The organism is Piscinibacter defluvii (assembly GCF_004011805.1).
GTDB classification, from domain to species: domain Bacteria; phylum Pseudomonadota; class Gammaproteobacteria; order Burkholderiales; family Burkholderiaceae_C; genus Piscinibacter; species Piscinibacter defluvii.
The window spans coordinates 280,104-336,445 of sequence record NZ_ML137196.1 but is presented as its reverse complement, the minus strand read 5'-3'; the positions used below and the strand labels follow the sequence as shown (position 1 = coordinate 336,445).

The window sequence follows — 56,342 nt, the reverse complement described above, 5'->3', positions numbered from 1 at the left end:
CTCGCTCGATGCCGTGCAGCACGCGCTTCAACTGATCCGCGAGGGCCTGCAGGCCAGCCTGGTGCTGGCCAACGTGCAGGAGCCGGCCAGCCTGTGGGAGCTGCTGCGCGTGCACGATGCCGAGCAGATCGAGGCGATCTGCCGCTCGGCCGGCGAGCACTCGCTGCAGGAGGCCGCTGCGCTGTGCCAGGCCGCGGGCGCCGAGTTCGTGCAGGAGATCGCCCAGGGCGAGCCGGCCGCGACGCTGCACGACATCGCCGAGGAGCAGGGCTGCGATCTCGTCGTGATGGGCGCGCGCGGCAAGGGCGAGACGCCCGGCACGCGGCTCGGCTCGGTGGCGCATGCGCTGCTGCACGACGCCGCGCTGCCGGTGACCATCGTGCGCCACCCGCCGGCGCCGGAGGTCGAGCCCGAGGGCGAGTGAGCCCGGTCAGTGGCTGAACAGCACCGGCAGCGTCATCGAGGCCAGCACGGTGCGTGTCACGCCGCCCAGTGCCCACTCGCGTGCGCGGCCGTGGCCGTAGCAGCCCATCACCAGCAGGTCGGCCTGCGCGTCGGCGGCCAGCGAGAGCAGCTGCGCGCCGAGCTCGTGCTCGAGCGCGACCTCTTTCTTCAGCGTGGCGCTCACGCCATGGGCGGCGAGATAGCCGCTGATCGGTTGCTCGTCGCGGATGCCCTCGCCCTCGTCGAACACCACCACCTGCACCGACTCGGCCTGCTGCAGCAGCGGCAGCGCCGCCGTGACGGCGCGGGCCGACTCGCGGGTCGCCTTCCAGGCCACCAGCACGCGGCGCGGCAGCACCGGCTCGAGCAGCACATGCGGCAGCACCAGCGCCGGCCGGCCGCTGTCCAGGATCACCGAGGAGACGAAGTCGCCCGGCACGTCGGCCGCGCCGGTCGGGCCGGGCGGGCGCTGTCCGAGCAGCAGCAGGTCGGCATAGAAGGCGGCGCGCACCATGTCGGCCACCGGCAGGTCGGTCACCTCCTGCCAGGCCACGCGCCGCGGGTCCACCGCCGCGGCGTACTGCGCATGCGCTGCGTCGCGCCGCTGCTGGTCCAGCTCGACCAGCGTGGGGCCGATGTCGGCCCCGGCGGCCAGCGCCATCGGGAAGCGCGTCAGCGACGAGGTCACGGCGTACAGCGCGCGTGCCGTGGCGCCATGCGCGGCGGCCAGCCTCTCGCCCAGGCGCAGCCGCACCGCGCTTTGCGGCGTGCCATCGGCATGGACCAGGATCGTCTTGAGCGTGCTCATCGCCGTCTCCGTGCTTCGATGCGGGAAGTGTGTCCCTCCGGCGGCGGTCCTGCTTGACCTCGCTCAAGCGCTGCGGTCGATGCGCGTCAGCACCAGGCGTTGCAGCAGCTCGCTGCGTTCCTTCTTCTGCGCCGGCGTGCCCTGGCGCACCAGCAGCGACTCGGCCACCTCGTAGGCATACAGCACGAAGGCCCGCGCGCGCGCCTCGGCGATCGGGAAGCCGAGCGCCGAGAAGCACTGCGCGATGTAGGCGATGCGCCGCTCGTCGACCTCGTCGACCGCGGCGCGCGCCAGCGTGTCGCGCCGGGCCCAGGCGCGGATCGCCAGCTCGATGCGCGCTGCGCGCTGCGCCGCGCGGCCGCGGAAGGGCAGCGAGATCAGCTCGGCGATCAGCGCCTGCGGGTCACTGCCGTGGCCCTCGAAGCGCCGGATCACCTGCTCGGTGGCGGCGTCGCGCCAGCCCTGCAGCACGGCGGTGAGCAGCTCCTCGCGGTCCTTGAAGTGCCAGTAGAAGCTGCCGCGCGTGACCTCCAGTTCGCGCGCCAGCACGTCGACGCGCACCGCGTCGATGCCACGGTCCACCAGCACCTCGGTGGCGGCGGCGATCCAGTCCCCGCGGAGCAGCGTGGCGCGTGTCATGGCCGGCCATGATGCCATACAGCACTGTACGGATCCTGGGGCAATCCCCGAGTGCAATATCCTGCAGGCTGCCTACCATCCACACCATACACAAGTGTATGGAAGGGCGTTGCATGGCCGGCTTCTTCGACGATCCCGCGATGCTCGCGCCGCCGCGCGCGGTCAAGCTGCAGTTCGACGGCGGCGCCTTCGTGCTGCGCTCGCCGGAGCCGCTCAAGCCCTATGCCCGCTGCATCGGCGAATGGCTGGAGCGCTGGGCGCGCGAGACGCCGGAGGCGACGTTCCTCGCCGAACGCCAGGGCGAGGGCTGGCGCTCGCTGAGCTATGCGCAGGTGCGTCGCCTGGTCGGCTCGATCGCGCAGAGCCTGCTCGGCCTGAACCTCGCGCCGGGGCGGCCGGTGGTGGTGCTGTCGGACAACTCGGTCGACCATGCGCTGCTCGCGCTGGCCGCGATGCACGTCGGCCGACCGGTGTGCACCGTCTCCAGCGCCTACTGCCGGCTCACGAAGGACTACAGCAAGATCCAGGGCATCCTCAACACGCTCGGGCCGGCGCTGGTGTACGCGTCGGATGCGGCGGTCTACGGGCCGGCGCTGGCCAGCGCCGCGCTGCCGGCCGTGGCGGTGTTCAGCCAGGGCGCGGAGCAGTACCCCGGCGCGTTCGCCTTCGAGCACCTGACCCGCACCGCGGAGAGCGCGGCGGTGATGCAGGCCTTCGAGTCCATCCAGCCCGACGACCACGCGAAATACCTGCTGACCTCGGGCTCCACCGGGCATCCGAAGGTGGTGATCAACACCCACCGCATGCTGTGTGCGAACCAGCAGATGATCGCGCAGGCCTGGCGCTTCCTCGAGCGCGAGAAGCCGGTGGTGCTGGACTGGCTGCCCTGGAGCCACACCTTCGGCGGCAACCACAACTTCAACCTGGTGCTGCGCCACGGCGGCACGCTGTACATCGACGAAGGACGGCCGGCGCCCGGGCTGGTGGAGAAGTCGGTGCGCAACCTGCAGGACGTGCAGCCGACGCTCTACTTCAACGTGCCGCGCGGCTTCGACATGCTGCTGCCCTTCCTCGAGCAGGACGAGGCCTTCGCGCGGCGCTTCTTCGAGCGTCTGCGCATGGTGTTCTATGCCGGCGCCGCCCTGGCGCCCTCGAGCTGGGAGCGCCTCGAGGCGGTGGCGCAGCGGGTGCGCGGCGAGCCGGTCTGGTTCACCACCTCCTGGGGCTCGACCGAGACCTCGCCGGCCATCACCAGCGCGCACTGGCGGCTCGAGCGCGCCGGCTGCATCGGCCTGCCGCTGCCGGGCATGGAGCTGAAGTTCGTGCCCAACGGCGAGAAGCTGGAGATGCGGGTGCGCGGCGTGTCGGTCTTCCCGGGCTACCGCAATGCGCCGCTGCAGACGACGCAGGCGTTCGACGAGGAGGGTTACTACCGCATCGGTGATGCCGGCTTCCTGATGGATGGGCAGCGGCCCGAGAAGGGCGTGGCCTTCAACGGCCGGGTGGCGGAGGACTTCAAGCTCTCCTCGGGCACCTGGGTGTCGGTGGGCACGCTGCGGCTGCGCGTGGTCTCGGCGCTCGCGCCCTACGCGCAGGACGCGGTGATCACCGGGCACGACCGTGCCGAGGTCGGCGTGCTGCTGTTCCCGAGCGCCGCGGCGAAGGAGCTCTCGCCCGCGCAGCTCGAGGCCAAGGCACGCGAGGCGCTGGCCGCGCTGCGTGCCGAAGGCGGCGGCTCGTCGCAGACGCCTACCCGCGCGCGCTGGCTGGCCGAGCCGCCCAGCGCGGACGCCGGCGAGATCACCGACAAGGGCTACATCAACCAGGGCGCGGTGCTGAAGCGCCGCGCGGCCGACGTGGAGGCGCTGTATGCGGGCCCGGGCCTCAGCTGAGGCCGAGCAGCCGCATCGCGTTCTCCTTCAGGATCAGCGGCTTGACCTTGTCCTTGAAGCCGGCCTCGTCGAAGTCCTTCATCCAGCGCTCGGGCGTGATCAGCGGGTAGTCGCTGCCGAACAGCATGCGGTCCTTCAGCAGCGTGTTGGCGTACTGGATCAGCTGGGGCGGAAAGTACTTCGGGCTCCAGCCCGACAGGTCGATCCACACGTTCGGCTTGTGCAGCGCCAGCGACAGCGCCTCGTCCTGCCACGGCCAGCTCGGGTGCGCGATCACGATCTGGATGTCGGGGAAGGCGATCGCCACGTCCTCCAGCAGCATCGGGTTGCTGTTCTGCAGGCGCAGCCCGCCGCCGCAGCGCATGCCCGAGCCGATGCCCGAGTGGCCGCTGTGGAAGATCGCCGGCAGCTTGTGCTCGGCGATCACCTCGTAGATCGGCCAGGCCATCTTGTCGGCCGGGTGGAAGCCCTGCACCGTCGGGTGGAACTTGAAGCCGCGCACGCCGTGATCCTCGATCAGCCGGCGCGCCTCGCGGGCACCCATCTTCCCCTTGTGCGGGTCGATGCTGCCGAAGCAGATCATCATGTCGGCGTTCTTCTTCGCCGCCTCGGCGATCTCCTCGTTCGGGATGCGGCGCCGGCCGAGCTGCGCCTCGGCGTCGACGGTGAACATCACGAGCCCGATCTTGCGCTCGCGGTAGTAGGCGACGGTCTCGGCGATGGTCGGCCGGCGATTGCTGCCGAAGTACTTGTCGGCGGCGCGGTCGTACTCCTCGCCGTAGTTGTCGAACGGGTTCCAGCACGACACCTCGGCATGGGTGTGGGTGTCGATCGCGATCAGCTCGGCGGTGTTCACGGGGCTCTCCGACGGGGCAGCAAATTAGTTGCAAAGCGGAACCATTTGCGGCGCCACTCGACCCACCGCAATGTAGCACCGGCGCGGCCGAGTTTCCAATACGGAAAGGGCGGATGGCTGCGGGTTTACCCGGTGTCCGGGCGGGTTCGATTGATTCAAACTCATAACTAAATAGAACTCCCCCGCCCGCCATGACGATCGCCTTCGTTCCCGCTGCCGGCTTGCTTGCCGGTCTCGACCTGCTGCACATCGAGACGGCCGGCGCCGTGGCCCACGTGCGGCTGAACCGGCCGGCCAAGCGCAACGCGGTCAACGACACGCTGGTCGCGCAGTTGCACACCTGCTTCGTCAACCTGCCGTCCGAGGTGCACGCGGTCGTGCTCACCGGCGCCGGCGATCACTTCTGCGCCGGGCTCGACCTCTCCGAGCTCTCCGAGCGCAGCGTGGCCGAGGGCATCCTGCACTCGCGCACCTGGCATGCGGCGATGGACGCGATCCAGTTCGGCCGCGTGCCGGTGGTCGCGGTGCTGCACGGGGCGGTGGTCGGCGGCGGGCTGGAGATCGCCAGCGCCTGCCACCTCCGCGTCGCCGAGGCCGGCGCGTACTACGGGCTGCCGGAAGGCCAGCGCGGCATCTTCGTCGGCGGTGGCGGCTCGGCGCGCGTGCCGCGGCTGGTCGGCGTCGCCACCATGACCGACATGATGCTCACCGGCCGGGTGCTCGACGCGCAGGAGGGCTACGAGCGCGGCCTGTCGCAGTACCTGGTGGAAGACGGCCAGGGCTTCGCCCGGGGCGTGGCGCTGGCGCAGAAGATCGCCGCCAACGCGCCGCTGTCCAACTTCTCGGTGATGCAGGCGCTGCCGCGCATCGCCGACCTGCCGCAGGCCGACGGCCTGTTCGTCGAATCGCTGATGTCGGCCATCGCGCAGGGCGACGACGCGGCCAAGGAGCGTGTGCGCGCCTTCCTCGAGAAGCGCGCCGGCAAGGTGGAAAAGTCATGAGCGGTGCGCGGTACCGGGCGCTGCCGCTGGGCGGCTCGCTCGCGGCGAACTTCGTGCAGCGCCCGGACGGCAGCACGCTCGTCACCTCGGCCGAGCCGCTGGGCGACTACCCGCGCCGGCTCACCGACCGGCTGCTGCACTGGGCCGAGCATTCGCCCGGGCACACCCTGGTGGCGCGCCGCCACCTGGGCGGCGACTGGCACCGCATCAGCTACGCCGAGGCCGTGGCCACCGCGCGCAGCATCGCGCAGGCGCTGCTGGACCTCGACCTGTCGAAGGACCGGCCGGTCGCCATCCTGTCGGAGAACGACCTCGAGCACCTGCTGCTCGGCCTGGGCGCGATGTTCGCCGGCGTGCCCTTCGCGCCGGTCTCGCCGGCCTACTCGACCCTGTCGCAGGACTACGGCAAGCTGCGCCACATCCTGGGTGTGCTGACGCCCGGCCTGGTGTTCGCCTCCAACGCCTCGGCCTACGGGCGGGCGATCGCCGCTACCGTGCCGGCCGACGTGCCGGTGGTGCTGACGCACGGCGAGATCGCCGGCCGCGCGACGCGCCGCTTCGCCGAACTCGCCGCCACGCCGGTGACCCCGGCGGTCGACGCGGCGCACGCGCAGGTCGGCCCGGACACGATCGCCAAGTTCCTGTTCACCTCGGGTTCGACCAAGCTGCCCAAGGGCGTGATCAACACGCAGCGCATGCTGTGCGCCAACCAGCAGCAGATCCTGCAGTGCTTCCCCGGCCTCGGCCAGGTGCGGCCGGTGCTGGTGGACTGGCTGCCGTGGAACCACACCTTCGGCGGCAACCACAACGTCGGCATCACGATCTACAACGGCGGCACGCTCTACATCGACGACGGCAAGCCCACGCCCGCGGGCATCGCCGAGACGCTGCGCAACCTGCGCGAGATCGCGCCGACGGTCTACTTCAACGTGCCCAAGGGCTTCGAGGAGATCGCCAACGCGATGGAGGAGGACGCGCAGCTGCGCGACACCCTGCTCAGCCGCGTCTCGATGTTCTTCTTCGCCGGCGCCGGGCTGGCGCAGCCGGTGTGGGACAAGCTCGACCGCATCGCCGAGCAGACCGTGGGCGAGCGCATCCGCATGCTCACCGGCCTGGGCATGACCGAAACCGGCCCGTTCGCGATGTGCGCCAACGCCGAGGAGGTGAAGTCCGGCCACATCGGCCTGCCGGCGCCCGGCATGGAGCTCAAGCTGGTGCCCAGCGGCGACAAGACCGAGGTGCGCTACCGCGGCCCGAACGTCACGCCGGGCTTCTGGCGCGCACCCGAGCAGACCGCCGAGTCCTTCGACGCCGAGGGCTTCTACAGCAGTGGCGACGCGATCAAGCCGATCGACCCGGCCCACCCCGGGCGCGGCTTCGCGTTCGACGGGCGCACCGCGGAGGACTTCAAGCTCTCCACCGGCACCTTCGTCTCGGTGGGCCCGCTGCGCGCGAGGGTCATCGCCGCGGGCGACCCCTGCGTGCAGGACGTGGTGGTGGCCGGCCTGAACCGCGACGAGCTCGGCCTCCTGCTGTTCCCGCGCATGGACGCCTGCCGGGCCTTCGCCAACCTCCCCGCCGGCGCGCCGACGCTCGAGGTGCTCGGCAGCGCGCCGGTGCGCGAGTTCTTCCAGCATCTGGTCGACGGCCTGTGGGCCACCGGCACCGGCAGTGCGACCCGCGTGGCGCGTGCGCTGGTGCAGGTCGACCCGCCGAGCATCGACCTCGGCGAGGTCACCGACAAGGGCTCGATCAACCAGCGCGCGGTGCTGACGCACCGTGCTGCGCTGGTCGAGCACCTGTACGCCGGCGGCGACGGCGTGATCCTGCCGCGCCGCTGAGGAGGCTGCATGCAGATCGAGCAACAGGCGGCAATCGTCACCGGCGGCGCCTCGGGCCTGGGCGCCGCGACGGCACGTGCGCTGGCGGCGCGCGGCGCGAAGGTGGCGGTGCTGGACCGCAACGCCGACGGCGCCGCGGCGCTGGCGCGCGAGATCGGCGCCGACGGACAGGCGATCGGGATCGGCTGCGACATCACCGACACCGCGAGCGTGCTGGCCGCGCTCGACGCTGCGCGCGCCGCGCACGGCTCGGCGCGCCTGCTGCTGAACGTGGCCGGCATCGGCACCGCGAAGCGCATCGTCGGCAAGGACGGTGCACCCGCGCCGCTGGAAGACTTCGAGCGTGTCGTGCGGGTCAACCTGGTCGGCACCTACAACGTCACGCGGCTCGTGGTGGCCGAGATGGTGAAGCTCGCGCCGCTCGCGGACGGCGAACGCGGCGTGGTGGTCAACACCGCCTCGGTGGCGGCCTTCGACGGGCAGGTCGGGCAGGAGGCCTATGCGGCGAGCAAGGGCGGCATCGTCGGCATGACGCTGCCGCTGGCGCGCGACCTGGCGCAGTTCGGCGTGCGTGTGTGCACCATCGCCCCGGGGCTGTTCCTCACGCCGCTGATGGCCGAGCTGCCGCAGGCGGTGCAGGAGTCGCTGGCCGCGAGCATCCCGTTCCCGAAGCGGCTGGGCAAACCCGAGGAGTTCGCGCAGCTCGCCGCCGCCATCATCGAGAATCCGGCGCTCAACGGCGAGGTGATCCGCCTCGACGGCGCGCTGCGCCTGCCCCCGCGCTGAGCCCAAGAGCGATGAGCCGCACCACCACCTTCCGCGTCGACGTGCAGTTCGGAGACTGCGATCCCGCCGGGATCGTGTTCTTCCCGAACTTCTCGCGCTGGATGGACGCGGCCTCGCTCGCGTTCTTCATGCAGTGCGGCCTGCCGCCCTGGCGCGAGCTGGTCAAGACACGCGGCATCGTCGGCACGCCGCTGCTGGAGATCAACACCAAGTTCGTCCGCCCGGTCACCTACGGCGAGACGATCGCGATCGACACCTGGGTCGAGGAATGGCGCGACAAGGTGTTCGTGCAGCAGCACCGCGTGACACGCGGCGGCGAGCTGATCTGCGAAGGCCGCGAGGTGCGTGCCTTCGTCACCCGCGAGCCCGGCACCGACCGGCTGCGAGCGATTCCCGTTCCCGCCGACATCAAGGCCCTGTGTTCCTAGGAGACATGACGATGCACCTGCTCAAGACCCTTGCCGCGGCCCTGGCCGTGCTGGCCGCCGGCGCCGCCCAGGCCGAGATCACCATCGGCATCAGCCTGCCGCTGACCGGGCCCGCCTCGGGCCTCGGCATCCCGATGGCCAACTACATCAAGCTCTGGCCGACCGAGATCGCCGGCGAGAAGCTCAAGGTGATCGTGCTCGACGACGCCACCGATCCGACCAAGGGCGTCACCAACGCGAAGAAGTTCATCACCGAGGACAAGGCCGACATCATCATGGGCTCGGCCGCCACGCCGGTGGCCATCGCGATGGCCGGGCCGATCGCCGAATCCGAGACGGTGCAGTTCATGTTCTCGCCGGCGGTGCTGCCCGCGGGCAAGGACACCTGGGCCTTCCGCCTGCCGCAGGGCAATGCGGTGATGGCGCACGCGATGATCGAGCACATGAAGAAGCAGGGCGTGAAGACGGTCGGCTTCCTCGGCTACACCGACGCCTACGGCGAGAGCTGGCTGAACGACTTCAAGGCCCAGTCGCAGGCGCTCGGCGGGCCGCAGATCGTCGCCACGGAGCGCTTCGCGCGCAGCGACACCAGCGTCACCGCGCAGGCGCTCAAGCTCGCCTCGGCCAACCCGGACGCGATGCTGATCGTCGCCTCGGGCTCGGGCGCCGCCATGCCGCACAAGGCGATCGTCGAGCGCGGCTACAAGGGCAGGATCTACCAGACCCACGCCGCGGCCTCGCGCGACCTGGTGCGCGTGGGCGGCAAGGACGTCGAAGGCGCCTTCGTCGTCTCCGGCCCGGCGGTGATCCCCGAGCAGCTGCCGGCCAACCACCCGTCGAAGGCACTCGCGGCCGACTTCGTCGCCAAGTACGAGAAGGCCTACGGCGCGGGCAGCCGCAACCAGTTCGGCGGCCATGCCTACGACGCCATCGTCGTGCTCGAGAAGGTCGTGCCGGTGGCGCTGAAGAAGGGCAAGCCGGGCACCAAGGAGTTCCGCGCCGCGCTGCGCGACGCCACCGAGGCCATGGGCCGCACGGTCGTCTCGCACGGCGTGCTGAACTACACCAAGGACAACCACTGGGGCTTCACGACGGAGACCGGCGTGATCCTGAAGGTCGTCAACGGCGACTGGAAAGTCGAGTAAATGGATCTCACCATCGCCAGCATCCTGTCGCTCGACGGCGTCACCAACGGCGCGGTCTACGCGCTGCTGGCGCTGGCCACCGTGCTCGTGTTCGCCGTCACGCGGGTGATCTTCATCCCGCAGGGCGAGTTCGTGGCCTACGGTGCGCTGACGCTGGCGCTGCTGCAGCTCGGCCAGGTGCCCGGCACGGTCTGGCTGCTGCTCGTGCTGGCGCTGGTGGCCGCGGTGCTCGACGCGCTGGCCGGGCTGCGGCGCGGGCTGCCGGCCGGCAGCGTGCTGGCCGGCGCGCTCAAGGGGCTGGTGCTGCCGCTGGTGGTGGTCGGCGTGGCCTGGTGGGCCGCGCCGCGCCAGCTGCCGCTGCTGCTGCAGAGCCTGCTGACGCTGGCGATCGTCACGCCGCTCGGTCCGCTGGTCTACCGGCTCGCCTACGAGAAGGTGGCCGATGCCACCGTGCTGGTGCTGCTGATCGTCTCGGTCGGCGTGCACTTCGCGCTCACCGGCCTGGGCCTGGTGTTCTTCGGCGCCGAGGGCTTCCGCAACCCGAGCTTCTGGGACACGCGCTTCTCGGCCGGCCCGCTCACGCTCTCCGGCCAGACCCTGATCATCTTCATGGCCTCGATCGCGCTGATCGTCGGCCTGTTCCTGTTCTTCGAGCGCACGCTGCGCGGCAAGGCGCTGCGCGCCACCGCGGTGAACCGGCTCGGCGCGCGGCTGATGGGCATCTCCACCTCGGGCGCCGGCAAGCTGAGCTTCGGCCTGGCCGCCTTCATCGGCGCGCTCTCGGGCCTGCTGATCGGGCCGACCACGACGATGTTCTACGACTCGGGCTTCCTGATCGGCCTGAAGGGCTTCGTGGCCGCGATCTTCGGCGCGTTGTCGAGCTACCCGGCCGCGGCGCTCGGCGCCGTGTTCGTCGGCCTGATCGAGAGCTTCGGCTCGTTCTGGGCCAGCGCCTTCAAGGAGGTGATCGTCTTCACGCTGATCATCCCGGTGCTGCTGTGGCGCAGCTTCCAGCACGGCCATCACGACGAAGAAGAATGAAGATCCGACGCATCGCGTTCATCGCCTTCCTGGTCGTCGTGGCCGCGCTGCCGGTGCTGCCGGTGCCGGAGTTCTGGATCACGCAGGCCAACTACATCGGGCTGTACACGCTCGTGGCGCTCGGCCTGGTGCTGCTGACCGGCGTGGCCGGCCTGACCAGCTTCGGCCAGGCGGCGTTCGTCGGCATCGGCGCCTACACGGCCGCCTACCTGACGCTGACCTACGCCGTCTCGCCCTGGCTGACGGTGTTCATCGGCCTGGCCGTCACCGGCGTGGCCGCCCTGGCGCTGGCCTGGGTGACGCTGCGCATGTCGGGCCACTTCCTGCCGCTGGCCACCATCGCCTGGGGGCTGAGCCTGTTCTACCTGCTCGGCAACATCGACGCGCTGGGCAAGTACGACGGCCTGCTCGGCATCCCCGCGCTGGAGCTGTTCGGCCTGACGCTGAACACCGGGCGCAGCTTCTACGTGCTGCTGTGGTTGCTGGTGGTGCTGGCCACCGTGGCGGTGACGCACCTGCTCGATTCGCGCACCGGCCGCGCGCTGCGCGCCGTCAAGGGCGGCACGACCATGGCCGAGGCGATGGGGGTGAACACCTTCCGCATCAAGGTGACGGCGTTCCTGATCGCGGCGCTGCTGGCCAGCCTGTCGGGCTGGCTGTTCGCGCACTTCCAGCGCACCGTCAACCCGTCGCCCTTCGGGCTGAACAAGGGCATCGAGTACCTGTTCATGGCGGTGGTCGGCGGGGTCGGCCATGTCTGGGGCGCGCTGGTCGGCTCGACCGTGGTCAAGGTGCTGGAGGAGCAGCTGCAGGACTGGCTGCCGCGCCTGATGGGCACCAGCGGCAACTACGAGATCATCGTCTTCGGCCTGCTGCTGGTGCTGGTGCTGCAGTACGCGCGCGACGGCATCTGGGCCTTCGTCGAGGCGCGCGTGCCGCGCCCGCCGCGGCCGCGCGACTGGGGCGACGCGAGCGCGCTGCCCGAGCGCGCGCGCCCGCCGCGCGGCGAGGTGGTGCTGCAGGTGCAGGCCGCGCGCAAGGAGTTCGGTGGGCTGGTGGCGGTCAACGACGTCAGCTTCGACGTGCGTGCCGGCCAGATCCTCGGCCTGATCGGGCCCAACGGCGCCGGCAAGTCCACCACCTTCAACCTCGTCACCGGCGTGCTGCCGGTCACGCGCGGCGAGGTGCGGCTGCGCGGCCAGCCGATCCACAGCCTGCCCTCGCGCGAGATCGCCGCGCGCGGCGTGGCGCGCACCTTCCAGCACGTGAAGATGATTCCGGGCATGACGGTGCTGGAGAACGTCGCGCTCGGCGCGCACCTGCGCGGCGGGCACGGCGTGGCCGCGGCCATGCTGCGGCTCGACCGTGGCGAGGAGAAGCGCCTGCTGAAGGAGGCTGAGCGCCAGCTGCAGCGCATCGGCATGGGCGAGCGCATGCACGAGCTGGCCGGCAACCTGGCGCTCGGGCCGCAGCGCCTGATGGAGATCGCCCGCGCGCTGGCCGCCGACCCGACGCTGCTGCTGCTCGACGAACCCGCCGCCGGCCTGCGCCTGAAGGAGAAGCAGGCCCTGGCCGGCGTGCTGCGCCAGCTGCGCGACGAAGGCATGGCGATCCTGCTGGTCGAACACGACATGGACCTGGTGATGGGCCTGGTCGACCGCGTGGTGGTGATGGAGTTCGGCACCAAGCTGATCGAGGGCACGCCCGAGGAGGTGCAGGCGAGCCCCGCGGTGCGCGCCGCCTACCTCGGGACGGAACACTGACATGACGGACTTGCTTCTCGAGGTCAACGACCTGCACGCCGGCTACGGCCGCGCCGAGGTGCTGCACGGCATCCGCCTGAAGGCCGCCAAGGGCAGCGTGGTGACGGTGATCGGCCCGAACGGCGCCGGCAAGTCCACCCTGCTGAACGCGCTGATGGGCGTGCTGCCGGCGCGCGGCGAGATCCGCTACGCCGGCGCCTCGGTGCTGCGCCGCACGCTGGAAGAGCGCGTGATGCAGGGCATCGCGCTGGTACCGGAGACGCGTGCGCTGTTCGGCACCATGCCGGTGGAGGACAACCTGCTGCTGGGCGGCTACCGCCAGGTGCGCCAGGGCCGGCGCAAGGCCGGCGAGGGGCTGGAGCAGGTGTACACGCTGTTCCCGCGCCTGAAGGAGCGCCGCGTGCAGCTGGCCGGCACGCTCTCGGGCGGCGAGCGCCAGATGCTCGCGGTCGGCCGTGCGCTGATGAGCCAGCCCGACCTGCTGATGCTCGACGAGCCCAGCCTCGGCCTGGCGCCGCTGGTGGTCAAGGAGATCTTCCGCACGATCGAGAAGCTGCGCGCCACCGGCGTGACCATCCTGCTGGTCGAGCAGAACGCCCGCGCCGCGCTCGAGGTGGCCGACCACGGCTACGTGCTCGAGATGGGCGAGATCGCGCTCGAGGGCCCGGCCGAGCAGCTTGCCAAGGACCCGCGCGTGATCGACACCTACCTGGGTGCGGCGCGCCAGAAGACCAACGTCTGAGGACGCCATGAGCTGGGAGTACCGCGCCCCGGTGCGCGAGATGCGCTACGTGATCGAGGAGCTGCTCGGCCTGCCGGCGCAGTGGGCGCAGCTGAACGCGTTCGCCGAGCTCGACGCCGATACCGCCGTGCAGGTGATCGAGGAGGCGGCGAAGTTCGCCGTCGAGGTGGTGGCGCCGCTGAACGGGCCCGGCGATCTGGAGGGCTGCAGCTGGCGCGACGGCGCGGTCGGCACGCCGAAGGGCTTCCGCGCCGCCTACCAGGCCTTCGTCGCCGCCGGCTGGCCGGCGCTCGCCTGCGATCCGGCCGTCGGGGGCCAGGGCCTGCCGCAGGTGCTCAACGCCGCGCTGTACGAGATGCTCAGCGCGGCCAATCACGCCTGGACCATGTACCCCGGCCTGCTGCACGGCGCCTACGAATGCCTGCATCGGCACGCCTCGCCCGAGCTGCAGCAGCGCTACCTCGGCCCGGTGGTGAGCGGGGAGTGGCTCTCGACCATGTGCCTGACCGAGGCGCATGCCGGCTCCGACCTCGGCCTGCTGCGCACCCGGGCGCAGCCGCAACCCGACGGCAGCGTGAGGCTCAGCGGCCAGAAGATCTTCATCTCCGGCGGCGAGCACGACCTGACCGACAACATCGTGCACCTGGTGCTGGCCCGGCTGCCGGACGCACCACCGGGCACCAAGGGCATCTCGCTGTTCCTCGCGCCGAAGATCCTGCCCGACGGAACGCGCAACGCGCTGCGCTGCGACGGCATCGAGAAGAAGATGGGCATCAAGGGCAGCGCCACCTGCGTGATGGCCTTCGAGGGGGCCACCGGCTGGATCGTCGGCGAGCCGCACCGCGGCCTGGCGGCGATGTTCGCGATGATGAACTCGGCGCGCCTGCACGTGGCGCTGCAGGGGCTGGCGCTGGCCGACAACGCGCACCGCAATGCGCTGCGCTACGCGCACGAGCGGCTGCAGTCGCGCGCGCCGCAGCGCGGCGACACCGCTGCGCCGGCCGACCCGATCGTGCTGCACCCGGCGGTGCGCCGCAGCCTGCTGCGCCAGCGTGTGCTGGTCGAAGGCGGCCGCATGCTCGCCTACGCGGCCGCGCACCTGCTGGACCTGGCCGAACATGCCGAGGACGGCGCGCTGCGCCGCAGCGCGCAGGACGACGCGGCGCTGCTGACGCCGGTGCTCAAGGCCTTCCTCACTGACAACGGATTCGCGCTGGCGAGCGACGCGCTGCAGGTGTTCGGCGGCCACGGCTACACGCACGACTGGGGCGTGGAGCAATGTGTGCGCGATGCCCGCATCGCGATGGTCTACGAGGGCACCAACCAGATCCAGGCGATCGACCTGGTGGTGCGCAAGGTCCTTCCCGACGGCGGCGCGAAGTTCTTCGCGCTGCTGCAGCGCCAGCGCGCGGCGCTGCCGCCGCAGGCGCGCCATGCCGCCGCGGCGCAGGACTGGCTCGCGCGGCTCGAGTCGGCGCTGCGCGACACCGTGGCCGCCGCGGCCGGCGATGCCGAGCTGCCCTACCGCGTGGCCGACGACCTGCTGCGCGCCTGCGGCCTGGCGCTGGTGGCGGCCGCCTGGGCACGCGCCGACGCGGTGTCGGCCGAACGCGCGGCCGCGGGCGACGCCTTCCACCGCGCCAAGTGCGAGAGCGCGGCGCACTGCTTCGCGCAGCTCGAACCCGAGTTCGCCCAGGCGCTCGCGCAGGCGCGTGCCGGCCGCACGCCGTTCGCGGCGATCGAGGCGTTCGACGCGGCATGAAGGCCGAGGCGCTCGCGCCCGAGGCCGCGTCGTCGGCGCTCGACCAGTCGCGCCTGACCACGCTGGTGGGCTATGCGGCCAGCCGCGCTGCGATCGAGCTGCGCAAGACCTTCGCACGCCACCTCGGTCCGCTCGGCCTGAAGGTGCTGGACTATTCCATCCTGGTGCTGGTGGCCTCCAACCCCGAGGTGAACCAGAAGCAGCTCGGCGAGGCGCTGGACGTGGCGCCGCCCAACATGGCCGCGGCGATCGACCGGCTGGTCGAGGCCGGCTGGGTCGAACGGGTGCGCAGCACACGCGACCGGCGCGCCATGTTGATCCACCTCACCGCCTCGGGCCATGAGCTGCTGCGCCGCGCCGAGGCGATCGCCGCGACCATGGAGCAGGAGCCCCTGCGCGGGCTCTCGTCGGCCGAGCGGGCCCTGCTGGTCGAACTGCTGCTGAAGGTGGCCGGACTCGCGGTGCGCGTGGTGTGAAGGTGTGGCGGCGCTGCCGCGGCCTTGCCCGGGTGATTGACACCGCGGGGTGCGCTTCGTAAGGTCCAGCGGTCTTCGAACCGACAGGTGGCCTCGTGACATCCGCATCCCCTGAGGGCCGCCGCGCCCGCCGCTGGACACCGGGCCTGCTGCCGTGCCTGCTGCCGCTGGCGGTTGCGGCGCAGCAGACCGTGCCGAATCAACCCAGCGCCGGCTCGCTGCTGCAGCAGGCGCAGCCCCAGGGCGTGCCGGCCCCGGCGCTCGGCAAACCGCCCGCCGAACTGGTGCTGCCGCGGGCCGTGACGGCGCCGACGAGCGGCGGACCGAGCATCGAGGTCAAGGCCTTCCGGATCGCGGGGCTCGACGTGCTGACTCCCGAGCGGCGCGCCGCGCTGCTGCCGATGCTGCAGAAATACACCGGGCCGCGCAAGACGCTCGTCGACCTGGAGGACGCGGCCAAGGACGTCGAGGTCGCGCTGCAGCGCCAGGGCTACTTCCTCGCCCAGGCCTACGTGCCCGAGCAGCAGCTGGTCGACGGCACGGTCACGCTGCAGGTGCTGATCGGCCGGATCGGCGCGGTGCAGATCGAGGCCGAGCCGGGCGTCAAGGTATCCGCTGAACTGATGGACAACATCGTCGCCCGGCTGCGCGGCAACCCGGTGGCCGAGCGCGAGCTGATCGAGAGCGCGCTGTTCACGCTGGGCGACCTGCGCGGCATCGCGGTGACCTCCTCGCTGACCCCGGGCGAGAAGGTCGGCCAGGCCGACCTGACGATCAAGGTGTCGGCGGCCAAGGGCAGCGCCTACTCGCTCGAGTTCGACAACGGCGGCTCGGTCTTCACCGGCCGCTACCGCCTGTTCGCCAACGGCGAGTGGTTCAACCTCGCCGGCCGCGGCGACGTGTTCTCGATCCGCGGCCAGGCCTCGCTGAACGGCGGCTCGGCCTTCGTGCGCGCCGCCTGGCTGACCCCGGTCAACGCCTACGGCACGAAGGTCGGCGTGGCGGCCAGCTTCCTGAAGTACAAGCTCGGCGATTCGCTCGAGGCGCTCGACGCCCACGGCACCGCCCAGGCGCTGTCGCTGCAGTTCCTGCATCCGCAGGTCCGCTCGCGCAACACCAACCTGTTCCTGACCGCGAGCGCCGACGTGCGCAAGTTCGACGACACGGTGAGCACCTATCCGCTGGTCATCAAGAAAGGCGTGACGAGCTACGTGACGCTCGGCGCGGTGGGCGACTTCCGCGACACGATCTTCGGCGGCGGCATCAGCAACTACTCGCTGACGCTGGTGGGCGGCAAGCTGGACATCGACACCCCCAGCGAACTCGACCTCGACCAGGGCGACGGTGGCTTCAAGACCAACGGCGGCTACGCCAAGCTGGGCTTCACCGCCTCGCGCCTGCAGGTGCTGCCGAACAAGGACTACCTGTACTTCAGCCTCTCGGGCCAGTACGCGAGCAAGAACCTCGACAGCTCGGAGAAGTTCAGCCTCGGCGGACCGAGCGGCGTGCGGGCCTACCCGGCGCCCGAGTCGCCGAGCGACCACGGCCTGATCGGCGGCTGGGAGTACCGCAAGCCGCTGGCCATCGAGGCGCTGCCGGGCGACTGGGTGCTGGCGGTGTTCGGCGACTACGCCTACGGGCAGCTGCACCAGGAGCCCCGCGTGGGCGACAGCTCGCGCAACATCCGCAAGCTGATGGGCCACGGCATCGGCCTGACCTACGGCGGCGCCAACGGGCTGATCGTCAAGGGCTACCTGGCCGTGCGCGGCGACGCGGTGGCGCAGAGCGACGACTCTCGCACCCGCGCCTACGTGCAGCTGAGCCAGCCGTTCTGAAGGAGATCACGATGAAGTCGACGCGTCGCGTCTTCCTGCTCACCCCGCTGGCCTGTGCCTGCTCGCTGGCGCTGGCGCAGGGCGCCGCACTGCCCACCGGCGGCACCATCGTGCGCGGCAGCGGCAGCATCAGCAGCAGCGGCAGCACGATGACCGTGCGCCAGACCACCGATCGCCTGGTGGCCGACTGGCAGAGCTTCTCGATCGGCGCCGGCAACACGGTGCGTTTCGTCCAGCCCGGGCGCAACTCGGTGGCGCTGAACCGCATCGTCGGCGACGACGCCAGCGTCATCTACGGCAACCTGACGGCCAACGGTCACGTGTTCCTGCAGAACACCAACGGCGTGCTGTTCGCGCCCGGATCGCAGGTCAGCGTCGGCGCGCTGGTGGCCACCACGCTGAAGGCCGACGTGGATGCGCTGATGGCCGGGCAACTGCGCCTGTCCGGCGACAGCAGCGCCGCGGTGCGCAATGCCGGCACGCTGCGCGCCGCCGAGGGCGGCCATGTCGTGCTGGCCGGCCGGCGCGTCGGCAACAGCGGCAGCATCGTCGCGCCGGGCGGCACCGCCGCGCTGGCGGCCGGCAGCGCGGTCGAGATCGACCCGACCGGCTCCGGCCTGCTGAGCATCCGCGTGCCGGTCGAGGCGGTGGCGGCACGCGTGGCCAACAGCGGCCGCATCGTGGCCGACGGCGGGCAGGTGTCGCTGCAGGTGGCGGCGGCCGAGGCGGCGCTGGGCACGGTGATGCAGGTCGGCGGCGTGGTGCGCGCGCGCAGCATCGAGCAGCGCGACGGCAGGATCGTGCTCTCCGGCGGCGATGCCGGCGTGGTGCGTGTCACCGGCACGCTCGACGCACGCGGCGGCGCCGGCCTGGAGGGCGGCAGCGTCGAGGTGACCGGCCAGCGCATCGGCCTGCTCGGCGCGGCCCGCATCGACGCCTCGGGCGCGGCCGGCGGCGGCACGGTGCTGGTCGGCGGCGGGCTGCGCGGCGAGGGGCCGCAGCCGCACGCGCAGGTCACGGCGGTCGGCGCCCACGCGAGCATCGACGTCAGCGCCCGCGTCCAGGGCGACGGCGGCACCGCGGTGGTCTGGTCCGACGCGCTGACGCGCTTCGAGGGGCACATCGCGGCGCGCGGCGCGGGCGGCGGCAACGGCGGCCTGGCCGAGGTGTCGGGCAAGCAGCACCTGAGCTTCCTCGGCAGCGCCGACCTGCGCGCGCCGGGGGCGCAGCGCGGCACGCTGCTGCTCGACCCGTCGACGCTGCAGATCGGCGCCACGGCCGACATCAACGGCGACAACACGGTCGGCGACGACCTGGTGGCGTCCTCGCTGACGCTGGCCGACTTCGCCGGGGCGGCCAGCCGCATCACGTCCACGCGGGTCGCCACGCTGCTGGCCACCACCGACGTGGACCTGGCGGCGGACTTCCAGATCAGCGTCACCGCGCCGCTCACCGTGGCCGCCGGCGGCGCGGCCACCACGCTCACGCTGACCAGCCCGACGCTGACCATCAGCAGCCCGATGACGCTGAACAACAGCTCGCTGGCGCTGAACACCGGCGGCGGCTTCAGCGACTCGATCGCCATCGGCGCGCCGATCCAGTCGCTCGGCTCGGTGTCGCTGACCGCGAGCAGCAGCTTCATCAGCAACGTCATCACCGCGCAGCAGGTGAACTTCAACTCGCCGCAGGACGTCTCGGCCAGCGTGTTCGAGGATGCGCAGGCCGGCGGCATCGTCGCCGCGCAGGTCACCGCGCAGGCCTTCGGCGATGCGGCCATCACGCTGAACCTGCAGAGCCCGAACAACCGCATCGGCAGCCTGACGCTGGACACCGCCGGCGTCACGCTGCGCAACGACAACCCGGCCGGCACGCCGATGAGCGTGCAGGGCAGCGTCGGCGGTGACTTCACCCTCAGCGCCACCGGCGGCCTGACGCAGAGCGGCGCGCTGACGGTCTCGGGCGTCACGAACATCACCACCACCGGCACCGACGCCGCGCTGCTGACCAACGCCGGCAACCAGTTCCTCGGCGCGGTCGGCTTCGCCGCCGGCGGCGACTTCGAGCTCGCGGCACAGGGCCCGCTGATCATCTCCGGGCGCGGTGCCGGCGACGTGCGGGCCAGCAGCACCGGCGTGCTGACGCTGGACACCGCCGGCATCAACACCACCGGTGCGCTGATCGACCTGACGACCGCCGGCTTCGTCAACGCCACCGACACCGGCGCCGCGCTGCAGACCGGCGCGGGTGGCCGCTTCATCGTGCGTTCCACCGATCCGGCGCAGGACAACCTGGGCACCTCGCTGGCCTTCGGCACGGCCGCGACCGACTTCAACGGCATCGTCTACGGTGACTGGACCGGTGCGCTGCCGACCACGGGCAACCTGTTCGTCACCAGCGCCACCGGCACGATCGACACGCCGGCCACCGACTGGGTGGCGACCACCCGGACCTACGACGGCACCACCGGCTTCGCCTACGCCTTCGGCGGCACCACGGCCACCGGCCTGTTCGGCGAAGGTTCGTTCAGCCTGAGCAACTACACGGTCGACACGTCAGGCAGCTTCGCCGACAAGAACGCCGGCGCCAGCAAGGCCTACACGGTGGCCGCCAGCGGCAACACGTCCGGCACCGACCTGGGCGGCGTGGCGCACTACGGCCTGCAGTTCGCCGGCTTCACCGATGCCACCGCCGGCGCGCCGGCCTTCACGATCGACCCGCGCACCATCACCGGCAGCGGCATCACCGCGGTCGACCGGGTCTACGACGCCACCACCCAGGTGGCGCTGAGCGCGGCCGGCGCGACGCTGGCCAACACCGTCACCGGCGACGCGGTGACGCTGTCGCTGGCCGGCGCCACCGGCACGATGGCCGACAAGAACGTCGGCGCCGGCAAGGCGGTGACGGTGGCCAACGCCGGTCTGGCGGGGGCCGATGCCGGCAACTACGTGCTGGCCTCGGTGAACTCGCCGACCGTCACCATCACGCCGCGGCCCATCACCGCCGACGGCGTGACCGGGGTCGACCGCGTCTACGACGGCGGCACGCAGGTCGCGCTGAGCACCTCGGCCGCCACGTTGACCGGGCTGCTCGGCAGCGACGTGGTGACGCTCGGTGCCGGTACCGGCAACATGGCGGACAAGAACGTCGGCACCGCCAAGCCGGTGACCGGTGGCATCGTGTCGGTCGGCGGCGCCGATGCCGGCAACTACACCGTCACGGTCGGCGGCACGCCGACCGTGACGATCACGCCGCGCGGCATCACCTCCAACGGCATCACCGCGGTCGACCGGGCCTACGACGGCACCACGGCGGTGGCGCTGAACGGCTCGGCGGCCACGCTGAACAACACCGTCAGCGGTGACGACGTGACGCTCTCGCTGGCCGGTGCCAGCGGCACGATGTCCGACAAGAACGTCGGCACGGCCAAGCCGGTGACCGTGGCCGGGCTCGCGCTCGGCGGCGCCGACGCGGCCAACTACACGCTGACCGACGCGAGCGCACCGACCGTCAACATCAGCGCGCTGACGCTGACGCTGTCGGGCCTGCGCGCCGTCAACCGGGTGGTCAACGGCTCGACCCAGGTGCGCCTGGTCACCGACGACCTGCAGCTCTCCGGCCTGCTGCCCAGCGATGCGGTCGCGGTCGACGCGAGCGGCGCGGTCGGCAACGTGTCGTCGCCCGACCCCGGCCTGGGCAAGCCGGTGACGGTGTCGGGCATCACGCTGACCGGCGCCGACGCGGCCAACTACAACGTCTCGCCGCTGGCGCTGGACAGCAGCGGCCAGGGCCTGACGGTGCGCATCCTGACGGTGGCGCAGGGCGCCTTCGAGGACGTGCGCTACACGCGCTACCTGCAGGGCCTGTCGGACGCGCAGGAACCGTTCCGCCGCGCGATGGCCGAGGCGCTGGCGGCCGGCTTCGGCAAGGAGAACATCCGCAAGCAGCTCTCGCGCGGGCTGGTGTTCGAGACCGGGCTGGCCGCGCCCGCGGTGGACAACATCGACTCGGCCAAGCGCCCGGATGCCTGCGCCGGCGGCGGCGCGGGCCTGGGCTGCCGCTGATGGCGCTGCGCCGGCGCCGCCTGCTGCACGCCACCGGCGCGGCCGCGCTGGGCGCAGCGCTGCCGCGACCGGCGCGGGCCGCCGCCAGCGGCCAGGCGCTGCTGGTGGGCAACACCTCGTACAACCCGAACGAGGAGAACCTGCCGCCGGCGCGCAAGTGCATCGCCGACCTGGAGCAGCGGCTCGGCAAGCTCGGCTTCGCGACCGTCGCGCTGCACGATCCGCCGGTCGCGCAGGTGCAGGCCGAACTCGAGAAGCTGCAGCGCACGATCGCCGCCAATCCGGCGCTCGCCGGCGCGTTCTACTTCGTCGGCCACGGCTTCCAGTCGAACGCGGAGAACTTCCTGGTTCCCGCCGGCGGCAACCTGGAGTCCGCGCCGGCGCAGCTGGCCAAGACCTGCATCTCGCTCGAGCGCGAGGTGTTCACGCGGCTGAAGCGCCCGTCCGGCCGCGCCGCCACCGTCATCCTGGTCGACGCCTGCCGCACGCCGGACCGGCCGCGCTCGCCCACCGAGGGCTACAACCAGACCATGCCGCCGGACGGCTGCCACGTGGCCTTCGCCACCGGCCCGGGCAAGCGCGCCTTCGCGCCGAACGACCCGGCGCGCTACACCATGTTCGCCGAGGCGCTGCTGGCCGAGCTGGACGTCACCGACCCGGGCCGCTCGATCTTCCTGACGCTCGAGAGGGTGCGGGTCAAGGTGGCGCGCAAGGTCAACAGCATCGAGCCGATCGTCAAGGCCTTCGGGCGCAATGCGCAGCTGCCCGAGCTGGCCAGCAACGTGAGTGGCGACCCGTCCTGGATCGCCACCGCCTCCGCTGCCGTGGCGGTGGACGAACTGGAGTCGACGCGCCGCATCGCCGCGCCCGAGGAGGCGATCGACAAGCTCAAGGCGCTGGCGCAGAAGCTGCCCGAGGACCAGGCCGACGTGGCGCAGGGCCGCATCGGCGAACTGGAGAAGGTGGTCAGCGCGGCGCGCCAGGCGCGTCTGAACCTGGACGTCGCGGCACTGGCGGCGCAGCTCGGTCCGCGCCTGGGCGAGGACGCGCAGCGCGCCGTGCGTGGCGACAAGTACGCCGCGATGCGGGTGGCCGAGAGCCTGCCGCTGCCGCCGGCCGGCGAGCTGATCGAGCGCAGCGACCGCGGCCGCTGGATGATCTTCGCCGCCTACCTCGGCAACGGCATCGCGGCCTACCAGCTCAGCGAGCATTTCCGCAACGTCGACCGGCGCGATGCCGAGGCCTCGCGCTTCCTGAACCTGGCGCGCGCGAACAACTACACGCCGCCGCGCCAGCTCGACACGCGCCGCTGATGCTGCTGGCACAGGCGCTGGAGGCGCACCGGCGCGGCGAGTGGGACGCGGCGCGCCGGCGCTACGACGAGCTGCTCGCGCGCGAGCCCGGGCATGTCGACGCGCTGCACCTGCGCGCGGTGCTGGACTACCAGCAGGGCCGTTTCGCCGCGGCGCTGGCCGGGCTGGACCAGGCGCTTGCGCGGGCGCCCGGGCTGGCGGCGGCCTGGTCGAACCGTGCGGCGCTGCTGCGCGACCTGGGCCGCCCGGCCGAGGCGCTGGCCAGTGCCGAGCGCGCGCTGGCGCTGCAGCCCGACGAGGCCGGGGCCGCCAACAACCGCGCCGCCGCACTGCTCGACCTCGGCCGCGCGGCCGAGGCGCTGCCGGTGCTGCAGGCGCTGCTGGCCCGCGGCGCGGCCGACGCGGCCACCCACCACAACCACGGCAAGGCCCTGCTCGCGCTGGGCCGGCCGCAGGCCGCGGCCGCCGCCTTCGAGCAGGCGCTGGCGCGGGACCCGGCACTCGAGGCGAGCCGCACCGGCCGCATCGAGGCGCTGGCCGCCTGGGGCGAGCAGTTGCAGGCCGGCGGCCAGGGCGAGGCTGGCCTGCAGCAGCTGCAGGCCGCGCTGCAGGCGGCGCCGGGCACGCCCTACCTGTTCGGCCGCTGGCTGCACGCTGCCCTGCGCCAATGCGATTGGGCCGTGCTGGACGCGGCCTGCGGCGAGGCCGCGCGCGCCATCAATGCCGGCGAGCCGCTTCTCGCGCCTTTCGTGGCCCTGCACCTGCCGCTCTCGCGCGCCCGGCTGCAGGCCTGCGCACGCATCTTCTCGGCCGGCTTTGCCGGCGTGCAGGCCGAGCGGCCGCCGCCCGCGCCGCCGTCGGCCGATGGCCGCCTGCGGGTCGGCTTCTTCTCCGCCGACTTCCGCGAACATGCCACCGCGCGGCTGGCGGTCGGACTGATCGAGCGATTGCCGCGCGAGCGCATCGAGGCCTTCGGCTTCGCCTTCGGGGCGGCTGCCGACGAGGACCCGCTGCGCCGGCGCCTGCGTGCCGCCTTCGAGCATTTCGAGGACGTGGCCGCGCTGGACGACGCGGCGCTGGTGCAGCGCGCGCGCGCCTGCGCGCTGGACATCGCGATCGACCTCGGCGGGCCGACCCGCGACGCCCGGCCGGGGCTGTTCGCGCGGCGCCTCGCGCCCCTGCAGCTTGGCTGGCTCGGCTTCCCCGGCACCCAGGGCGCGCCGTGGATCGACGCGCTGCTCGCCGATGCGACCGTGCTGCCGCCCGAGCATGCCGCCGAGGTCGACGAGGCGGTGGTGCGCCTGCCGCACAGCTACCAGGCCAACGATGCGCGCCGCGTGCGCCCGCCGGCGCCGGCCCGGGCGAGCCTCGGGCTGCCGGCGCAGGGCTTCGTCTGGGCCGCGCTGCACGGGGCGGCCAAGCTCGAGCCGGGTGTCTGGCGCGTGTGGATGCGGCTGCTGCAGGCGCGCCCGGACAGCGTGCTGTGGCTGCTGCAGCCGGACGCCGGGGCCGAGAGGCGCCTGCGCGCGGCGGCGCTGGCGGCGGGCGTCGACCCGGCCCGGCTGGTGTTCGCCCCGCGCGTGGACGCGGCGGCGCACCTGGCCCGGCTGGCCTGCGCCGACCTGTTCCTCGACACCTTCGTCTGCAATGCGCACACGACGGCCAGCGACGCGCTGTGGGTCGGCCTGCCGGTGCTCACCTGCCGCGGCGAGACCTTCGCGTCGCGTGTGGCCGCGAGCCTGCTGGGTGCGGCCGGGCTGCCCGAACTGGTCTGCGCGGACGCCTCGGCCTACGAGGCGCTGGCGCTCGAGCTCAGCGCCGGCGGCGGCCGGCTGGCCGCGCTGCGCGCCCGCCTCGAGGCGCAGCGCGGCCGTTGCGCGCTGTTCGACGACGCCCGCTTCGCACGCGCGTTCGAAGCCGCGCTGTCAGCGCTGTGGCAACGCCATCGGAGCGGCGCCCCGGCCATCGGCCTGCAGGTGCTCGAGGACGCCGGCGGCCACCTGCGCATCGTCGAGCAGCCGACGGTGGCCCAGCCCGCGTGTGCTGACGAGGTGCCCGGCCGGCAATGACGCGGCCAGGCGCACCGAGGCGGCGTGCGGCGCGACGCGGTCGCCCTCGTCGTGCAGCACGAGCACCGGCTGGGTCACCCGCGCACCGAGCCAGGCCGGTTCGAACTCGGCCAGGCCGACGCCCTCGCGGCGCTCGATCTGCGCCCGCATGCGCGCCGCCAGGCCCTGCGCCAGCCCGAAGCTGTGCGCGAACCACTCGAGGAACGCGGCCGGCGGCGCCGAGGGGGCGAGCAGCGCCAGGCGTTCTACCGGCAGCCCGCGTGCCGCCGCGTGCGTGGCGGCCAGCGCGCCCAGCGAATGCGCCACCACGCCGTGCAGCGGCCCGAGCCGCGCCGCAGCGGCGAACAGGGCCCGCGCGAACTGCGGCAGCGTGCTGCGCCAGGCGCCGCTGCGGCCGTGGCCGGGGAAGTCCAGCAGCACCGGATCGAAGCCTGCCGCGGCGAGCCGGTCGCCGAGCGCGAGCATCTGCGCGCCGCTGCCGCCCCAGCCGTGCACCAGCAGCACGACCGGGCGCTCGTCGGCGATGTCGCCGCGCCGGTACCAGGCGAGCGTGGTGCCCTCGAAGGCCCAGCGCTCGGCCATCCAGGGCCGCGGCAGCGGGCGGCGCATCGCGAACTTCCACGGCATCGGCGTGAAGAACAGGCGCAGCGCGCCGCGGGTGCCCCAGGTGGGAGCGAGGCGGTCGAGCAGGCGCAGCGCCGCGCCGACGGTGCGGGCGGCGCCGCTGCCCGCGTAGAACGCGGCGGCCGGATTGGTGCTCATGGCTGGGCGGCTCAGAACAGCACCAGGTCGGCGTTGCGGCGCGGCACCGCGCGCCACAGGCCGACCAGCTTCCACACGCCCAGGGCCGCGCCGGCGGCGATGGTGACGAGCACGACGATCATGATGACTCTCCTCAATTAGTACGACCGTGCGAAATACGGTCGCGCGTCCGGGACGGATGCCGATCGGTCGGCCGCTCTCCCCGGGTCAGTGGCGCGAAGCGCGCGCCGCGCTCTCGGCCGGCGGCGACTGCAGCGACCGGACCAGACGTTGATAGGCCGCCCAGGTGCGCTCGCCCGCCCGGGCGTCGCGCATGAAGCGGGCCTCGCGCATCAGCGCGATGAACAGGCCGTCGAGCTCGAAGACGAGCTGCTCGGCATCGGTGTCGGGCCGCAGGTGGCCGGCGTCGATGGCCTGGATGACGGTGCGCTTGAGCGCGCTGCGCCAGCGGCGGATGCCGTCGAGCAGCTGCTCGCGCACCGGGCCCTCGCGGTCATCGAACTCGAACGAGCCGGCGCTGTAGAGGCAGCCCATCTTCGCGTCGACGTCGGCGGTGCGGCGGATCCACAGCCGCACGATCTCGTCGAGCCGCGGCAGGCCGCGCGGCTCGCGCATCGCCGGCACGAACACGTCCTGCACGAAGCGGCGGTCGAACTCCTCCACCACCGCCTTCTGCAACGCCTCGCGCGAACCGACACGCGAGAACACGCCGCTCTTGGACAGACCGAGCCGCTTGGCCACCTCGCCGATGGTCAGGCTCTCCAGCCCCTCGGCGGCGGCCATGGCGAGCGCGGTGTCGAGGATCGCGGCGAGTGTCAGCCCGCTGCGTTCCGTCTTCGTCTCGACCGTGCCGCGCATGTCCATGGAACGTAGTTTAGCACGATCGTGCGAAATGGCAAGTTCAGCCCCAGACCTCGGCCGCCGTCTCGACCACCAGACGCAGCTTGGCGCGCTGCGACTCGACCGCGATGTTGTTGCCGTGCACGGTGCTCGAGAAGCCGCACTGGGGCGACAGGCAGAGCTGCTCGAGCGGCGCGTACCGCGACGCCTCGTCGATGCGGCGCTTGAGCGTGTCCTTGCTCTCCATCTCGCCGAACTTGGTGGTGACGAGACCGAGCACGACGATCTTGCCCGGCGGCAGGAAGCGCAGCGGGCGGAAGTCGCCCGAGCGGTCGTCGTCGTACTCCATGAAGTAGGCGTCCAGGTTCATCTCGGCCAGCAGCGCCTCGGCCACCGGCTCGTAGTTGCCCTGGGCGGCGAAGGTGCTCTTGAAGTTGCCGCGGCACAGGTGCATCGCGAGCGTCATGCCGGCCGGCTTGTACGCCACGACCTTGTTGATGAAGCCGGCGTAGCGGTGCGGCAGCTCGTTCGGGTCGTCGCCGCGGGCGCGGGCCGCCTCGCGCATCTTCTCGTCGCACAGGTAGGCCATGTTGGTGTCGTCCATCTGCACGTAGCGGCAGCCAGCCTCGTACAGGCTCTTCAGCTCCTCGCCGTAGGCGCGCGCCACGTCGTCGTAGAAGGCCGGGTCGAGCTCCGGGTAGTGTTCGCGGCTGATGCCGGCGCGGCCGCCGCGGAAGTGCAGCATCGTCGGGCTGGGGATCGTGACCTTCGGCGTGCGCCCGGCCGAGACCTGGCTCTTCAGGTACTCGAAGTCGGCGCGCTGGATGTCCTTGACGTGGCGCACCTTGTCGACCACGCGCATCACCGGCGGCGCGAGCTCCTCCGTGCCGTCGGGCTTGCGCACCGTCACCGGGATGTCGGTCTTGACGCCGCCGAGCTGCTCCAGGAAGTCGATGTGGAAGTAGGTGCGGCGGAACTCGCCGTCGGTGATGGACTGCAGGCCGACCTCCTCCTGGAACCGGACGATCTCGGTGATCGCGCGGTCCTCGACCGCGCGCAGCTGTTCGGCCGTGATCTCGCCGCGGGCCTTCTGCTCGCGGGCGTCCAGCAGGTACTTGGGGCGCAGGAAGCTGCCGACGTGGTCGGCGCGGAACGGCGGGGTGGTGCGTGTGGTCATCGCGGGGTCTCCTTGATCCGGTCGCGGGCATCGTAGTGCACGGCCGGGCCCCCTGCGCCGGGGGGCATGCCGGATTGAGATAGCTGCTAGTCGTAGTCCCGGATTGCGGCTGGCGCCGGGCTTGCCTCAGCATGCCCAGTCGTCCGACCGGGGGCCGTTCCCGGCGGGCGCCAGCCTATCGGCGAAGATCGAGGTTTAGTCGTCGGGCCCGGCCCGGATGTTCCCCTTCGGAGACAGTTCGAATGCAAAAGCGCCAGCTCCTGCGTGCCCTCGCGGCCACACTCGCCCTCCCGGCCCTCGGCCTCGCGCACGCCGCGGACCCGATCAAGATCGGCCTGATCCTGCCGATGACCGGCCAGCAGGCCTCCACCGGCCGGCAGATCGACGCCGCGGTGAAGCTCTACATGGCGCAGAACAACCCGGTGATCGCCGGCCGCAAGGTCGAGGTGATCGTCAAGGACGACGCCTCCACGCCGGACCAGACGCGCCGCCTGGCGCAGGAACTCGTCGTCAACGACAAGGTCGTCGCGCTGGCCGGCTTCGGCATCACGCCCTCGGCGATGGCCACGGCACCGATCGCCACGCAATCCAAGACGCCGATGGTCGTGATGGCGGCGGCCACCTCGGCCATCACCGAGGCCTCGCCCTACGTCGTCCGCACCAGCTTCACGCTGCCGCAGGCGGCCGTGGCGATCGCCGAATGGGCCAACAAGAACGGCATCAAGAAGGTGGTCTCGCTGGTCAGCGACTACGGTCCGGGCATCGACGCCGAGAAGTTCTTCGCCGACCGCATCACGCTCAACGGCGGCCAGGTGGTCGACAAGCTGCGCACGCCGCTGCGCGCGCCGGACTTCGCGCCGGTGCTGCAGAAGGTGCGCGACGCCAGCCCGCAGGCGCTGTTCGTGTTCCTGCCCTCGGGCCAGGGCGCGGCCTTCATGAAGCAGTTCGCCGAGCGCGGGCTGGACAAGGCCGGCATCAAGCTGATCGGCACCGGCGACATCACCGACGACGACCAGCTCAACGACATGGGCGATGTGGCGCTGGGCGTGGTCACCGCGCACCACTACGCCGCGGCGCACAAGTCGGCCGTGAACCAGAAGTTCGTCGAGGCCTTCAAGAAGGCCAACAACGGCATGCGCCCGAACTTCATGGCGGTGGGCGGCTACGACGGCATCCGCGTGATCGTCGAGGGCCTGAAGGCCAGCAAGGGCGAGGGTGGCGACAAGCTGCTGGCCGCGATGAAGGGCCAGATCTTCGAGAGCCCGCGCGGCGAGGTGCTGATCGACGGCCAGACCCGCGACGTGGTGCACGACATGTACGTGCGCAAGGTCGAGCGCGTGGGCGGCGAACTCCAGAACGTGGAGTTCGATGCCATCAAGGCGATGAAAGACCCCGGCAAGTCCAAGTGATCCCCCCCGGAGCGCCTCACGGCGCTCCCCCCCAGGGGGGCGCCGCCAGCGGCCCGGCAAAGCCGGTTCCGCGGCGGCCGCTTGAAGCGGCCTCACTGCCCAGTTCATGCTGACACTCCTCTTCGACGGCATCGCCTACGGCATGCTGCTGTTCGTGCTGGCCGTCGGGCTGGCGGTGACGCTCGGGCTGATGAACTTCGTCAACCTGGCGCACGGCGCGTTCGCGATGGCGGGCGGCTACGTCACCGTGCTGCTGATGGACCGGCTCGGCGTGCCCTTCCTGGCGACGCTGCCGCTGGCCTTCCTGGCACCGGCCGTCGCGGGCGCGGTGATGGAGCGGCTGCTGTACCGGCCGATGTACAAGCGCCCGCACCTGGACCACGTGCTGTTCTCGATCGGCCTGGTCTTCATGGCCGTGGCGGCGATGGACTGGCTGGTCGGCTCGCAGCAGCAGATCGTCAAGCTGCCGGCCTGGCTGCAGGGCCGCTTCGAGATCGCCGGGGTGGGCATCGGCAAGTACCGGCTGTTCATCGTCGTGCTGTGCCTGGTGCTCACCGCGATCCTGCAATGGGTGCTCGGGCGCACGCGCTTCGGCAGCCGGCTGCGCGCCTCGGTGGACGACCCGCGCGTGGCCGCCGGCCTGGGCATCGACGTCAACACGGTGTTCAGCGTCACCTTCGCGGTCGGCTCCGGCCTCGCGGGCCTGGGCGGTGCGCTCGGGGCCGAGGTGCTGGGCCTGGACCCGAGCTTCCCGCTCAAGTTCATGATCTACTTCCTGATCGTCGTCTCGGTGGGTGGCACCACCACCATCACCGGCCCGCTGCTGGCGGCGCTGCTGCTGGGCATTGCCGACGTGTTCGGCAAGTACTACGTGCCGCAGCTCGGTGCCTTCGTGGTCTACGCGTTGATGGTGCTCATCCTGTACTTCCGGCCGCAGGGCCTGTTCGGACGGGCGGCGGTTCGATGAGCGCGAACGCATCGGCATCGATCGCCGCGGCCACGCGCTGGCGGCCCTGGGAGCTGGCGCTGCTGGTGGCGCTGGCGGCCTCCTGGTTCGCCGCCGGCCAGGAGCATTCGCTGCTCGGCAACGAGATCGCCATCTTCGCGCTCTTCGCGGTCTCGCTCGACCTGATCCTCGGCTACGCGGGGGTCATCTCGCTCGGTCATGCGGCCTTCTTCGGCACCGGCGCCTACGCGGCCGCGCTGTTCGCCAAGCACGTGATGCCCGACCCGCTGGTCGGCCTGGCGGTGGGCATCGCCGCGGCCACGCTGATGGGGGCGCTGTCGTCGGTGCTGGTGATGCGTGGCTCGGACCTGGCGCGCCTGATGATCACGCTGGGCGTCGCGGCGCTGCTGTACGAACTGGCCAACAAGCTCGAGTTCACCGGCGGCGCCGACGGCCTGCAGGGCGTGGTGATGGGGCCGCTGCTCGGGCGCTTCGAGTTCGACCTGTACGGCCGTGTCGCCTTCGGCTACTCGCTGGTGCTGCTGGTCGTCGGCCTGCTGATCGCGCGGCGCATCGTGGCCTCGCCGTTCGGCTGGTCGCTGCGCGCGATCCGCGACAACCGGCTGCGCGCCGCGGCCATCGGCCTGAACGTGGACCTGCGCCTGGGCGCGGTCTACACGATCTCAGCGGCGATGGCGGGGGCCGCCGGCGCGCTGCTGGCGCAGACCACCGGCTTCGCCTCGCTGGACGTGCTCGACTTCCACCGCAGCGCCGACCTGATGCTGATGCTGATCATCGGCGGCACCGGCTGGCTGTGGGGCGGCGTGGTCGGCGCGATCGGCTTCAAGGTGATGCACAGCCTGCTGTCGGCCTGGACGCCGCAGTACTGGACCTTCTGGCTCGGCCTGTTCCTGGTCGTGCTCGTCATGGTGGGAAGAGACCGCTTCTTCAAGCCCTGGACCTGGTTCAGGAAATCATGACCGTCGTCCTGGAAACCAAGAACCTGGTCAAGAAGTTCGGCGGCTTCACGGCCACGAACGACGTCTCGCTGAAGGTCGAGCGCGGCGCGCGCCAGGCGCTGATCGGGCCCAACGGCGCCGGCAAGACCACGCTGATCAACCTGCTGACCGGTGTGCTCGAGCCGACCGGCGGCAGCGTGTGGCTGGAAGGCGAGGACATCACCCGGCTGCCCTCGCACCAGCGGGTGCGGCGCGGCATCGTGCGCACCTTCCAGATCAACCAGCTGTTCGCCGAGCTCACGCCGCTGCAGTCGCTCGCGCTGACGGTGTCGAACCAGCTCGGCATCAGCCGCCGCTTCTGGCAGCCGCTCGGGCGCGATGCCCGCGTGGCCGAGCGCTGCGACACGCTGCTGCGGCAGTTCCACCTCGACGACGTGATGGACGTGCAGGTGGCGCACCTGGCCTACGGCAAGCGGCGCCAGCTCGAGATCGCCACGGCACTGGCCTGCAGCCCGCGCGTGCTGCTGCTCGACGAGCCGGTGGCCGGCGTGCCCGAGGGCGAGCGGCAGGAGATCTTCGATATCGTCAATGCGCTGCCGGCCGACGTGACCGTGCTGCTGATCGAACACGACATGGACCTGGTGTTCAACTTCGCGCGCACGGTCTCCGTGCTGGTCAACGGCGCACTGTTCGCCGAAGGGCCGGTGCAGGCCATCGCCAACGACCCGCGTGTCAAGTCGGTGTACCTGGGGGAGGGCACGCCGCATGGCTGAACTGCTGCGGGTCGAGGGACTGAAGTCCGGCTACGGCGAGGCCGTCGTGGTGCAGGGCGTGGACCTGGCGCTGGCGCAGGGGGCGTCGCTGGCGCTGCTGGGCCGCAACGGCACCGGCAAGACCACGCTGCTGAACACGCTCGTCGGCGCCACGCGCCGGCACGCCGGGCGCATCGTGCTCGACGGCGTCGACATCACGAACCTGCCCTCGCACCGGCGCGCCGCCGCCGGCATCGGCTGGGTGCCGCAGGAGCGCAACATCTTCAAGTCGCTCACGGTGCACGAGAACCTGACGGCGGTGGCGCGGCCGGGGCCGTGGACGGTGGAGCGGGCCTACGAGATGTTCCCGCGCCTGGCCGAGCGGCGCGCCAACCTGGGCAGCAACCTCTCCGGCGGCGAGCAGCAGATGCTCGCGGTGGCGCGCGCGCTGGTGCTCAACCCCAAGCTGCTGCTGCTCGACGAGCCGCTCGAGGGCCTCGCGCCGATCATCGTCGAGGAGCTGCTGCGCTCGATCGCGCGCGTGGTGCGCGACGAGGGCATGTCCGCCATCATCGTCGAGCAGAACCCGAAGATGATCCTGCCGATCACCCGGCACGCCGTGGTGCTCGACCGCGGCGCGGTGGTGCACGAGGCGGCCAGCGAGGTGCTGCTGCGCGACCCGGCCACGCTCGAGCGCTGGCTGTCGGTGGCCAAGCACTGACGCGGGTGCGAACTCTGCCGCTGGCGGCCGGCGGTGCTGCCGGGTAGATTGCAGGCCTCCTCCAACCGACTTGCCTCGTCATGACCCCGAACACCCTCGACTACCCCGCGGAACTGCTGGCGGCGAACTGGGACAGGAACAAGGGCACGATCGCCAAGATGGCCGGCGAGACCGGCATCGGTGCGGCGCTCAAGAAGCTCAAGGACCTGCACACGGGCATCGACTGGACCAAGCTCACCGCCGGTGGTTACGGCAAGCTGCACAACGAGGCGGAGGTCGACGAGGCCGAGAAGAAGGCCAAGGCCTACTACGCCTCCAAGGTGATGCCCTATGCGGCGGCGGCACGCGGCGTGCGGGCGCTGGCCGGCGACGTGGCGAAGAAGTTCGCCGCCAACAAGCTGATCCCCAAGCAAAGCACGGCCTACGTGACCTCGATCGCCCAGGCCGCCGACATCGTCGCCGTCGCCTGCCGCAGCCTCGACGAGGAGTTCAAGACCTTCGAGGCCTACCGCGACAAGCTGCGGCAGCAGATCGAGGGGCAGAAGAAGCTGATCCGGCCGAACATCGACAAGCTCAAGACCGGGCTGGCGGCCTGCATCAAGGACCCCATCAAGGCGAGCTGGAGCACCCACGTCAAGCAGCAGTGCCGCTCGATCAACAACGGCGTGCAGGTCAACCCGGAGTGGAAGCAGCGCTTCGGTGCCGTCTGGGTGAAGTACGACGGCGAGACCTTCTTCGGCAAGCTGAAGGACGAAGCCAAGCTCGAAGACAAGGCGAAGAAGAAGCAGGCCGAGGAGGTGGTGGCGATGTGCAAGGAGATCCAGGCCGCGCTGCGCGACCTGGAGGGCTACTTCAAGTAGCCGGGTTCACAACGGCAGGCCGACGTAGTTCTCGGCCATCACCGTCGACGCCGCGACCGAGTTGACCAGGTAGTCGAGCTCGGCGAGCTGCATCTTCTCGCCGAACTCGCCGGTCTCCGGGAACTTGTGCATCAGCGAGGTGAACCACCACGAGAAGCGCTCGGCGCGCCAGATGCGGCGCAGGCAGCGCTCGGAGTAGCTGTCGATGCCGGCGTCGGACTTCTCGTTGTAGTGCTCGGCGATCGCCCGGCCGAGGTAGCCGACGTCGGTGGCCGCGAGGTTCAGGCCCTTCGCGCCGGTGGGCGGCACGATGTGCGCCGCGTCGCCGGCCAGGAACAGCCGGCCGAAGCGCATCGGCTCGGCGACGAAGCTGCGCAGCGGCGCGATGCTCTTCTCGATCGACGGCCCGGTGACCAGGCGCTCCGCGGCCTCGGGGTCGAGCCGGCGGCGCAGCTCGGTCCAGAAGCGCTCGTCGCTCCAGTTCTCCACCTTGTCGTCCAGCGAGCACTGCACGTAGTGCCGGCTGCGTGTCATCGAGCGCATGCTGCACAGGGCAAAGCCGCGCTCGTGCCGCGTGTAGATCAGCTCGTGCGAGACGGGCGGCGTGTCCGACAGCAGGCCGAGCCAGCCGAACGGGTAGACCCGTTCGTAGTGGCGGATCGCGCTTTCCGGCACGCTCGCGCGGCTGACGCCGTGGAAGCCGTCGCAGCCGGCGATGAAGTCGCACTCGAGTTCGTGGGTCGCGCCGTCCTTCTGCCAGCGCACGCGCGGCCGGGCGCCGTCGAAGTCGTGCAGGCTCACGTTCGCGGCCTCGTAGACGGTGGCCAGACCCTTGGCGGCGCGGTCGTCCATCAGGTCGCGGGTCACCTCGGTCTGGCCGTAGACCATCACCTGCTTGCCGCCGGTGAGCGCCTTCATGTCGATGCGGTGGCGTTGGCCGGCAAAGGCCAGGTCGAAGCCGCCGTGCACCAGCCCTTCGCGGTGCATGCGCGCGCCGACGCCGACCTCGTCGAGCAGGTCCACGCAGACCTGCTCGAGCACGCCGGCGCGGATGCGGCCGAGCACGTAGTCGGGCGTCTTCGCCTCGAGGATGACGGCGTCGATGCCGGCCTTGTGCAGCAAGGCACCGAGCAGCAGGCCCGACGGGCCTGCACCGATGATCGCGACCTGGGTTCGCATGGGGTGTCTCCTGGGGTGAACGGATTCAGAGTTGCCGGCGCAGGTTGGCCTGCGTCTGGCGCAGCGCCGGCAGGCAGTGCTCGAGCAGCGATTCGAGGCTGCGCCGCGCCGCATGCGCGCTGACGTTGATGGCCGCCAGCACCGCGCCGTCGGCGCTGACCAGCGGCACCGAGAGCGTGCGCAGGCCGGTTTCCAGCTCCTGGTCGACCAGCGCGTAGCCCTGCGCGCGGATGCGCGCGAGTTCGGTGCGCAGCCTCGCCGGGTCGGTGATGGTCTGCGGCGTCAGCGGCGGGAGCGCGCGGCCGGACAGCCAGGCCTCGAGCTGCGCCTCGGGCAGCGCCGCCAGCAGCACGCGGCCGTTGGCGGTGCAGTAGGCCGGCACGCGGGTGCCCGGCTGCAGGGTGCTGGAGACCAGGTGCCCGGCGCTCAGCGCGGCGATGCAGATGACGTCGTCGCCTTCCAGCACGCCGGCCGACGAGGCCTCCTTCAGCGTGGCGACGAGCCGGTGCAACTCCGGCTGCACCAGGCGCGGCAGCCGGCCCGAGTGCATGTAGCTCTGCGCCAGGCGCAGCACCTTGGCGGTGAGCGCCCAGCGGCCGCGCTCGCAGCGCACGAAGCCGAGGTGCTGCAGCGTGATCAGGTAGCGGCGCGCAGCGGCGCGTGTCAGCCCGCAGCGCTGGGCCAGCTCGGTGACGGACAGGAGCGGCCGCTCCTGCTCCTGGTCGAAGGCGCAGATGACGGCCAGGCCCTTCTCCAGGCCGGCCACCAGGTCGCGGCGCAGCGGCCCGGGGTCGGGCGCGGCAGTCGGGGAGGGGTCGAGCGGCGGCATGGTGTGACGCCGGTCAATCTATCGGCAAAGCCGGCGCGAGTGTTCTTTCGCCAAACTTTTGCGCGGTATTCGCGCAGGCGCCGGACGCCCCTGGCGTCAGAGATCCACGGGCAAGGGTGCCGCGGCCTTGATCTCCTCCAGGCAGATCATCGAGCGCACATCGTCGACCCCGCGCACCTGCATGAGCCGGTCGGTCAGGAACTGCGACAGGCTCTTCAGGTCGCGCGCGACGACCTTGAGCAGGTAGTCGTGGTCGCCCGAGACGGTGTGGCATTCGAGGATCTGCGGGAAGTCGCGGATGCTGGCCTCGATCTCGCGCACCCGGCCGAACTGCTCGCCGGCGATGGTCAGGCCGACATAGGCCATCACCCCGAAACCGAGCGACTCGGGCTGCACCCGCGCCGCGTAGCCCTGGATCACGCCGCGCTCCTCGAGCGCACGCACCCGCCGGAAGCATTGCGGCGCGGACAGGTGCACCCGCCCGGACAGTTCGACATTGGTGGCGCGCCCATCGGACTGCAGTTCCGCCAGGATCTTGCGGTCCAGACCGTCGAGCTCGTTTCCGTTCATCCTCAACCCCCTGTTTACGCACGAATCGTGCGCGATCGCGGCGTGGCGTGCAAGCTTTGGAACGCACATTTCGTCTCGCGGCGCCTACAGTGCCGGCCATGCAGAACGATCCCGTCGCCCTGGAGGCGCGCCACGGCGCCCACAACTACCACCCGCTGCCGGTCGTGCTGACGCGCGGCGAGGGCGTGTACCTGTTCGACACCGAAGGCCGTCGGTACCTCGACATGATGTCGGCCTACTCGGCGGTCAGCTTCGGCCATTCCCACCCGGCGCTGGTGCAGGCCCTCACCGAGCAGGCGCAGCGCCTGGCGGTCACCTCGCGTGCCTTCCACACCGACCGGCTCGGCCCCTTCCTGGCCGCGCTGTGCTCGGCCACCGGCATGGAGCGGGCGCTGCCGATGAACTCGGGCGCCGAGGCGGTCGAGACAGCGATCAAGGCGGCGCGCAAATGGGCCTACAAGGTCAAACGCGTGCCGGAGGGCCGGGCGCAGATCGTCGTCGCCGAAGGCAACTTCGCCGGCCGAACCACCACCATCGTCGGCTTCTCCAGCGAGGCGCAGTACCGCGACGGTTTCGGCCCGTTCGCGCCCGGCTTCGTCAGCGTGCCTTATGGCGACGCCGCGGCGCTGGAACGCGCCATCGGGCCGCACACCGCGGCCTTCATCGTCGAGCCGATCCAGGGCGAGGCCGGCATCGTGGTGCCGCCGGCCGGCTACCTGCGCGAGGTGCGCGCGATCTGCAACCGGCACGACGTGCTGATGATCTGCGACGAGGTCCAGACCGGCCTCGGCCGCACCGGCGCGATGCTGGCCTGCGACCACGAGGGCGTGCGGCCGGACGGGCTGACGCTCGGCAAGGCGCTCGGCGGCGGGCTGCTGCCGGTGAGCGCCTTCCTGGCGCGTGCCGACGTGATGGACCAGTTCACGCCGGGGGACCACGGCAGCACCTTCGGCGGCAACCCGCTGGCCGCCGCCGTGGGCCTGGCCGCGCTGGAACTGCTCGAGCGCGACCGCCTGGCCGAGCGCGCCGCCGACCTGGGCGCCTACCTGATGGAGCGGCTGCGCGGCCTGCGGCACCCGGCCATCACCGAGCTGCGCGGGCGCGGGCTGCTGGTGGGCGTGCAGATCGATCCGAGCGTCGCCAGCGCGCGCCAGGTCTGCGAGGCGCTGATGCACGAGGGTGTGCTGACCAAGGACACCCACCACACCGTGGTGCGCCTGGCGCCGCCGCTGACCATCACGCGTGCGCAGGTCGACGTGGCCGTGGCCGCGCTGGCGCGCGTGCTGCAGGCGCTGGCGCCAGCCGCAGCGCGCGTCGAGCAGCCGCTGCCGGCCTGATCAGCCCGCCAGCCAGACGCTGAGCGCGAGCACGGCGCCGAGCAGGCCGGCGCACAGCAGCGTCGCGCCGGCCGCGCGCAGGCGGCTGGCGCCGAAGCTGAGCCGGAACGATCCCCAGGCGATCGCCGTCCACAGCAGCGTGCCGGCCCACACCAGCGTGGCGAACACCATCGCCGCGCGGGCCGGGCCCTGGGCCGCGGCCTGCACCATGTTGCCGACCAGTACGGCCCGCTCCGACAAGGTGACCGGGGCGCCCGCGGTGCGGCCGGCTAGCAGCTCGGTGGCGCGGCCGATCAGCGTCGGATCGCTGAGCATCAGCCCGAGGCTCCAGACCAGCCAGCCGACGGCGCTGCCGAGCACTGCACCGCCGCCGATGAAGGCCATGATCAGCGTGATCTGGCGGAACTCGACCCGGCTGCCCACGAGGCGCCAGGCGACGGTCAGCGCGACCGACACCAGCGTGACGACGAACAGCTCCAGCACGCCGGCGAAGAGCTGGAAGCCGACGAAGTCGCCCGACTCGCGCAGCGTCAGGTAGCGGTCCAGCCCGAGCAGCAGCAGCGTGTTGCCGAGCGCCAGGCAGACCACGAGGAAGGCGAACGCGCGCAGGTGGTCGATCGCCCGCCCGGTCTGGCGCCGGCCGATCAGGCGCGTCGGGTGGGTGGCGAGTTCGAGCAGGTCCAGCGCCAGCCGGCCGGGCCAGCTCAGCACCAGCTTCTCGTCCGGGTCGCTCAGCAGGGGCGGCTGCTCGGATTCGATCGCGTAGCGCGACTGCAGCAGCGCGATCAGGCGGTCGCTGTCGTAGCGCCAGCGCGATTCGCTCAGCTCGACGGCCTGGCAGCGCGCGAAGTCCGCCAGCACCGCCGGCAGCTGTGCCGCGGTCGGCATCGCTGCGCCTTCCACCAGCACGGGCAGCACCGGCAGGCCGGCCTCGAGCGCGTCGGCGATCTCCAGCCGCACGAAGTCGTTCGGGTCGTCCAGGCGCCGGGTGCCATGTTCGTCGCGGGCCTCCAGCCAGTCCGGGCCGATCACCGCCAGCACCACGGTCGAGAGGTTGATCGCGCGGCGGATCGCTGCGGCGAAGTCCTCTCCGGCGAGGATGGACGCGTGGTCGTGGAACACGCGCTCCGGCCCGAAGTGCTCCACCAGGCGGTCGGCCAGCCGGCCGGTGGCGCTCGCACTGTCCCGGCGCCGGTAGGAGAGGAAGATGTCGGGCACCGCGGGCCTCCGCCGCGGCAGTGTAGGGCGCGCCCCCCCCCCCGCGACGCTCAGACCCGCTCGACCACCATCGCGATGCCCTGGCCGACGCCGATGCACATGGTGGCCAGCGCGTAGCGGCCGCCGATGCGGTGCAGCTGGTTGACCGCCGTGGTCACGAGCCGCGCGCCGGAGGCGCCCAGCGGATGGCCGAGCGCGATCGCCCCGCCGTTCGGGTTGACGCGGGCATCGTCGTCGGCCAGGCCGAGCTGGCGCAGCACCGCCAGGCCCTGGGCGGCGAAGGCCTCGTTCAGCTCGATCACGTCCATCTGCGCCAGGCTCAGGCCGGTCAGCTCGAGCACCTTGCGGGTGGCCGGCGCCGGGCCGATGCCCATGATGCGCGGCGGCACGCCGGCCGTGGCCATGCCGACGATGCGGGCGCGCGGGGTCAGCCCGTGGCGCGCCGCGGCCGCCTCGCCGGCCAGCAGCAGCGCGCAGGCACCGTCGTTGACGCCCGAGGCGTTGCCGGCGGTCACCGTGCCGTCGGGCCGCACCACGCCCTTGAGCCGGGCCAGCGCCTCGAGGCTGGTCTCGCGCGGGTGCTCGTCCTTCGCGACGATGAGCGGATCGCCCTTCTTCTGCGCGATCGTCACCGGCGTGATCTCGGCATCGAAGAAGCCGGCCTGCTGCGCCTTCACCGCGTTGAGCTGCGAGCGCAGCGCCATCGCGTCCTGCGCGGCGCGCTCGATGCCGAAGTCGGCGGCCACGTTCTCCGCCGTCTCGGGCATCGAGTCGACGCCGTACTGCTCCTTCATGAGCCTGTTGACGAAGCGCCAGCCGATCGTGGTGTCGTACACCGCGTTGCTGCGGCTGAAGGCGCTCTCGGCCTTGGGCATCACGAACGGCGCGCGGCTCATGCTTTCCACGCCGCCGGCAATCATCAGCTGCGCCTCGCCGGCCTTGATGGCGCGTGCGGCCGAGCCCACCGCATCCATGCCCGAGCCGCACAGGCGGTTCACCGTCGAGCCCGGCACCTCGATCGGCAGCCCGGCCAGCAACGCCGCCATCCGGGCGACGTTCCGGTTGTCCTCGCCGGCCTGGTTGGCGCAACCGTAGATCACGTCGGTGACGGCCTGCCAGTCGAGACGGGGGTGGCGCGCGAGCAGCGCGCGGATCGGCACGGCGGCCAGGTCGTCGGCGCGCACCGAGGACAGCGCGCCGCCGTAGCGGCCGAAGGGCGTGCGGATCGCATCGCAGATGAAGGCGTGGGTCATGACGGTGGTCTCCGAAAGTTCTATATGCGAACTTGAGTTCAATAAACGAACATTGTAGGAAACGCGTCAGGATGTCGCAAGCGCGGCGCTCAAGTCGCCCGGGGCCTGGCCGAAACCCTCGTCAAGCCGGTTCGCCCGCCGTTCCCACACCATGCCCCGCCTGACTTCTCACGACACCATCGACGTCGACGCCCTGCGTGTCGGGATGTTCGTGCATCTGGACCTGGGCTGGCTGGCGCATCCCTTCCCGCTGTCGAGTTTCCGCATCACCTCGGACGATCAGATCGCGACGATCCGCTCGCTCGGCCTGGCCAAGGTGCGCTGGAGCGCCTCGCAGAGCGACGTGCCGGCCCCGCCCCCCGCTGCCGCGCCGCAGCCCGCGGCGCCGGCCGCCCCGAGCCCCGAAGAGCAGGCCCGCGCGCAGCACCGCGCCGCGCTGGCCCGCCAGCGCGAATCGCTGGCGCGCTGCGAACAGCAATTCGCCGAAGCCGCACGCGAATGCAAGCGGGCCGCCGAACTCGTCGCCGCGCAGCCGCAGCAGGCGGCCGAACAGGCCGCCGGGCTGACCCGCGCGCTGATGGACAAGATGCTGGGCGAACACGACCTCTGCATCCGGCTGCTCGGCGAGGCGGCCGGCGACAAGGCCTCGGCCCATGCGCTGAACGTGACCATCGTGGCCATGCTGATGGCGCGCACCTTCGGCATGGCCGAGGCGGACCTGATGGACCTGGGCGTCGGTGCGCTGCTGCACGACATCGGCAAGCTGGAGCTGCCCGACCGCGTGCGCCACCGCGAGGACCACTTCTCGCCCGCCGAGTCGCGCGCCTACGAGGAGCATGTCGGCCACGGCGTGGCCCACGCACGCCGCATGGGGCTGACGCCGGGCGCCTCGCTGGTGATCGCGCAGCACCACGAGCATGCCGACGGCAGCGGTTTTCCGCTCAAGCTGAACACCGACCGCATGACCGCGCTGGCGCGCATCGTCGCGCTGGTGAACCGCTACGACAACCTCTGCAACCCGAACCTGGCTGCGCGCGCGCTCACGCCGCACGAGGCGGTCTCGCTGCTGTTCGCGCAGTGGCGCAGCCGCTTCGACACCGCCATCCTCGGCGCCTTCATCAAGATGATGGGCGTGTACCCGCCGGGCTCGGCGGTGCAGCTCACCGACGACCGCTACGCGCTGGTCGTGGCGGTCAACTCCTCGCGCCCGCTCAAGCCGCGCGTACTGGTGCACCAGAGCGGCGTGCCGCGCGAAGAGGCCCTGATCCTCGACCTCGAGAAGAGCGACGGCCTGGGCATCCGGCGCAGCCTGCGCCCGCAGCAGCTGCCCGAGGCGACCCGGCTGTACCTGGCACCGCGCCCGCGCGTGGCCTACTTCTTCGAGCCGGTGCGCGACGAGGAATGACCCCGGCGCTGCGTTCGCTGCTGGACGCCATGCTGCACGCGGCATGGCTGGTCGAGCCCGATCGGCTGGAGGTGGCGGCCGCCAACCCGGCGGCGGCGGTACTGCTCGGCCGCCCGGTCGAGGCGCTGGTCGGCCAGCCGGTACGCACGCTGGCCGGCACGCCCGAGGACCTGTGCTACTGGGACGAGGCCGCCGGCGGCAGCACGGCCGACCTGCTCTCCGACACCTTCGTCACCCATGCCGACGGCCGGGCCGTGCCGGTGACGCGCCGCATCGCGCCGGTGCAGGCCGACGGCTGGCACGGGTGGCTGGTCAGCCTGCACGACCGGGCGGCGCAGCAGGCCAGCGAACGCGCGCTCGAGGTGGCGCGTGCCGAGCTGGCCGCCACGCTCGAGTCCACCGACGACGGCCTGCTGGTGACCGACCTCGCCGGCCGCATCCGCCACTGCAACCACCGCTTCGCCGAACTGTGGGGCCTGCCGCTGGACCTGCTGGAGCGTCGCGACGACCGCGCGGTGATGGACTGGATGCGCCGCAGCGTGGCCGACCCGGGCCCCTACCTGCGCCGCCTCGCGGCGATCGAGGAGGCCACGCTGATGCAGGCCAGCGACCAGATCGTGCTGCACTCCGGCACCGTGCTGGAGCGCGTCTCGCGCCCGCAGTGCAGCGGCGGCCGCCCGATCGGGCGGGTGCATTCGTTCCGCGACATCACCGAGCGCGTGGCGGCGCAGCGCCGCATCGAGCAGCTCTCGCACCACGACCTGCTGACCGGCCTGCCCAACCGCGGCCTGCTGTCCGACCGGCTGGAACGCGCGGTGGCCCAATCGCAGCGCGACGGCACGCCGTTCGCGCTGCTGCTGCTCAACCTGGACCGCTTCAACCAGATCAACGAGACCTTCGGCCACGCGGTGGCCGATCGCGTGCTGGTCGAGGTGGCCGAGCGCCTGCAGGGCTGCGTGCGCCAGATCGACACCATCGCCCGCCTGGGCGGCGACGAGTTCGTGCTGCTGGCGCACCGCTCCGATGCGGCCGGCGCCGAGGCCGCCGCGCGGCGCGTGATGGACGCGCTGCAGCGGCCCTTCGCCGTCGACGGGCTGACCTTCACGGTGACCGGCAGCATCGGCATCGCGATGCACCCGGGCGACGGCGCCGCGCTCGATCCGCTGCTCGGCCACGCCGACGCGGCGATGCGCGAGGTCAAGCAGTCCGGCCGCAACGCCTGGCGCTTCGGCAGCCTGCACGCCGCGGTGCCGGAACGGCAGCTGCGCACCCGCATGCGGCTGGACCACGCGATGCGCCAGGCGCTCGCGCAGCAGCGCTTCCGGCTGCACTACCAGCCGCAGGTCGAGCTGGCCAGCGGCGCCGTGGTCGGTGCGGAGGCGCTGATCCGCTGGCGCGACCCGGAGCTCGGCGAGGTGCCGCCGGGGCAGTTCATCCCGGTGGCCGAGGAGAGCGGCTTCATCGTCGCGATCGGCGACTGGGTGCTGCGCCAGGCCGTCACGCAGGCGGCGCTGTGGCATGCGCGCGGGCGGCCGCTGCGCATCGCCGTCAACGTCTCGGCGCTGCAGTTCCGCCAGAGCGGCTTCGTCGACGGCGTGGCCGCCACGCTGCGTGCCGCCGGGCTGGCGCCGCAGTGGCTCGAGCTCGAGCTGACCGAGTCGATCCTGATCCAGGACGCCGAGGACACGCTGGCACGGCTGCAGGCGCTGGCGCGGCTGGGCGTGCACCTGTCGGTGGACGACTTCGGCACCGGCTACTCCAGCCTCGGCTACCTGAAGCGGCTGCCGATCGGGCGCCTGAAGATCGACCGCAGCTTCGTCTGCGACCTGCCCGACGACGCGGCCGACGCGGGCATCGTCAGCGCCATCATCGACCTGGCCCGCGCGCTCAAGCTGCAGGTGATCGCCGAGGGTGTGGAGACCGAGGCGCAGCGCCGCTTCCTGAGCCAGGCCGGCTGCGACCAGTTCCAGGGCTTCCTGTACGCGCCGGCGCTGGACGTGCGCAGCTTCGAGACGCTGCTGGAGTCGCCCGACCAGCCGCAGCGCGTGGTGCCGCTGCGGCGACAACGGCCCTGAGTCGGGATTTGCCGGCGCGCCCGATGCGCGCGCGCCCGGATTCTGTAGAGTTCCCTGCGCAAGGAGGCTGCGCATGGGTGCCCTCGATGCCGTCCTGGAACGCAAGCTGTCCGGACTTCGGTTGCCGCTGGCGGTGCTGCTGCCCGGCGGGCAGCGGCTCGGGCCCGAGCCGGCTGCCGTCACGTTGCGCCTGAAGGACTACGCCGCGCTCGCGCCACTGGTCGCCGGGCAGGTCGGCGCGATCGGCGCGGCCTACGTCGAAGGGCGCGTCGACATCGAGGGCGCGCCGCGCGACATCGCCGCCGTGGCTGCCGCGCTGATCGGCGACGACCCGACCCGCCCGCCGGGGGCCATGAGCGCCTGGTGGCGCATGCTGTGGAGGCCCGTGCGCTCGCGCCGCCGCCACGAACCTGCGGCCGATGCGCGCCAGGTGCAGCAGCACTACGACGTCTCGGACGACTTCTATGCGCTCTGGCTCGACCCGCGCCGGGTCTACTCCTGCGCCTACTTCCGCGAGCGCGGCATGGCGCTGGCCCAGGCCCAGGAGGCCAAGCTCGAGCACATCTGCCGCAAGCTGCTGCTGCGCGAGGGCGAGCGTTTCCTCGACATCGGCGCCGGCTGGGGCGCGCTGCTGCTGTGGGCGGCCGAGCACCACGGCGTGCGGGCGCACGGCATCACGCTCAGCCGCAACCAGCATGCCCACGTCAACCGGCTGATCGAGGAGCGCGGGCTGCGCGGCCGGGTGACGATGGTGCTGTGCGACTACCGCGACCTGCCCGAGGACGAGCCCTGGGACAAGATCGCCTCGGTGGGCATGTTCGAGCATGTCGGCCTGGCGCGCCTGCCGGAATACTTCGCCAAGATCCGCCGCCTGCTCAAGCCCGGCGGCCTGCTGCTGAACCACGGCATCACCGCCGGCGGCACGCGCAACCACCAGCTCGGCGCCGGCCTGGGCGACTTCATCGAGCGCTACATCTTCCCCGGCGGCGAACTGCTGCACGTCTCGAAGGTGCTCGAGGTGCTCGGCGAGCAGCGCCTCGAGCCGCTGGACGTCGAGAGCCTGCGGCCGCACTACGCGCGCACGCTGTGGGCCTGGAGCGACGCGCTGGAGGCCAACCTCGACACGGCGCGCCGGCTGACGCGCGAGTCGGTGGTGCGGGCCTACCGGCTCTACCTGGCCGGCAGCGCGATGAGCTTCGAGCACGGCTGGATCTCGCTGTTCCAGATGCTCGCGGCGCGCCCGAGCGGCGATCTCTCGGCCGGTGCGCTGAGGGGAGCACAATCGCCGTATCCGTTCAACCGCGGCTACATGTACCGGACCGGCGAATCGTGATCTACAAGTTCAAGTCGAAGGCGGCGGGCGACGTCATCATGCTGGGCCCGACCGGCGACCAAGTGCTGCGCCTGATCGGCAAGGAGCCGGCGCCCAAGGGCATCCTCGAACCGGCGGCCATGCCGGCGGCGCTGGCCGCGCTGGAGAAGGCGATCGCCGACGAGGAGGCGCGCCGTGATCAGGCGCGCCGCGAGGCCGAGGCCGAGGGCCGCAGCCCGGCGCCGGAGGAAGGCGTCTCGCTGCGCCAGCGCGCCTGGCCGCTGGCCGAGATGATCAAGCGGGCGCAGGCCGCGGGCAAGGAGATCGTCTGGGGCGTCTGAGCCCCGGCCGGCACGACAGCAGGAGGGACGATGAGACTGTGGAGCGAGAGCTGGGTCAACGGGGACCGCATCCCGGTGCGCTGCGCTGCCGGCAAGCCCGACGGGGCGGGCGGCGCCACCTTCTCCGACAACCTGAACCCGCACCTGGCGTGGAGCGACGCGCCGCCGGGCACGAAGTCGTTCGCGCTGATCTGCCACGACTTCGACGTGCCCAGCCGCGGCGACGACGTCAACCGCAGCGACCGCGAGGTGCCGCAGGACCTGCCGCGCGTCGACTTCTTCCACTGGGTGCTGGTCGACCTCCCGCCCGGGCTGCACCTGATCCGCGAGGGCGAGTTCAGCCGCGGCTTCACCGCGCGCGGCAAATCCGGCCCGGCGACGCTGCACGGCGCGCGCCACGGCATCAACGACTACACCGGCTGGTTCGCCGGCGACGCCCAGATGGCGGGCGACTACTTCGGCTACGACGGCCCGTTCCCGCCCTTCAACGACTCGCTGGTGCATCACTACGTGTTCACGCTCTACGCGCTGGCCTGCGAGCGTGCGCCGGTCGAGGGCCGCTTCACCGGCGCCCAGGCGCGTGCGGCGATCTACCCGCATGTGCTGGCCGAGGCCACCTACTCGGGCACCTACACGCTGAACAAGCGCCTGCTCGGTTGAACGCCACCACCCGCCTGCTCGCCATCCGCCACGGCGAGACCGACTGGAATGTCGGCACGCGCATCCAGGGGCAGCTCGACATCCCGCTGAACGCCACCGGGCGCTGGCAGGCCGCCCGCCTGGCCCGCGCGCTGGCCGACGAGGGCCTGACGCGCCTCTACTCGAGCGACCTGCAGCGCGCACGCCAGACCGCGCAGGCGCTGGCCGAGGCGACCGGCCTGCCGGTGCACGAGGAGCGCGGCCTGCGCGAGCGCGCCTTCGGCACCTTCGAGGGCCAGACCTGGTCCGAGATCGAGCAGCGCTGGCCGGCCGAGAGCGAACGCTGGCGCCGGCGCGACCCCGATTTCGGCCCGCCCGGCGGCGAGACGCTGGCCCAGTTCTACGAACGCTGCGTGGCCGCGGCGCTGCGCATCGCGCAGGCGCACCCGGGCGAGGCGATCGCGCTGGTGGCGCACGGCGGCGTGCTCGACTGCCTGTACCGCGCCGCCGGCCGGCTCGAGCTGCGCGCGCCGCGCACCTGGCAGCTCGGCAACGCCAGTGTCAACCGCCTCCTGCACACCGACGCCGGCCTGACGCTGGTGGGCTGGGCCGATACCACGCACCTGGACGGCGCCGAGCACGACGAGTTCAGCGACGGAGGCAAGGCATGAGTCTGGCGCCTGCAGCGCGCGTCGGCGACCCGGTCGAGGCGATCGCCACGCCGGCGCTGGTGATCGAACTCGAGGCGCTGGAGCGCAACATCGCGGCGCTGGCCGGCTGGGCGCGCGACCGCGGCGTCAGGCTGCGGCCGCATGCCAAGACACACAAGAGCGGCGAGATCGCGCGGCGCCAGATGGCTGCCGGCGCGGTGGGCGTGTGCGTGCAGAAGACCAGCGAGGCGCTCGCGCTGGCCGACGCGGGCGTGAACGACCTCTACGTCAGCAACGAGGTGCTGGAGCCGGCACGCCTGGCCGAGCTCGCCGAGCTCGCCGGCCGCGTTCGCCTGGCCGTGGCGGTGGATTCGGCCCTCGGTGCCGAGCGCCTTGCCCAGGCGCTGCGGGTGCGCGGCACGATGGCCGACGTGTTCGTCGAGGTCGACGTCGGCCAGGGCCGCTGCGGCGTCGCGCCCACGGCGGCCGGCGCGCTGGTGCACCAGGTGGTGGCGCACGGCCTGCGCTTCGCCGGGCTGCAGGCCTACCATGGCCGCGCCCAGCACCTGCGCGCGCCGGCCGAGCGCGAGGCGGCGATCCGCCATTCGCTGGCGCTGGCGCGCGCGGCGCAGGCGAGCGTGACGGCCGCGGGCATCGCCTGCCCGCTGGTCACCGGCGCGGGCACCGGCACCTACATGCTCGAGGGCACGAGCGGCCTGTACGGCGAGCTGCAGGCCGGCAGCTACGTCTTCATGGACCGAGACTATGCCGACAACCAGCCGAGCCTCGGCGCGCCGGTGTTCGAGCATGCGCTGTTCGTCAAGAGCCAGGTCATCAGCGCCGGCGCGGCGCACGCGGTGGTGGACGCCGGCCACAAGTCGCACGCGATCGACAGCGGCCTGCCGCGTGTCTGGGGCATGGACCTGGAGTTCGCCAACGGGGGCGACGAACATGGCCTGCTGCGCCGCCGCCCGGGCGGCAGCGACCTGCCGGCACTCGGCGAGACGGTCTGGCTGGTGCCCGGCCACTGCGACCCGACCGTCAACCTGCACGAGCACTACATCGTGGTGCGCGGCGGCCTGGCATCGGGCCGCGTCGAGGCGGTCTGGCCGGTCGACGCACGCGGCTGCATCCGCTGAGCCGCCGACCGCGGGTTGCCCCCGGGAGGGCAAACCCCGGGGCGTGGCCGCGCCGTGCTGCCTACACTCGCCGTTCGAATGGCTGAAGGTCGTTCATCAGGCTGAACGACGCCCGTCCCCCGATGCATGCCCGATCCCAGGCCGCCGATCCGCCGCGCGTTGTGCGCGCGGTGCCCGCCGTCGAGCGCGCGCTGGCCCTGCTCGAGCGCCTGGCCCAGCAGCGCGAGCCGATGAGCCTGGCGCGGCTCGCGGCCGATCTCGCCCTGCCCAAGAGCAGCGTGCATGGCCTGTGCAGCACGCTGCTGAGCCACGGCTACCTGCGCCGGCAGGACGACGGCGCCTTCCGCATCGGCCCGCGCGTGATGTCGCTGGCCGAGGCCTTCGTGGCCGGCACGAACGTCGCCGACGAGTTCAACGCGCTGTGGCGCGACGCGGCCGCGCAGCCCGAGGAGACGATCATCCTGTCGGTGCTCAGCGGCACCGAGGTCGTCTACATCGGCGCGCGCAACGGGCAGCGCCCGCTCGGGCTGGCGTTCACCGTCGGCATGCGGCTGCCGGCGCACCTGGCGGCCACCGGCAAGGCCATGCTGGCCTTCCATCCGCGCGACGAGGTGCGCCGCTGGTTCGGCAGCGCGCCGTTGTCGTCGATGACCGGCAAGGGGCCCAGGCGTGTCGCCGAGCTGCTGAAGGAGCTCGACGCGGTGCGCGAGCGCGGCCACAGCATCGACGACGAGGGCGTGCGTGCCGGGGTCTACTGCTTCGGCGCACCCGTGTTCGACGCCGCCGGGGCGCCCGTGGCCGGCGTCGGCCTCTGCCTGAACAAGGCCATGCTCGGCCCCGACGGCGGCGCGCGCCACCGCGAGCAGCTGCTGCGCACGGCCAGGCGGCTGTCGGAGCGCCTCGGTGCGGCGGCGCGGGGGACGGTCTCGTGAGCGACGACGTGATCCTCGAGACGCGGGGCCTGACGAAGGAGTTCAAGGGCTTCGTCGCGGTGGCCGACGTGAACCTGAAGGTCCGGCGCGGCAGCATCCACGCGCTGATCGGCCCGAACGGCGCCGGCAAGACCACCTGCTTCAACCTGCTGACCAAGTTCCACACGCCCACTGCCGGGCAGATCGTGTTCGACGGCGTCGACATCACGCGCGAGAGCGCTGCGCACATCGCGCGGCGCGGCGTGATCCGCTCGTTCCAGATCTCGGCCGTGTTCCCGCACTTGTCGGTGCTGGAGAACGTGCGCGTGGCGCTGCAGCGCAAGCTCGGCACCTCGTTCCACTTCTGGAAGTCGGAGCGCTCGCTCGAGGGCCTGAACACGCGCGCGCTCGAGCTGCTGCGCGCGGTGGACCTGGAAGGCAGCGCCGCCACGCCGGCCGTCGAGCTGGCCTACGGCCGCAAGCGCGCACTCGAGATCGCGACGACGCTGGCGATGGAGCCCAAGCTGATGCTGCTGGACGAGCCGACCCAGGGCATGGGCCTGGAGGACGTGGACCGCATCCGCCAGCTGATCAAGCGCGTCTCGGCCGACCGCACCATCCTGATGGTCGAGCACAACATGAGCGTGGTGGCCAGCATCGCCGACACGATCACGGTGCTGCAGCGCGGCGCGGTGCTGGCCGAGGGGCCGTACGAGCAGGTGTCGAAGGACCCCGCGGTGATCGAGGCCTACATGGGCAGCGCCAGCGTCGGACTGAAAGGGGCCCACTGATGGGGACCCGCTTCCTCGAGGTGCGCGACCTGCACGCCTGGTACGGCGAGTCGCACGTGCTGCACGGCGTGAACTTCCACGTCGACGAGGGCGAGGTCGTCACGCTGCTGGGCCGCAACGGCGCCGGCCGCACCAGCACGCTGCGCGCGATCCTGGGCCTGACCGGCTCGCGCACCGGCTCGGTCAAGGTGCTGGGCACCGAGGTGATCGGCGCGCCGACGCACCGCATCGCCCGACTCGGGATCGGCTACTGCCCCGAGGAGCGCGGCATCTTCGCCAGCCTGTCGGCGCAGGAGAACCTGCTGCTGCCGCCGCAGCTGTCCGACGGCGGCATGAGCGTCGAGCAGATCTACGCGATGTTCCCGAACCTGAAGGAACGCGCCGGCAGCCAGGGCACGCGGCTGTCCGGCGGCGAGCAGCAGATGCTCGCGGTGGCGCGCATCCTGCGCACCGGCGCCAGGCTGCTGCTGCTCGACGAGATCAGCGAAGGTCTCGCGCCGGTGATCGTGCAGAAGCTCGCCGAGGTCGTGGTGGCGCTGCGCCGGCAGGGCTACACGATCGTCATGGTGGAACAGAACTTCCGCTTCGCCGCGCCGCTGGCCGACCGCTTCCTGGTCATGGAACATGGCCAGGTCATCCAGGAATTCACCCAGGCCGAGCTGCCGGCGCGCATGGAACGCCTGCACGAGTACCTCGGCGTCTGAGCCTCACCGACCTTCCGCGACCCTCACCCCGAAGGAGCCCTCCGATGAACCTCAAGAAGACCGCCGCCGCCTGCACGCTCGCGCTGGCCGCCGCCACCGGCGCGCAGGCGCAGATCTCCGGCGACGTGATCAGGATCGGCCTGATCACCGACATGTCCAGCGTCTACGCCGACATCGACGGCCAGGGCGGCGTGGAGGCGATCAGGATGGCGGTCGCCGACGCCGGCGGCACGGTGGCCGGCAAGAAGGTCGAGGTGCTGTTCGCCGACCACCAGAACAAGGCCGACATCGCCGCCGCCAAGGCGCGCGAGTGGTTCGACACCCAGGGCCTGGACATGCTGATCGGCGGCACCAACTCCGGCACCGCGCTGGCCATGGCCAAGGTGGCGGCGGAGAAGAAGAAGCCCTTCATCGTCGTCGGCGCGGCGACATCGGCACTGACCAACGACCAGTGCACGCCCTACACGGTGCACTGGGCCTACGACACCGTCGCGCTGTCCAAGGGCACCGGCAACGCGGTGGTCAAGGCGGGCGGCAAGAGCTGGTTCTTCCTGACCGCCGACTACGCCTTCGGCGCGGCGCTGCAGAACGACACCAGCAAGGTCGTCACCGCGGCCGGCGGCACCATCGTCGGCTCGGTCAAGCACCCGCTGAACGCGAGCGACTTCTCGTCCTTCCTGCTGCAGGCGCAGTCGAGCAAGGCGCAGATCCTCGGCATGGCCAACGCCGGCGGCGACACCATCAACACCATCAAGGCGGCCAACGAGTTCGGCATCACCAAGTCGATGAAGCTGGCCGGCCTGCTGATCTTCATCAACGACATCCACTCGCTCGGCCTGAAGACCACCGAGGGCATGTACCTGACCGACAGCTGGTACTGGAACCGCGATCCCGAGGCACGCGCCTGGAGCCGCAAGTTCTTCGAGAAGATGAAGCGCATGCCCTCGTCGCTGCAGGCCGGCGACTACTCGGCCACGCTGCAGTACCTGGCCGCGGTGAAGGCCACCGGCAGCGACGATGCCGACAAGGTGCTGGCGCAGATGCGCAAGACCAAGATCAACGACGTGTTCGCCAAGGGCGGCTACATCCGCGAGGACGGTCGCATGGTGCACGACATGTACCTGATGCAGGTGAAGTCGCCGGCCGAGTCGACCGAGCCCTGGGACTACTACAAGGTCGTCGAGACGATCAAGGGCGAGGCCGCGTGGACCACCAAGGCCGACACCAAGTGCCCGCTGTGGAAATAGGCTGAACGCAGCGACGCGCCCGAGCCATGGAGATCTTCGGCATCCCCCTGCAGGCCTTCCTGGGCCAGCTGCTGCTCGGGCTCGTCAACGGCTCGTTCTACGCCATGCTCAGCCTCGGGCTGGCGGTGATCTTCGGGCTGCTCGGGATCGTCAACTTCGCGCACGGCGCGCTGTACATGATCGGCGCGTACGTGGCCTGGGGCTGCCTCGAGGTCCTCGGCCTGAACTACTGGGTGGCGCTGCTGGTCTCGCCGCTGGTCGTCGGGGCGCTCGGGCTGGCCATCGAGCGCACGCTGCTCAGGCAGCTCTACCGGATCGACCCGATCTACGGCCTGCTGCTGACCTTCGGCCTGTCGCTGATCGCCGAGGGCCTGTTCCGCGACCGGTTCGGCGTCTCGGGCCAGCAGTACCCGGTGCCCGAACTGCTGCAGGGCGCCACCAACCTCGGCTTCATGATCCTGCCGAACTACCGCGGCTGGGTGGTGCTGGCCTCGCTGGTGGTCTGCTTCGGCACCTGGTTCCTGATCGAGCGCACCCGGCTCGGCTCCTACCTGCGCGCCGGCACCGAGAACCCGGCGCTGGTGCAGGCCTTCGGCGTCAACGTGCCGCTGATGGTGATGCTCACCTACGCGGGCGGCGCCGGACTGGCGGCGATCGCCGGCGTGCTGGCGGCGCCGGTCATCCAGATCACGCCGCTGATGGGCAGCAACCTGATCATCGTGGTGTTCGCCGTCGTCGTGATCGGCGGCATGGGCTCGATCCTCGGCTCGATCCTCACCGGGCTGATGCTGGGCATCGTCGAGGGCCTGACCAAGGTCTTCTACCCCGAGGCCTCGAACATCGTCGTGTTCGTGATCATGGCGATCGTGCTGATCCTGCGCCCGGCCGGGCTGTTCGGGAAGGAGCGCTGATGGGCACCGACACGACCGGCCGCGTCGCCTGGGGCCTCGGGCTGCTGGTGCTGCTGGCCGCACCCTTCATCGGCCTGTACCCGATCTTCATGATGAAGGCGCTGTGCTTCGCGATCTTCGCCTGCGCCTTCAACCTGCTGCTGGGTTACACCGGGCTGCTGTCGTTCGGCCACGCGGCCTACCTGGGCGCGGCGGCCTACATCACCGGCTGGCTGGTCAAGAGCGCCGGCTGGTCGAGCCTGCTCGGCGTGCTGGGCGGCACGCTGTTCGCCGCGCTGCTCGGCCTGGTGGTGGGCGCGATCGCGATCCGCCGCCAGGGCATCTACTTCGCGATGATCACGCTGGCGATGGCGCAGATGGTCTATTTCGTCTGGCTGCAGGCGCCCTTCACCGGCGGCGAGGACGGTCTGCAGGGCGTGCCGCGCGGCAGCCTGCTGGGGATCTCGCTGGCCAACGACACGGTGCTGTACTACGTCGTGCTGGCGGTGTTCGTCGCGGTCTTCCTGGCCATCGTGCGCATTGTGCACTCGCCCTACGGCCAGGTGCTCAAGGCGATCCGCGAGAACGAGCCGCGCGCGATTTCGCTCGGCTACGAGGTCGACCGCTACAAGCTGCTCGCCTTCGTGCTGTCCACCGGCCTGGCCGGGCTGGCCGGCTCGATCAAGACCATCGTGCTGGGCTTCGCCACGCTGTCGGATGCGCATTGGTCGCTCTCCGGCGAGGTGGTGCTGATGACGCTGCTCGGCGGCATGGGCACCTTCGCCGGGCCGGTGATCGGTGCCTTCACGATCATCGGGCTGCAGAACTTCCTGGCCGACCGCGTCGGCTCCTGGGTCACGGTGATCATCGGCGCGATCTTCGTGGTCTGCGTGGTCGCCTTCCGGCGCGGCTTCGTCGGCGAGCTGCTGGCCTGGCAGAAGCGCCGCGGCAGCCACAAGACCTGACCGCGCGCGCGGGTTTGGCCGCAGCGGGGGCGCGGCGTACAGTGCCCGCACCGTCCCTGCAAGGAGGTGGCGATCATGGCTCTCAAGCGCATGACCAAGGCCGACCACCCGCAATCGCTCGGCGCGTTCAAGCCGGTCGGGCACGTGGTGGTGGCGATGCCGGACGACCGCGCCGCGGCCGCGGCGGTGCAGGCCCTGCTGCAGCAGGGCTTCGAGCGCGAGGACATCCTCGAGTACAGCGCCGCCGAGGAGAACGACGAGATGGACCGCATGCTCCAGCATGCGAGCGATTTCGCCGGCTTCGGCTACGAGATCACGCTGATGCGGCGCTACAAGGCGCTGGCGGCCGAGGGCGCGAGCTGGCTGATCGTGTTCGCGCCGGAGGACGTGCAGGCCGGGCGCGTGGCCGAGACGGCGCGGGCCCACGGCGCGCTGCTGGCCGAGAAGTACCACCGGCTGGTCATCGAGGACCTGATCTGACGCGCTGATCAGCCGGAGGGCAGGGCCCAGGGCGTGGTGTCGAAGCGCCGGGCCGGCGCGTTCCAGTGCAGGCGCAGCACCGTCGTGCCGTCGATGGTCAGCGTCAGGCCGCGTTTGCCGCGCTTGGCGGGGCAGCCCTCCAGGCGTGTGCCGTCGAGCGCGACGCATTCTTCCGGCCGCTCCAGCTTGTGGAAGGCCAGCGACAGTGCGCTCACCGCGCCGAGCTCGACCACCTGCGGGTTGAGCGCACCCTCGCGCGCCGGGCGCACCAGGCCGACGTACAGCCGGCGCTCGTCGTCCTGTCCGGCCATCACGCGCGACCACACGCCTTCGCCGGTCAGGTCGGCGTGGCGCAGCGAGCCCTTGTCCCAGTCGACCAGCGGGCGCGCACGCTGCAGCATGGCCCACGCATGGCGATCCTCCGCCTTGTCGGCCGCGCTCAGCACGATGCTCGCCATGGCCGGGGTTCCTCTCGCCTTCAGGCGTCGAACAGGTCCGCCGCCGGGCTGCTGCGCGGCGGCGCGACGCCGAGGTGGCGGTAGGCCGCCAGCGTGGCCACGCGGCCGCGTGGCGTGCGCTGCAGGTAACCCTGCTGGATCAGGTAGGGCTCGATCACGTCCTCGATCGTGTCGCGCTCCTCGCCGATTGCCGCGGCCACGTTGTCCAGGCCCACCGGCCCGCCGTCGAAACGGTGGATCACCGCCTCGAGCAGCTTGCGGTCCATCAGGTCGAGCCCGAGCGGGTCGACGTCGAGCATCGCCAGCGCCTTCTCCGCCAGCGCCTTCACGATGCGGCCGTCGCCCTTCACGTCGGCATAGTCGCGCACCCGGCGCAGCAGCCGGTTGGCGATGCGCGGCGTGCCGCGCGAGCGGCGCGCGATCTCGAAGGCGCCGGCCTCGTCGGTGGGCACCTCCAGCAGCCCGGCCGAGCGGTGCACGATGCGCGCCAGCTCCTCGGGCGTGTAGAACTCGAGCCGCGCGACGATGCCGAAGCGGTCGCGCAGCGGGTTGGTCAGCATGCCGGCGCGTGTGGTCGCGCCCACCAGCGTGAAGGGCTGCAGGTCGAGCTTGATCGAGCGTGCCGCCGGGCCCTCGCCGATCATGATGTCGATCTGGTAGTCCTCCAGCGCCGGGTAGAGGATCTCCTCGACGACCGGGCTGAGCCGGTGGATCTCGTCGATGAAGAGCACGTCGTTGCGCTCGAGGTTGGTCAGGATCGCCGCCAGGTCCTTGGGCTTCTCGAGCACCGGGCCGCTGGTCTGGCGCAGGTTCACGCCCAGCTCGTTGGCGATGATGTGGCTCAGCGTGGTCTTGCCCAGGCCCGGCGGGCCGAACAGCAGCACGTGGTCCATCGCCTCGGCGCGCTTCTTCGCCGCGCCGATGAAGATCTCCAGCTGCTCGCGCACCTTGGCCTGGCCGACGTACTCGGCCAGGCCCTTGGGCCGCAGCGCGCGCTCGATCGCCTCCTCGTTGGGCGAGGCTGGCGCAGCGCTGACGATCCGCCGGGCGGGCGCGAAGTCGTCTGTCTGGATGCTCATGCAGCGGATTATCGGGGCGGCGTCCCTAGAATCGGCGCCGGACCCACCATGCGATCGTCAACCCTGCTCCTGGCTCTCCTCCTGGCCGGCCCGGCCCAGGCGCAGACCCGCGTCAGCGACGCCTGGGTGCGCGCCACCGTCGCGCAGCAGCTGGGCACGGGCGCCTTCATGCGCATCACCTCGGCGCAGGGCGGCCGGCTGGTGGCGGTGCAATCGCCGGTGGCGCGCATCGCCGAGGTGCACGAGATGACGATGCAGGGCGACGTGATGGCGATGCGCGCCATCGAGTCGCTCGAGCTGCCGCCCGGCAAGCCGGTCGTGCTCAGGCCGGGCGGGCATCACCTGATGCTGATGGGCCTGAAGCAGCAGCTGAAGGCCGGCGACACGGTGCCGCTGACGCTGGTGGTCGAGGGCCGCGAAGGGCGGCGCGAGACGCTCGAGGTGAAAGCCGTCGTGCTGCCGCTCGGCGCCGACGCGCCGAAGCGCTGAACTCGACGCCGGCTCCATCGCCCGGTGGATGCGGGCCGCGCGCGCCGTGCCTAGAGTGACTCCGGCGGGCCGCTGTGCCCGCACCGGAGGTGCCGCGGCGATGAAGGCGATTCTGTGGGACAGCCTGGTATCGGGTCTGCAGACCGGACAGTGCGTGCTCGTGCTCGGGCCGGACGTGCCGGCCGGGCCGCCCGACGGCGCCGGCGGCGAGCCGGCCGCCGAGAGCGTGCGCGATCTGTTCTGCACCACGCTGGCCCAGCAGCTCGAGGAGGAGGGCCAGGACGTCGGCGAACGGGTGCTGTTCGCGGTTGCGCAGCAGTTCGAGGACTTCGGCGGCTTCCCGTCCAACACGCTGCGCAACATCGCCGCCGGCTTCTTCCGTGAGCCTGGGCGCGGCCCCGGCGCCCAGCACCGGGCGCTGGCCGGACTCCCGTTCAGCACGGTGCTGACCACCTGCCACGACGACCTGTTCGAACAGGCCTGCCGCGACCTCGAGGCCGATCCGAAGGAACCGGTGTCGCGCCACTACCACTTCCGCGGCGAGCAGCGCGACATCGCCGAGCTGCCGCTTTCCGCCGACCCGGCCAAGCCGGTCGTCTACCACTTGTTCGGCACCTTCGAGCGGCCCGACTCGCTGGTCCTGACCGAGAACGACCTGCTCGACTTCGTGATCCGCGTGATCTCGGCGCGCCCGGGGTTGCCGGACAGCCTGCGCAGCGCGTTGCGCAACAAGACCTTCCTGTTCGTCGGTTTCGGCATCCGGCACTGGTACATCCGCGTGCTGCTGAAGCTGCTGGTGCGCACGCTGGAGCTGTCCGGCGGCTCGGTGGCGCTCGAGTCGCTTGGCGGCCTGGACGACCGCGAGCGCCGCCAGACGGTTCTGTTCTACAAGCGCGGCACACGCATCGAGGTGGTCGACATGGACGCGGACGCCTTCGTCGCCGAGCTGCAGCAGCGGCTCGACAAGGTGGGCGGCTACCGCGCCGGGGCCACCGCACCGCTGCGGCGCGCGCAGGTCTTCATCAGCTACGAACGCGGCGACGAGGCGGTGGC

51 protein-coding genes and 1 pseudogene (2 of these 52 cut by a window edge) are annotated in these 56,342 nt (G+C 71.7%); 39 read left to right on the top strand and 13 right to left on the bottom strand.

All coding sequences use genetic code 11. The annotated features are described in order from the left end of the window. Positions 1–424: the 3' portion of a universal stress protein gene (locus tag D9C15_RS01540; protein ID WP_127995661.1), read on the top strand. Its footprint begins 35 nt before the window's first position; the window shows 424 of its 459 coding nt (coding positions 36–459); its start codon lies off the left edge, out of view; it ends in the stop codon at positions 422–424. 6 nt (positions 425–430) lie between these two features. On the opposite strand, the gene D9C15_RS01535 is transcribed toward D9C15_RS01540, so the two are convergent. After that, positions 431–1,252 carry a universal stress protein gene (locus tag D9C15_RS01535; protein WP_127995660.1) on the bottom strand — a complete coding sequence of 274 codons (822 nt, stop codon included), beginning with the start codon at positions 1,250–1,252 and terminating at the stop codon, positions 431–433. Positions 1,253–1,315: 63 nt separating this feature from the next. Further along, positions 1,316–1,891: a TetR/AcrR family transcriptional regulator gene (locus D9C15_RS01530; RefSeq protein ID WP_164886610.1), complete on the bottom strand. Its 576-nt coding sequence runs from the start codon at positions 1,889–1,891 to the stop codon at positions 1,316–1,318. 113 nt (positions 1,892–2,004) lie between these two features. Between D9C15_RS01530 and D9C15_RS01525 the strand changes: the two genes are divergently transcribed. After that, the gene (locus D9C15_RS01525) at positions 2,005–3,783 is read left to right on the top strand and encodes a feruloyl-CoA synthase (RefSeq protein WP_127995658.1); all 1,779 of its coding nucleotides are present in this window, start codon (positions 2,005–2,007) and stop codon (positions 3,781–3,783) included. On the opposite strand, the gene D9C15_RS01520 is transcribed toward D9C15_RS01525, so the two are convergent. Continuing rightward, positions 3,776–4,639, bottom strand: a complete 864-nt coding sequence (locus tag D9C15_RS01520) for an amidohydrolase family protein (RefSeq protein ID WP_127995657.1) — start codon at positions 4,637–4,639, stop codon at positions 3,776–3,778. The two genes, D9C15_RS01525 and D9C15_RS01520, sit on opposite strands and share 8 nt — an antisense overlap. A gap of 191 nt (positions 4,640–4,830) precedes the next feature. Here D9C15_RS01520 and D9C15_RS01515 point away from each other — a divergent pair, with 191 nt between their 5' ends. The 14 genes and pseudogenes from D9C15_RS01515 to D9C15_RS01450 form a co-directional block, all read left to right on the top strand. Beyond that, positions 4,831–5,640, top strand: coding sequence for a crotonase/enoyl-CoA hydratase family protein (locus D9C15_RS01515; RefSeq protein WP_127995656.1), 810 nt, complete (start codon positions 4,831–4,833; stop codon positions 5,638–5,640). Beyond that, positions 5,637–7,481, top strand: coding sequence for a feruloyl-CoA synthase (locus tag D9C15_RS01510; RefSeq protein ID WP_127995655.1), 1,845 nt, complete (start codon positions 5,637–5,639; stop codon positions 7,479–7,481). Before D9C15_RS01515 ends, D9C15_RS01510 begins: the two co-directional genes overlap by 4 nt. A 9-nt stretch (positions 7,482–7,490) precedes the next feature. Then, the gene (locus D9C15_RS01505) at positions 7,491–8,267 is read left to right on the top strand and encodes an SDR family NAD(P)-dependent oxidoreductase (protein WP_127995654.1); all 777 of its coding nucleotides are present in this window, start codon (positions 7,491–7,493) and stop codon (positions 8,265–8,267) included. A gap of 11 nt (positions 8,268–8,278) precedes the next feature. Next, complete coding sequence (locus D9C15_RS01500) at positions 8,279–8,695, top strand: acyl-CoA thioesterase (protein ID WP_127995653.1); 417 nt, start codon at positions 8,279–8,281, stop codon at positions 8,693–8,695. Positions 8,696–8,706: 11 nt separating this feature from the next. Beyond that, positions 8,707–9,840 carry an ABC transporter substrate-binding protein gene (locus D9C15_RS01495; RefSeq protein WP_127995652.1) on the top strand — a complete coding sequence of 378 codons (1,134 nt, stop codon included), beginning with the start codon at positions 8,707–8,709 and terminating at the stop codon, positions 9,838–9,840. Next, positions 9,841–10,881: a branched-chain amino acid ABC transporter permease gene (locus D9C15_RS01490; RefSeq protein WP_127995651.1), complete on the top strand. Its 1,041-nt coding sequence runs from the start codon at positions 9,841–9,843 to the stop codon at positions 10,879–10,881. Further along, positions 10,878–12,644: a branched-chain amino acid ABC transporter ATP-binding protein/permease gene (locus D9C15_RS01485; RefSeq protein ID WP_127995650.1), complete on the top strand. Its 1,767-nt coding sequence runs from the start codon at positions 10,878–10,880 to the stop codon at positions 12,642–12,644. The genes D9C15_RS01490 and D9C15_RS01485 overlap by 4 nt, the downstream gene beginning before the upstream one ends. Before the next feature lies 1 nt (position 12,645). After that, positions 12,646–13,386, top strand: coding sequence for an ABC transporter ATP-binding protein (locus D9C15_RS01480; protein WP_127995649.1), 741 nt, complete (start codon positions 12,646–12,648; stop codon positions 13,384–13,386). Between the two features lie 7 nt (positions 13,387–13,393). Beyond that, the gene (locus D9C15_RS01475; protein ID WP_127995648.1) at positions 13,394–15,148 is read left to right on the top strand and encodes an acyl-CoA dehydrogenase family protein; all 1,755 of its coding nucleotides are present in this window, start codon (positions 13,394–13,396) and stop codon (positions 15,146–15,148) included. Then, positions 15,145–15,624 carry a MarR family winged helix-turn-helix transcriptional regulator gene (locus tag D9C15_RS01470; RefSeq protein ID WP_127995647.1) on the top strand — a complete coding sequence of 160 codons (480 nt, stop codon included), beginning with the start codon at positions 15,145–15,147 and terminating at the stop codon, positions 15,622–15,624. Before D9C15_RS01475 ends, D9C15_RS01470 begins: the two co-directional genes overlap by 4 nt. A 95-nt stretch (positions 15,625–15,719) precedes the next feature. Further along, entirely contained in the window at positions 15,720–17,459 is a 1,740-nt protein-coding gene (locus tag D9C15_RS01465; RefSeq protein WP_127995646.1) for a ShlB/FhaC/HecB family hemolysin secretion/activation protein, read from the top strand. Positions 17,460–17,470: 11 nt separating this feature from the next. Beyond that, the gene (locus D9C15_RS01460) at positions 17,471–21,520 is read left to right on the top strand and encodes a beta strand repeat-containing protein (RefSeq protein WP_127995645.1); all 4,050 of its coding nucleotides are present in this window, start codon (positions 17,471–17,473) and stop codon (positions 21,518–21,520) included. After that, a complete protein-coding gene (locus D9C15_RS01455; protein WP_127995644.1) occupies positions 21,520–22,833 on the top strand; it encodes a caspase family protein in 1,314 nt (437 codons plus the stop codon). Before D9C15_RS01460 ends, D9C15_RS01455 begins: the two co-directional genes overlap by 1 nt. Beyond that, positions 22,833–24,725 (top strand): annotated as a pseudogene (locus tag D9C15_RS01450) (O-linked N-acetylglucosamine transferase, SPINDLY family protein); the annotation flags it as partial. The gene D9C15_RS01455 and the pseudogene D9C15_RS01450, both read left to right, overlap by 1 nt. A 33-nt stretch (positions 24,726–24,758) precedes the next feature. Here the strand turns inward: D9C15_RS01450 and D9C15_RS33865 are convergent. The 3 genes from D9C15_RS33865 to D9C15_RS01435 form a co-directional block, all read right to left on the bottom strand. Beyond that, a complete protein-coding gene (locus D9C15_RS33865) occupies positions 24,759–25,664 on the bottom strand; it encodes an alpha/beta hydrolase (protein ID WP_127995642.1) in 906 nt (301 codons plus the stop codon). Between the two features lie 207 nt (positions 25,665–25,871). Further along, positions 25,872–26,528, bottom strand: a complete 657-nt coding sequence (locus D9C15_RS01440) for a TetR/AcrR family transcriptional regulator (RefSeq protein ID WP_127995641.1) — start codon at positions 26,526–26,528, stop codon at positions 25,872–25,874. Between the two features lie 37 nt (positions 26,529–26,565). Continuing rightward, positions 26,566–27,681 (bottom strand): 5-methyltetrahydropteroyltriglutamate--homocysteine S-methyltransferase, encoded by a 1,116-nt coding sequence (locus tag D9C15_RS01435; protein WP_127995640.1) that lies wholly within the window; start codon positions 27,679–27,681, stop codon positions 26,566–26,568. 242 nt (positions 27,682–27,923) lie between these two features. On the opposite strand from D9C15_RS01435, the gene D9C15_RS01430 reads away from it, so the two are divergent. From D9C15_RS01430 to D9C15_RS01405, 6 genes are all read left to right on the top strand, one after another. Beyond that, the gene (locus D9C15_RS01430) at positions 27,924–29,090 is read left to right on the top strand and encodes an ABC transporter substrate-binding protein (protein WP_127995639.1); all 1,167 of its coding nucleotides are present in this window, start codon (positions 27,924–27,926) and stop codon (positions 29,088–29,090) included. A 106-nt stretch (positions 29,091–29,196) separates the two neighbouring features. After that, positions 29,197–30,057 carry a branched-chain amino acid ABC transporter permease gene (locus D9C15_RS01425; protein WP_127995638.1) on the top strand — a complete coding sequence of 287 codons (861 nt, stop codon included), beginning with the start codon at positions 29,197–29,199 and terminating at the stop codon, positions 30,055–30,057. Then, complete coding sequence (locus tag D9C15_RS01420) at positions 30,054–31,016, top strand: branched-chain amino acid ABC transporter permease (RefSeq protein ID WP_127995637.1); 963 nt, start codon at positions 30,054–30,056, stop codon at positions 31,014–31,016. Before D9C15_RS01425 ends, D9C15_RS01420 begins: the two co-directional genes overlap by 4 nt. After that, entirely contained in the window at positions 31,013–31,768 is a 756-nt protein-coding gene (locus tag D9C15_RS01415) for an ABC transporter ATP-binding protein (protein WP_127995636.1), read from the top strand. The genes D9C15_RS01420 and D9C15_RS01415 overlap by 4 nt, the downstream gene beginning before the upstream one ends. Beyond that, the gene (locus tag D9C15_RS01410; RefSeq protein ID WP_127995635.1) at positions 31,761–32,468 is read left to right on the top strand and encodes an ABC transporter ATP-binding protein; all 708 of its coding nucleotides are present in this window, start codon (positions 31,761–31,763) and stop codon (positions 32,466–32,468) included. Before D9C15_RS01415 ends, D9C15_RS01410 begins: the two co-directional genes overlap by 8 nt. A gap of 80 nt (positions 32,469–32,548) precedes the next feature. After that, entirely contained in the window at positions 32,549–33,328 is a 780-nt protein-coding gene (locus D9C15_RS01405; protein ID WP_127995634.1) for a hypothetical protein, read from the top strand. 6 nt (positions 33,329–33,334) lie between these two features. Here D9C15_RS01405 and pobA read toward each other — a convergent pair whose 3' ends face one another. The 3 genes from pobA to D9C15_RS01390 all read right to left on the bottom strand — a co-directional run bounded on the left by pobA (position 33,335) and on the right by D9C15_RS01390 (position 35,906). Further along, on the bottom strand, positions 33,335–34,507 hold the full coding sequence (gene pobA, locus D9C15_RS01400; RefSeq protein WP_127995633.1) for a 4-hydroxybenzoate 3-monooxygenase: 1,173 nt from the start codon (positions 34,505–34,507) through the stop codon (positions 33,335–33,337). Between the two features lie 25 nt (positions 34,508–34,532). Beyond that, on the bottom strand, positions 34,533–35,336 hold the full coding sequence (locus D9C15_RS01395) for an IclR family transcriptional regulator domain-containing protein (RefSeq protein ID WP_127995632.1): 804 nt from the start codon (positions 35,334–35,336) through the stop codon (positions 34,533–34,535). 96 nt (positions 35,337–35,432) lie between these two features. After that, positions 35,433–35,906 (bottom strand): Lrp/AsnC family transcriptional regulator, encoded by a 474-nt coding sequence (locus tag D9C15_RS01390; protein ID WP_127995631.1) that lies wholly within the window; start codon positions 35,904–35,906, stop codon positions 35,433–35,435. A gap of 98 nt (positions 35,907–36,004) precedes the next feature. Between D9C15_RS01390 and rocD the strand changes: the two genes are divergently transcribed. Next, the gene (gene rocD / locus D9C15_RS01385) at positions 36,005–37,243 is read left to right on the top strand and encodes an ornithine--oxo-acid transaminase (RefSeq protein WP_127995630.1); all 1,239 of its coding nucleotides are present in this window, start codon (positions 36,005–36,007) and stop codon (positions 37,241–37,243) included. On the opposite strand, the gene D9C15_RS01380 is transcribed toward rocD, so the two are convergent. Together D9C15_RS01380 and pcaF are read right to left on the bottom strand one after the other, a co-directional pair. After that, positions 37,244–38,461 (bottom strand): toll/interleukin-1 receptor domain-containing protein, encoded by a 1,218-nt coding sequence (locus D9C15_RS01380; RefSeq protein ID WP_164886609.1) that lies wholly within the window; start codon positions 38,459–38,461, stop codon positions 37,244–37,246. It abuts the gene before it with no gap. Positions 38,462–38,511: 50 nt separating this feature from the next. Then, positions 38,512–39,714, bottom strand: coding sequence for a 3-oxoadipyl-CoA thiolase (gene pcaF / locus D9C15_RS01375; protein WP_127995628.1), 1,203 nt, complete (start codon positions 39,712–39,714; stop codon positions 38,512–38,514). Positions 39,715–39,865: 151 nt separating this feature from the next. Between pcaF and D9C15_RS01370 the strand changes: the two genes are divergently transcribed. From D9C15_RS01370 to D9C15_RS01305, 14 genes are all read left to right on the top strand, one after another. After that, positions 39,866–41,119, top strand: coding sequence for a cyclic di-GMP phosphodiesterase (locus tag D9C15_RS01370; RefSeq protein WP_127995627.1), 1,254 nt, complete (start codon positions 39,866–39,868; stop codon positions 41,117–41,119). Next, entirely contained in the window at positions 41,116–43,194 is a 2,079-nt protein-coding gene (locus D9C15_RS01365; RefSeq protein WP_127995626.1) for a putative bifunctional diguanylate cyclase/phosphodiesterase, read from the top strand. Before D9C15_RS01370 ends, D9C15_RS01365 begins: the two co-directional genes overlap by 4 nt. A 73-nt stretch (positions 43,195–43,267) precedes the next feature. Beyond that, positions 43,268–44,527, top strand: coding sequence for a class I SAM-dependent methyltransferase (locus tag D9C15_RS01360; protein WP_127995625.1), 1,260 nt, complete (start codon positions 43,268–43,270; stop codon positions 44,525–44,527). Next, positions 44,524–44,847 (top strand): DUF1840 domain-containing protein, encoded by a 324-nt coding sequence (locus D9C15_RS01355; RefSeq protein WP_127995624.1) that lies wholly within the window; start codon positions 44,524–44,526, stop codon positions 44,845–44,847. Before D9C15_RS01360 ends, D9C15_RS01355 begins: the two co-directional genes overlap by 4 nt. Positions 44,848–44,877: 30 nt before the next feature. Further along, positions 44,878–45,507, top strand: coding sequence for a YbhB/YbcL family Raf kinase inhibitor-like protein (locus D9C15_RS01350; protein WP_127995623.1), 630 nt, complete (start codon positions 44,878–44,880; stop codon positions 45,505–45,507). After that, the gene (locus D9C15_RS01345) at positions 45,504–46,157 is read left to right on the top strand and encodes a histidine phosphatase family protein (protein WP_127995622.1); all 654 of its coding nucleotides are present in this window, start codon (positions 45,504–45,506) and stop codon (positions 46,155–46,157) included. Before D9C15_RS01350 ends, D9C15_RS01345 begins: the two co-directional genes overlap by 4 nt. Then, positions 46,154–47,275, top strand: coding sequence for a DSD1 family PLP-dependent enzyme (locus tag D9C15_RS01340; protein ID WP_127995621.1), 1,122 nt, complete (start codon positions 46,154–46,156; stop codon positions 47,273–47,275). The genes D9C15_RS01345 and D9C15_RS01340 overlap by 4 nt, the downstream gene beginning before the upstream one ends. Before the next feature lie 122 nt (positions 47,276–47,397). Continuing rightward, positions 47,398–48,207 carry an IclR family transcriptional regulator gene (locus tag D9C15_RS01335; protein ID WP_127995620.1) on the top strand — a complete coding sequence of 270 codons (810 nt, stop codon included), beginning with the start codon at positions 47,398–47,400 and terminating at the stop codon, positions 48,205–48,207. Further along, a complete protein-coding gene (locus tag D9C15_RS01330) occupies positions 48,204–48,977 on the top strand; it encodes an ABC transporter ATP-binding protein (RefSeq protein ID WP_127995619.1) in 774 nt (257 codons plus the stop codon). The genes D9C15_RS01335 and D9C15_RS01330 overlap by 4 nt, the downstream gene beginning before the upstream one ends. Beyond that, the gene (locus D9C15_RS01325) at positions 48,977–49,681 is read left to right on the top strand and encodes an ABC transporter ATP-binding protein (RefSeq protein ID WP_127995618.1); all 705 of its coding nucleotides are present in this window, start codon (positions 48,977–48,979) and stop codon (positions 49,679–49,681) included. Before D9C15_RS01330 ends, D9C15_RS01325 begins: the two co-directional genes overlap by 1 nt. 44 nt (positions 49,682–49,725) lie before the next feature. Next, positions 49,726–50,928 (top strand): ABC transporter substrate-binding protein, encoded by a 1,203-nt coding sequence (locus tag D9C15_RS01320; RefSeq protein WP_127995617.1) that lies wholly within the window; start codon positions 49,726–49,728, stop codon positions 50,926–50,928. Positions 50,929–50,954: 26 nt separating this feature from the next. Further along, the gene (locus tag D9C15_RS01315; protein WP_127995616.1) at positions 50,955–51,839 is read left to right on the top strand and encodes a branched-chain amino acid ABC transporter permease; all 885 of its coding nucleotides are present in this window, start codon (positions 50,955–50,957) and stop codon (positions 51,837–51,839) included. Further along, positions 51,839–52,783 (top strand): branched-chain amino acid ABC transporter permease, encoded by a 945-nt coding sequence (locus tag D9C15_RS01310; RefSeq protein WP_127995615.1) that lies wholly within the window; start codon positions 51,839–51,841, stop codon positions 52,781–52,783. Before D9C15_RS01315 ends, D9C15_RS01310 begins: the two co-directional genes overlap by 1 nt. Before the next feature lie 75 nt (positions 52,784–52,858). Continuing rightward, positions 52,859–53,263, top strand: coding sequence for a hypothetical protein (locus D9C15_RS01305; protein WP_127995614.1), 405 nt, complete (start codon positions 52,859–52,861; stop codon positions 53,261–53,263). Positions 53,264–53,271: 8 nt separating this feature from the next. Here D9C15_RS01305 and D9C15_RS01300 read toward each other — a convergent pair whose 3' ends face one another. Together D9C15_RS01300 and ruvB are read right to left on the bottom strand one after the other, a co-directional pair. Next, positions 53,272–53,721 (bottom strand): hypothetical protein, encoded by a 450-nt coding sequence (locus tag D9C15_RS01300; protein ID WP_127995613.1) that lies wholly within the window; start codon positions 53,719–53,721, stop codon positions 53,272–53,274. 20 nt (positions 53,722–53,741) lie between these two features. Beyond that, positions 53,742–54,800 (bottom strand): Holliday junction branch migration DNA helicase RuvB, encoded by a 1,059-nt coding sequence (gene ruvB / locus D9C15_RS01295; RefSeq protein WP_127995612.1) that lies wholly within the window; start codon positions 54,798–54,800, stop codon positions 53,742–53,744. 48 nt (positions 54,801–54,848) lie between these two features. Here ruvB and D9C15_RS01290 point away from each other — a divergent pair, with 48 nt between their 5' ends. After that, on the top strand, positions 54,849–55,289 hold the full coding sequence (locus D9C15_RS01290; RefSeq protein ID WP_127995611.1) for a copper chaperone PCu(A)C: 441 nt from the start codon (positions 54,849–54,851) through the stop codon (positions 55,287–55,289). A 100-nt stretch (positions 55,290–55,389) separates the two neighbouring features. Next, a protein-coding gene (locus D9C15_RS01285) for an SIR2 family protein (RefSeq protein ID WP_127995610.1) crosses the window boundary here: on the top strand, positions 55,390–56,342 show its 5' portion. It continues 400 nt past the right edge of the window; the window shows 953 of its 1,353 coding nt (coding positions 1–953); it begins with the start codon at positions 55,390–55,392; the stop codon falls past the right edge of the window.

Coding starts and splice junctions, on each gene's coding strand:
- D9C15_RS01535 (WP_127995660.1), bottom strand. CDS start 1,252: ATGAGCACGCTCAAGACGATCCTGGTCCATGCCGATGGCACGCCGCAA.
- D9C15_RS01530 (WP_164886610.1), bottom strand. CDS start 1,891: ATGACACGCGCCACGCTGCTCCGCGGGGACTGGATCGCCGCCGCCACC.
- D9C15_RS01525 (WP_127995658.1), top strand. CDS start 2,005: ATGGCCGGCTTCTTCGACGATCCCGCGATGCTCGCGCCGCCGCGCGCG.
- D9C15_RS01515 (WP_127995656.1), top strand. CDS start 4,831: ATGACGATCGCCTTCGTTCCCGCTGCCGGCTTGCTTGCCGGTCTCGAC.
- D9C15_RS01510 (WP_127995655.1), top strand. CDS start 5,637: ATGAGCGGTGCGCGGTACCGGGCGCTGCCGCTGGGCGGCTCGCTCGCG.
- D9C15_RS01505 (WP_127995654.1), top strand. CDS start 7,491: ATGCAGATCGAGCAACAGGCGGCAATCGTCACCGGCGGCGCCTCGGGC.
- D9C15_RS01500 (WP_127995653.1), top strand. CDS start 8,279: ATGAGCCGCACCACCACCTTCCGCGTCGACGTGCAGTTCGGAGACTGC.
- D9C15_RS01495 (WP_127995652.1), top strand. CDS start 8,707: ATGCACCTGCTCAAGACCCTTGCCGCGGCCCTGGCCGTGCTGGCCGCC.
- D9C15_RS01490 (WP_127995651.1), top strand. CDS start 9,841: ATGGATCTCACCATCGCCAGCATCCTGTCGCTCGACGGCGTCACCAAC.
- D9C15_RS01485 (WP_127995650.1), top strand. CDS start 10,878: ATGAAGATCCGACGCATCGCGTTCATCGCCTTCCTGGTCGTCGTGGCC.
- D9C15_RS01480 (WP_127995649.1), top strand. CDS start 12,646: ATGACGGACTTGCTTCTCGAGGTCAACGACCTGCACGCCGGCTACGGC.
- D9C15_RS01475 (WP_127995648.1), top strand. CDS start 13,394: ATGAGCTGGGAGTACCGCGCCCCGGTGCGCGAGATGCGCTACGTGATC.
- D9C15_RS01470 (WP_127995647.1), top strand. CDS start 15,145: ATGAAGGCCGAGGCGCTCGCGCCCGAGGCCGCGTCGTCGGCGCTCGAC.
- D9C15_RS01460 (WP_127995645.1), top strand. CDS start 17,471: ATGAAGTCGACGCGTCGCGTCTTCCTGCTCACCCCGCTGGCCTGTGCC.
- D9C15_RS01455 (WP_127995644.1), top strand. CDS start 21,520: ATGGCGCTGCGCCGGCGCCGCCTGCTGCACGCCACCGGCGCGGCCGCG.
- D9C15_RS33865 (WP_127995642.1), bottom strand. CDS start 25,664: ATGAGCACCAATCCGGCCGCCGCGTTCTACGCGGGCAGCGGCGCCGCC.
- D9C15_RS01440 (WP_127995641.1), bottom strand. CDS start 26,528: ATGGACATGCGCGGCACGGTCGAGACGAAGACGGAACGCAGCGGGCTG.
- D9C15_RS01435 (WP_127995640.1), bottom strand. CDS start 27,681: ATGACCACACGCACCACCCCGCCGTTCCGCGCCGACCACGTCGGCAGC.
- D9C15_RS01430 (WP_127995639.1), top strand. CDS start 27,924: ATGCAAAAGCGCCAGCTCCTGCGTGCCCTCGCGGCCACACTCGCCCTC.
- D9C15_RS01425 (WP_127995638.1), top strand. CDS start 29,197: ATGCTGACACTCCTCTTCGACGGCATCGCCTACGGCATGCTGCTGTTC.
- D9C15_RS01420 (WP_127995637.1), top strand. CDS start 30,054: ATGAGCGCGAACGCATCGGCATCGATCGCCGCGGCCACGCGCTGGCGG.
- D9C15_RS01415 (WP_127995636.1), top strand. CDS start 31,013: ATGACCGTCGTCCTGGAAACCAAGAACCTGGTCAAGAAGTTCGGCGGC.
- D9C15_RS01410 (WP_127995635.1), top strand. CDS start 31,761: ATGGCTGAACTGCTGCGGGTCGAGGGACTGAAGTCCGGCTACGGCGAG.
- D9C15_RS01405 (WP_127995634.1), top strand. CDS start 32,549: ATGACCCCGAACACCCTCGACTACCCCGCGGAACTGCTGGCGGCGAAC.
- pobA (WP_127995633.1), bottom strand. CDS start 34,507: ATGCGAACCCAGGTCGCGATCATCGGTGCAGGCCCGTCGGGCCTGCTG.
- D9C15_RS01395 (WP_127995632.1), bottom strand. CDS start 35,336: ATGCCGCCGCTCGACCCCTCCCCGACTGCCGCGCCCGACCCCGGGCCG.
- D9C15_RS01390 (WP_127995631.1), bottom strand. CDS start 35,906: ATGAACGGAAACGAGCTCGACGGTCTGGACCGCAAGATCCTGGCGGAA.
- rocD (WP_127995630.1), top strand. CDS start 36,005: ATGCAGAACGATCCCGTCGCCCTGGAGGCGCGCCACGGCGCCCACAAC.
- pcaF (WP_127995628.1), bottom strand. CDS start 39,714: ATGACCCACGCCTTCATCTGCGATGCGATCCGCACGCCCTTCGGCCGC.
- D9C15_RS01370 (WP_127995627.1), top strand. CDS start 39,866: ATGCCCCGCCTGACTTCTCACGACACCATCGACGTCGACGCCCTGCGT.
- D9C15_RS01365 (WP_127995626.1), top strand. CDS start 41,116: ATGACCCCGGCGCTGCGTTCGCTGCTGGACGCCATGCTGCACGCGGCA.
- D9C15_RS01360 (WP_127995625.1), top strand. CDS start 43,268: ATGGGTGCCCTCGATGCCGTCCTGGAACGCAAGCTGTCCGGACTTCGG.
- D9C15_RS01350 (WP_127995623.1), top strand. CDS start 44,878: ATGAGACTGTGGAGCGAGAGCTGGGTCAACGGGGACCGCATCCCGGTG.
- D9C15_RS01340 (WP_127995621.1), top strand. CDS start 46,154: ATGAGTCTGGCGCCTGCAGCGCGCGTCGGCGACCCGGTCGAGGCGATC.
- D9C15_RS01335 (WP_127995620.1), top strand. CDS start 47,398: ATGCATGCCCGATCCCAGGCCGCCGATCCGCCGCGCGTTGTGCGCGCG.
- D9C15_RS01325 (WP_127995618.1), top strand. CDS start 48,977: ATGGGGACCCGCTTCCTCGAGGTGCGCGACCTGCACGCCTGGTACGGC.
- D9C15_RS01320 (WP_127995617.1), top strand. CDS start 49,726: ATGAACCTCAAGAAGACCGCCGCCGCCTGCACGCTCGCGCTGGCCGCC.
- D9C15_RS01315 (WP_127995616.1), top strand. CDS start 50,955: ATGGAGATCTTCGGCATCCCCCTGCAGGCCTTCCTGGGCCAGCTGCTG.
- D9C15_RS01310 (WP_127995615.1), top strand. CDS start 51,839: ATGGGCACCGACACGACCGGCCGCGTCGCCTGGGGCCTCGGGCTGCTG.
- D9C15_RS01305 (WP_127995614.1), top strand. CDS start 52,859: ATGGCTCTCAAGCGCATGACCAAGGCCGACCACCCGCAATCGCTCGGC.
- D9C15_RS01300 (WP_127995613.1), bottom strand. CDS start 53,721: ATGGCGAGCATCGTGCTGAGCGCGGCCGACAAGGCGGAGGATCGCCAT.
- ruvB (WP_127995612.1), bottom strand. CDS start 54,800: ATGAGCATCCAGACAGACGACTTCGCGCCCGCCCGGCGGATCGTCAGC.
- D9C15_RS01290 (WP_127995611.1), top strand. CDS start 54,849: ATGCGATCGTCAACCCTGCTCCTGGCTCTCCTCCTGGCCGGCCCGGCC.